This is a genomic window from Curvibacter cyanobacteriorum (assembly GCF_028649475.1).
Lineage (GTDB): Bacteria > Pseudomonadota > Gammaproteobacteria > Burkholderiales > Burkholderiaceae_C > Curvibacter > Curvibacter cyanobacteriorum.
This window is the reverse complement of the sequence record NZ_JAQSIP010000010.1, coordinates 109597-166739: the sequence shown is the minus strand read 5'-3', so window position 1 is coordinate 166739 and position 57143 is coordinate 109597. Positions and strand designations below refer to the sequence as shown.

Below are 57143 nucleotides of genomic sequence, written 5' to 3'. Positions count from 1 at the left end.
GGACAGTGAAACGACTCAGCGCCGATGATAGTGCGGGTTCCCGTGTGAAAGTAGGTCATCGTCAGGCTATTACAGCCCTCAAAACCCCCTCCCTTCATTGGGCGGGGGTTTTGTCTTTGGGGGGCTGAAAACCACTCCCGCGCCCTGGGCCGTGGAGCGCTTGCAGCGATGGGCCATCGAGCCATGGCCTGCGCCATCACCACCTCTGCTCAGGCCAGCTCTGGCCAACCCGCTGGCCTCCTCCTCGCCACTTCCACACACGCCCTCAACCACCTCCACCCACCAACAAAAACAGCACCCGAAGGCGCTGTTTGGCTAGCCAGGCGCAACGCCGATGGCGTACCCACGGCCTGCTTCAGGAGGGCGCCTTCTTCACACCTCGGCCCCCTCCACCAAAAAGCGCACCCGGCGCACCCCTTGCCACTCGTCGGCATCGAGGCGGAACGCGAGCTTGACGCGCTGCGGCAGCGGATCGGTGTGACCGAACCAGATGCCATCCACGGGCTGTCCCTGGTGCTTGAGCTTCAAGGCCAGGTGCTTCTCACCGACCAAACGCTGGGACACCACTTCCACTTCTTCACTGAAGGTCGGTGGGGCAAAGCCTTGCCCCCAGACCTCTCGGTGCAGGGTGTCCACCAGGTCGACGCGCCGGTACTCCGGGGCCAGGGCGCCGTCGGTGTCGAGCCGCCGCGTCAGGGTGGCAGCATCAAGCCATTCCTGGGCCACCTGGGCCAGGGCCTGCTCGAAAACCTCAAAGTGTTCTTCGGCCACGGTGCAGCCTGCAGCCATGGCGTGGCCACCAAACTTGATCAGCACACCGGGGTGGCGTTTGGCCACCAGGTCCAGGGCGTCACGCAAGTGGAAGCCGGGAATGGACCGGCCCGAGCCTTTGAGCTCATGGGACTTGCCGGGCGCGGCGCTGGCCGCGAACACAAAGGTCGGGCGGTGCAGTTTGTCTTTGAGGCGCGAGGCCACGATACCGACCACGCCTTCATGGAAGTCGGGGTCGTACACGCTGATGGCCGGGGGGGCTTCTTCGTCGGGGTCGAACAGCGACTCCGCGATCTGCATCGCCTGGTCACGCATGCCGCCTTCGATCTCTCGCCGTTCCCGGTTGATGCTGTCGAGCAGCTTGGCCAGTTCCTCTGCCCGCCCCGGGTCATCGGTGAGCAGGCATTCGATCCCCAGCGTCATGTCAGACAAGCGACCCGCTGCGTTGATGCGGGGCCCCAGGGCAAAGCCGAAGTCAAAGGTGGTGGCCACCCGGGCTTCGCGGGCCGCGGCCTTGAACAAGGCCGCCACCCCGGCGGGCAGCGCGCCTTGGCGGATGCGCTTCAAGCCCTGGGCCACCAGGCGCCGGTTGTTGGCGTCCAGGCGCACCACGTCGGCGACGGTGCCCAAGGCCACCAATGGCAACAAGGTATCGAGCTTTGGCTGATTTTGCGCGTCGAAGAGACCGCGTTGCCGCAACTCAGCACGCAGGGCCAGCAGCACGTAAAACATCACCCCCACCCCGGCCATGGCTTTGCTCTCAAAGTCGCAGCCCGGTTGGTTGGGGTTGACGATGACATCGGCTGCGGGCAACTCGGCCGCCGGCAAATGGTGGTCAGTGACCAGGACCTGCAGGCCCAGGGCTCGGGCCCGTGCCACGCCGTCCAGGCTGGCGATGCCGTTGTCCACGGTGATCAGCAGATCCGCCCCGCGCGCGTGTACCCGTTCGGCGATGGTGGCGGTCAGGCCGTAGCCGTCCACCACGCGGTCGGGCACCAGGTAGTCGACCTGGCGCGCCCCCAGCAGGCGCAAGCCCCGGACGGCTACCGCACAGGCTGTGGCGCCATCGCAGTCGTAGTCGGCGACGATGCAAAGGCGCTTGTTCTGGGCCATGGCCTCGGCGAGCAAGACCGCGGCCTGTGCCGCGCCCTTGAGGCTGCTGGGGGGCAGCAAGCGCGCCAGACCGTCGTCGAGTTGTTCCGCCTGGCTCACGCCGCGGGCGGCATACAGGCGGGCCAGCAGGGGATGCACCCCGGCTTGTTGAAGCGCCCAGACGGCACGGGGCGGCACATCGCGTTCCGTGATTTTCACAAGGCCTCCAACGCGGTGTTGCAGCGCGGGCGCTGAAACCAGCCCTTGAGCTTCTGGCCCAGCGAGCGGGGCGCCGAGTGCCAACGGCGGGCCGAGCGTTCCCCACACAAGGTCAGCTCAATGGGTTGGCCGGCTTCGCTGCGCTGCAGCAGCTCGCGCACCGGCCCGGCATCCAGTTGTTGCCAAGCGGCCGACCAGGCGGCCCAGTCGCCGTCCAGGGCCGGTTGGTGCAGCGTGTCCCACACCGTGGGGGCCTGGCGGGGGGCTTGCCAGGTGGCGGGCAGCACCCCGCTGCCGCTGACCCAGAAGGAGTTGACCACCGGCCGCCGTGCGGCCTGGCGGGCCTCGTTCAAGGGGTGGGTGTAGAGCAGCATCTGGGTTTCGCTTTGCAGGCGGCGCAGCGTGCGTGCCCCCGGGCCCTCGGGCAGCCACAGCTGGATGTCCCGGCGCAGCACACGGTCCAGTGCCGCGCTGTGCAGGTCACGGAACACCTCCCCAGAGGCCAGCCAGCGCTCCGGGGTGTCGATCTGCAGCGTGATGCCGTCCTCGGCAAAAAACGGTGCCAGTACGGCCAGCAAGGCCTGCGCCTCGCGCTCGCTCAGCGCCAGTTCGCTGGGGGCGCTCATCTGGATCTGGTCGGCGCCGACCAGCCAATGGCAGGGGTAGAACCAGGCCCAGGCGGTGCCCGGGGCGGCGCCCTGTTGCTGGGCTCGGTGGGCGGCCCAAGGGGGGGGCGCCGCGGGGGACACCCCGTCGGGCAAACCCAGGGCCCGCGCCAACGCGCGCTCGTGCGGGGGGATGTAGTGGTACTCGTCCCCCTCGTCGGTGGGCGCTGCTTGCAAGGTGGGCAGCAGGCGGTCCAGGTGGGGCAGTTGCAAGGCACTCAGGGCGGCACGGGCGCCTTCGGGGGCTGCCGCGGCATAGGGCACGATGACGGCTTGCGGCGTCGGGTCGGCCCCCAAGGGGGCAAGTTTCGAATCTGACATGGGGCTATTGTCCGGGATGCCACAATCTCGGCTCCATGCAAATCCCTTACGAACTGGCCTTGGGTTGGCGTTACACCCGTGCAGGCCGCGCCACCCGGCGAAATGGCTTCATCTCGTTCATCTCCGGCGTGTCCATGCTGGGCATCGCACTGGGCGTGGCGGCGCTGATCATCGTGCTGTCCGTGATGAACGGGTTTCAGAAGGAAGTGCGCGACCGCATGCTCAGCGTGGTGGCCCACATCGAGATTTTCACCCCCGACGGTCAGGCCCTGCCCGACCCCTCCAAGACCTTGGAGGAAGCGCGTCGCAACCCGGCGGTGGTGGGGGCGGCCCCCTTTGTGGCGGTGCAGGCGCTGTTGGCGCGCGGCGACACCTTGCGCGGCACCATCGTGCGCGGCATTGATCCGCTGCGCGAACCCGAAGTGACCGACCTCGCCGCCGCCCTCAAGGACGAGCTGCTCGAGCGCTTGGTCCCTGGGCAGTTTGGCGTGGTGCTGGGCAGCGAACTGGCGCGCAGTCTGGGGGTGCGAAAAGGCGACCCGGTCACCCTGGTGGCCCCCAGTGGTCAGGTGACGCCGGCGGGCGTGGTGCCCCGGCTCAAGCAGATGACCGTGGTGGGCACGTTTGATTCGGGCCACTACGAATACGACTCGACGCTGGCCATGATGCACCTGGACGATGTGGCGCGCATCTTCCGCCTCGAAGGGCCCACCGGCGTGCGCTTGCGCATCCGCGACCTGCAGGCTGCCCGCGAAGTGGCCCAGCAGTTGGCCGGTAGTTTGAGTGGTGACCTCCTGATCACCGACTGGACGCGGCAGAACAAGACCTGGTTTGCCGCCGTGCAGCTGGAGAAACGCATGATGTTCATCATCCTGACCTTGATCGTGGCCGTGGCCGCCTTCAACCTGGTCAGCACCCTGGTGATGACGGTGACCGACAAGCGCGCCGACATCGCCATCCTGCGCACCCTGGGGGCCAGCCCGTCCAGCATCATGGGCATTTTTGTGGTGCAGGGCGCCATGGTGGGGGTGGTGGGCACCCTGGCCGGGCTGCTGCTCGGCCTGGGCATCGCCTGCAACATCGACGTGCTGGTGCCTGCGCTGGAGCGCGCCTTCCAGGCCAGCTTTCTGCCCAAGGACATCTACCTGATCAGCCGCATGCCCAGCGAGCCCCAAAGCAGCGACATCGTGCCGATTGCCTTGATTTCCCTGGTGCTGGCTTTCCTAGCCACCCTCTACCCCAGCTGGCGGGCCAGCCGCGTGAACCCTGCTGAGGCGCTGCGCTATGAGTAAGACCGACCCTTCTGAACCCATCCTGCAGGCCACGGGCCTGTGCAAACGCTTCACCGAAGGCCTGCTCGACGTGCCGGTGCTGCAAGGGGTGGACCTGCGCATCGCGCGTGGTGACACGGTGGCCATTGTGGGCGCCTCGGGCTCGGGCAAGAGCACCCTGCTGCACTTGTTGGGCGGGCTCGATGCGCCCACCGAAGGCCGTGTCACCGTCATGGGGCAGGACCTGGGCACCCTCGACGCCAGCGCCCAGGGGCGCCTGCGCAACCAGCACCTGGGCTTTGTCTACCAGTTTCACCACCTGCTGCCCGAGTTCAGCGCCCTGGACAACGTGGCCATGCCCTTGCGCATCCGCCGGGCGGACCCGCGCCAGTCCGGCGAGGCCGCGCGACAGATGTTGGAAGCGGTGGGTCTGGGCGACCGGCTGCAGCACCGCCCGGCCGAGCTGTCGGGCGGCGAGCGCCAGCGTGTCGCCATGGCCCGTGCCCTGGTGGCCCAACCGGCTTGCGTGCTGGCCGACGAGCCCACGGGCAACCTGGACCGCAGCACCGCCGAGCAGGTGTTTCAGTTGATGCTGCGCCTGGCGCGGGAGCAGGGCACGGCCTTCGTCATGGTGACCCACGACGAAACCCTGGCCGCGCGCTGTGCGCGCCAACTGCGCCTGGTGCGCGGTCGCTTGACCGAGACCCGCCCGGGCCAGCCAGACCGCAGCGAGGTCATGCCATGAGCCAGGCGCTGGATTACCTGGTGTTTGATGTCAGCGACGACGCCGACGAGGTGCACACCTTCGACGCCATGGCCAGCGTCTGGCCTGCGCAATGGCCGGCACTGGCGTCCGAGTGGCGTGCCGTGCTGCACTGGGCGCGTCGGCATTTCGGACCCGAGGGGCCGTTGGACGAGGGGGCGCTGTGGGATGTGGATGTGCAGGCCTGGGTCGAGGCCTCGCCGGTGCAGCCGCTGGGGCTGGACATGGCGCACGCCGACTTGGCTGCTGGCCAGCACTTGCCCAGCGATCAGCGTTGCACCTTGACGCTGTCGCTGAGCGGTGGGGCCGAGTTCGCTGCCGCGCTGCGGCAGCAGTTTGACCTGCTGGACTGAGGTCCAGGCCGCCGGCCGTGGTCGGGTCCCGCAGGGCCCCACCTGGCTGGATGGCGTGCGGCTTCAGGCCGCCGAGGCGGCCGCTCCGTCGACGCTGCCGCGGGCCTGGCTGCGCGGCAGGCTGTCGTTGGCCTGGGCGCCCGGATTGGGGGGCACATGGGGTGTCACGGAGTTGCGCACGGTCACCACCGACGGGCTGGTCGGGGTCAGCGGCGAATGCAGGTTGATCGGTGCGTCAGGGCGGATGCGCAGTCGAAGGATGTTCATGGTGTGGCTCATCGGGGAGCACACCACCAGTCCCCGCCCATCGAAGGCTGTCATGGCGCATTCCCACGTGCCGCCATGGTCGGCCAGACTGGCATTTTCAAAGCCTTGAAAAGAGGGGTGAATCACCGCCATCTCCGGCTTTTGATCGCCTCGGCGTCAAACCAGCCGGCGACTCGGGCCAACGCCATCACTTGACGGTTTTATCGGCCCAAAAGTGGTCGAACTTGAGCCCCGCCCCCTGGCGGCCTGGCGCGGGGCCGCCCCCAAAAAAACGGCCTCACTGCGCGGCAGGAGGCCTGGGGGCGAGAACGCGGGACAGCGCGAAGGCGTCGGCCTGCCTGGTCGACGCCCGGCCCCCCGACCAGGGGGGCGTCGCGCGGTGCCGCCTGTGGCCTCAGCGGGTCATCACGGTGCGCAGCACCTGAGCCAGTTCGGCCGGGGCGAACTTGGCCACGTAGGCATCAGCGCCCACGCTCTTCACATGGTCCTCGTTGGTGGTGCCCGACAGGGACGAGTGGATGACCACGGGCAGGCCCTTGAAGCGCCCGTCCTGCTTGATGTTGCGGGTCAGCGTGAAGCCATCCATCTCGGGCATTTCGAGGTCGGTCAGCACGATCGCCACGCGGTCCTGGATGCTCTGCCCCTGGGCGCGGGCTTCGGCCTCGATGGCTTGCAAGCGCTCCCAGGCTTCTTTGCCGCTGCGCGTCATGATGAACGGCGCCCCCATGGCTTCGAGGCTCTTTTCCATCAGCGTGCGGGCCATCGGCGAGTCGTCGGCGGCCAGCACCACCGTGCCCGGGCGCAGGGTCAGGCCGGGGCCGATGGTGGTGGGGTTGACTTCCTGGTCGGGGGTGGGCGAGACCCGGCGTTGAATGGCTTCCACGTCCAGCACCTGCACCAGGCGGGTGTTGTCCACGTCGCCGTCGAGGCGGGCGATGCTGGTCACCAGGCCCGAGGCGGCATTGCCTTCAGCCGCCAGCACCTGGGTCCAGTCCAGGCGAACGATTTCTTCCACCCCTTCGACCGCGAAGGCAATGGTGTGGCGCGCGAACTCGGCCACCAGCATGATGTTCAGGCCCGATTGCGGCTGGCAACCCACGATGTAGGGCAGGTCGACCACCTGGATCACCTGGCCACGCAGGTTGACCACCCCGAGCACGCCCTTGGCGGCGCCGATGATGGCGGTGATCTTGGGCATCTCGACGATCTCGCGCACCTTGAACACATTGATGCCGAACAGCTCGGCCTTGTCGCCGTGGGCATCTTTGCCCAGGCGGAACAGCAACAATTCAAACTTGTTGCTGCTGGTGAGGTTGGTGCGCTCGTCGATCTCGCGTTGGGCTTCTGAGGTCATGGCGATTCCCGCTGGGTCAATGAAGAAACACAGTCTAGCCCGAAGCGGGCGCTTCGCATGCTGAGCCAGCACAAATTGAGCCCCAGTTTGGCGTGCCACCCCGGGCGGCTCAGGGGCGTTCTCTTTGCGGCATCATCGCCCCCATGTTGTTTTGTTTGGACACCCACTGCCACCTGGACGCGCCGGAGCTGGCCCCGGACCTCGACGCGGTGCGCCAACAGGCCCGTGCGGCGGGGGTGGGGCACTGTGTGCTGCCCGCGGTGCAGGTCAGCCATTTTGAGGCGGTGCGCGCCCTGGCCCACCGCCATGGCGACAGCTATGCACTGGGCATCCACCCGCTCTACACCGCGCCGGCCACGGGGGCCGACGTTGACCAACTGGCGGTCGCCTTGCAGGCCGCCCGCGATGACCCCCGGCTGGTCGCGGTGGGCGAAATCGGGCTCGACGGCTTTGTGCCCGGTCTGGACATGGCGCACCAGCAGACCCTGTACCGGGCCCAGCTGCAACTGGCCCGCCAGCACGGGCTGCCGGTGATCCTGCATGTGCGGCGTTCCGCCGACCTGGTGCTGGCGGGGTTGCGCGCCGTGGGCGGCGGGCGCGGCGCGCGTTGGCGCGGCATTGCCCATGCCTTCAATGGCAGCGCGCAGCAGGCGCAGGCCTTCATCGACCTGGGTTTCAAGCTGGGGTTTGGCGGCGCCTTGACCTTTGACCGTGCCTTGCAATTGCGGCGCCTGGCCGCCGAGCTGCCCCTGTCGGCCCTGGTGCTGGAGACCGACGCCCCCGACATCCCCCCGCACTGGCTGTACCGCCCTGCGGCCGAACGTGCCGCGGGCCAGCCGCAGGGCCGCAACACGCCTGGCGAACTGCCCCGCATTGCCCAGGTGCTGGCCGACCTGCGTGGTCTGCCCCTGGCGGCGGTGTTGCAGGCCACCACGCGCAACGCCTGCGAGGCCCTGCCCAAGCTGGGCGCGCTGCTGCCGGCCGAGGTCCGGGCCAGCCTGGCGGCCAAGGCGGAGGCCGAGACCCCAGCCGAGGCGATGCTGACGGGCCGGGCCGAGGGGGCCGCATGAGCCTGCAGGGCCTGGCGCCGATCCTGAACGCAGACACCCGGCTGCTGATCCTGGGCAGTTTTCCGGGCGCTCGCTCGCTGGCGCTGCAGCAGTACTACGGGCACCCGCAGAACCAGTTCTGGCGCTTGTTGGGCACACTGTGGCAGTGTGACCTGGTGGCGCAGAGTTACCCGCAACGGGTGCAGACCCTGCTGGAGCGCGGGCTGGGCCTGTGGGACGTCTACGCCGCCTGCGAACGCGAAGGCAGCCTGGACGCTGACATCCGCCACGCCGAACTGAACGACCTGAGTGGGCTGCGCCAGCGCTGCCCTTCGCTGGCGCTGATCGCCCACAACGGGGGCGAGAGTTTCCGCCACGCCCGCCACACCCAGGGCCTGGGCCTGCCGGTGTGCCGCCTGCCCTCCAGCAGCCCGGCCAACGCGTCCCAGCGCTTTGAGCACAAGCTGGCGCTGTGGGGCGAGGCCTTGCGGCAGGCGGGATTGCTCTGAGGGCGCCAGGGCGCGGCGGGGTGGCATCGGGCCAGGGGCCCGCCCCTCGGCGCGCGGGCCCGGCGCGGGCGCCTGCTAAAGTTCGGCACCTTTTTTGAATGCTCCGCCATGGCCCGCCCCAAGTCCGCTCCTGCCGTCGAACTCCCAGAAGTCAATTTTTCCGATTACGGGGGTGTGCGCTGCCTGCACCTGGGCACCGAGTGGATTCAGGGCTCGATGATCCTCGACGCCCCGTACGACATCGAGCTGGAGTACGTGCAGCGCATGATGGCCTGGCTGTTGTTCACCGACCCGGCGCGCCTGACCCGATTCCATGCCATGCAGCTCGGCCTCGGCGCCGGCACGCTGACCAAGTTCTGCCGCAAGAAGCTGCGCGTCACCACCACCGCCATCGAACTCAACCCGCAGGTGCTGCATGCCTGCCGCGGCTGGTTCAAGCTGCCGGCCGACGACAGCAAGCTGCGCGTGGTGATCGCCGATGCGGCCGAAGAGATCCGCAACCCCATGTGGCAGGGCGTGGTCGACGCCTTGCAGGTGGACCTCTACGACCACGAGGCCGCCGCTCCGGTGCTGGACAGCGCCGAGTTCTACGCCGATTGCCGGCGCCTGCTCAGCGACGACGCCTGCATGACGGTCAACCTGTTCGGGCGTTCGTCCAGCTACGAGCGCAGCGTCGAGAAAATGGTGGAGGCCTTCGGCATCGACGCCGTCTGGGCCTTCAAGCCCACGCGCGAAGGCAACACCGTGGTGCTGGCACAGCGCACGCCCTCGCGGCCCAAGCGCGAGGTGCTGATGGAGCGCGCCGAGTTCATCCAAAGCCGCTGGGACCTGCCGGCCACCAAGTGGCTGCGCGCCTTCAAGCCGCTGCAGACCAAGCTGTCGGCCTGAGGGCAGGGCGCGGCGCGCTCGACTGCGGCGGCGGGGCCCTCGGGCTGGCCGACTGCGCGGCCCGCTCGCTCGGTCCGGCCGCCAGGTCCTCTGCGCCTTGGGTGACGGCTTCGCAAAGGGCGCGTGGCGGTCCTGTAAATCGCGGGCTGGCGGCCGTCGTGCCCGTGCCGGCGCGTTATGCTGAAGGGGTTGCCGGCCGCCTGGGGCCGGCCTGATCGGCCCACCGCGGCTTTGTTGCCCCATGCCCCATCGCCAACGACCTGTCACTTCCCCCGTCCCGCCTGCCGCTGCGGCCCTTGCGTCTGCCTTTGTCGGTCTGCTGGATTGGCGCCGGGTGGTCGGTTGGCTGCGCGACGACGGGGTGATTTCGGCCGAAGAAGCCGAACGCACCGTGGCGCGCTGTGCCCAGGCCGAGAGCGCACAGCACCCGCTGGTGCGCCTGGCCAGCGTGGCCATGGCGCGGGCCACCGATGGCAAGTCCTTGGACCTCGAAACCCTGACCCAGTACATCGCAGGCCGCGCGGGCGTGGACTACCTGCGCATCGACCCGCTGCGCGTGGATGTGGGCAAGGTGGCCGACACCATGAGCGCGGCCTACGCCGAGCGCCACCGCGTGTTGCCGGTGCAGGTCACGCCGACCGAGGTGGTGGTGGCGACGGCCGAGCCCTTCATCACCGACTGGGTGGCCGAGGTCGAGCGCCAGTCGCGCCGGCACGTGCGCCGCGTGGTGGCCAACCCGCTCGAGATCCAGCGCTTCACCGCCGAATTTTTTGCCCTGGCCAAGTCCGTGCGTGCCGCGCAAAAGGCGGGCGCCGTCAACAGCGCGGCGAGCTTCGAGCAGTTGGTCGAGCTGGGCCGCAGCAACAAGCAGCTCGACGCCAACGACCAGGGCGTGGTGCGGGTGGTCGACTGGCTGTGGCAGTACGCGTTTGACCAGCGTGCCAGCGACATCCACCTGGAGCCGCGGCGCGAGCAGGGCGTGATCCGCTTTCGCATCGATGGTGTGCTGCACTCGGTCTACCAAATGCCCATGGGCGTGCTCAATGCCATGGTGGCGCGCGTCAAGTTGCTGGGCCGCATGGACGTGGTCGAGCGCCGCCGCCCGCAGGACGGCCGCATCAAGACCCGCAACCCGCGCGGCGATGAGGTCGAGATGCGCCTGTCCACCCTGCCCACCGCCTTTGGCGAGAAGATGGTGATGCGGATCTTCGACCCCGACACCGCCGTCAAAGACCTGGACGCGCTGGGCTTCTCCCACCACGACGCGCAGCGCTGGGAGCAGCTGGTGCGCCGCCCCTACGGCATCGTGCTGGTCACCGGCCCGACGGGCTCGGGCAAGACCACCACGCTGTACTCCACCCTCAAGCGCATCGCCACCGACGAGGTGAACGTCTGCACGGTGGAGGACCCGATCGAAATGATCGAGCCCGCCTTCAACCAGACCCAGGTCCAGCCCCAGCTCGACTTCAGCTTCGCCGAAGGCCTGCGTTCGCTGATGCGGCAGGACCCCGACATCATCATGGTGGGCGAAATCCGCGACCTGGAAACCGCGGACATGGCGGTGCAGGCCGCCCTGACAGGCCACCTGGTGTTCTCCACCCTGCACACCAACGACGCGCCCAGCGCCATCACACGCCTGATGGAGCTGGGGGTGCCACCCTACCTGCTGAACGCCACCGTGCTGGGGGTGCTGGCGCAGCGCCTGGTGCGCACCCTGTGCAAGCAGTGCAAGGTGCGTGACGAGTCGGTGTCCGAGCAGGCCCTGGCTGACTTTGTGAAGCCCTGGAAGATCAACATCAACGGCGGCTACCGCCCCTACAAGCCCGTGGGCTGCGTCGACTGCCGCATGACCGGCTTCATGGGCCGCATGGGCCTGTACGAGCTGTTGACGGTCAGCGAGGTCTTCAAGGACAAGGTCACCAAAGAGCCCAGCATGGACGTGCTGCGCCGCCAGGGCGTGGCCGACGGCATGCGCCCGCTGCGCCTGGCGGGGGCGCTGCGGGTGGCCGAGGGCCTGACCACGCTCGAAGAGGTGCTGGCGGCCACGCCGCCGCTGGATTGAGCCCTTGTTTTTGATCGTGCGCTGACTGAACAGGACGATCTTCTCGAAAGAGGTTCGACGACCTCATGAGGTCAATTTGGGTTTTCCCTTGGTTTGGCGCTTATTTGTGTCCACCTTGTGACAGCGGGGCGCCGCGAGGCGTTTTTGGTAGGTGGTATCCACATCCGTCAGCCAACTGAAAGCCACCACAATCAGCCAGTCGAAAAATTCTTTCGAGGAGATAACTCGTGAAAATCAAAAGTCAAAAAGACTTTTTTTCCGGCCTCATGTTCATGGTGGTCGGCATTGCGTTTGCATGGGGTGCCACGACGTACAGCGTCGGTAGTGGTGCTCGCATGGGTCCCGGGTACTTCCCGCTCATGTTGGGGATCTTGCTCGCCTTGATCGGCGCGGTGATCACCTTCAAGGCGTTGGTGGTCGAGACGGAATCGGGTGACAAGATCGGCAAGTGGGCCTGGAAGCCGCTGTTCTTCATCCTGGCGGCCAACTTCCTGTTCGGTATCTTGCTGGGCGGTCTGCCCAGCCTGGGGATCCCGGCCATGGGCATGATCTTGGGCATCTTCGCGCTGGTGATCATTGCCAGCCTGGCGGGCAACGAGTTCAACCTCAAGGGCGTTCTGGGGCTGTCGGTCATCCTGGCCGTGGGCAGCTACCTGGCCTTCGTGGTGCTGCTGAAACTGCAGTTCCCGGTCTGGCCTAGCTTCATCACCGGTTGAGCATCGAGGACAACACAAAATGGATCTGATCAATAACCTGTCGCTCGGTTTTGGCGTGGCCTTCACCATGCAAAACCTGGTCTACGCTTTCGTCGGCTGCCTGTTGGGCACGCTGATCGGCGTGCTGCCGGGCATCGGCCCCGTGGCCACCATCGCCATGCTGCTGCCCGCCACCTACGCGCTGCCCCCGGTGGCCGCGCTGATCATGCTGGCCGGCATCTACTACGGTGCTCAGTACGGTGGTTCGACCACCGCGATTCTGGTCAACCTGCCGGGCGAGTCCTCGTCGGTGGTGACCGTGATCGACGGCTACCAAATGGCCCGCAAGGGCCGTGCAGGTCCCGCCCTGGCGGCCGCCGGTCTGGGTTCGTTCTTCGCTGGTTGCGTGGGCACGCTGATCCTGGCCGCCTTCGCGCCGCCGCTGACCGAAGTCGCCTTCAAGTTCGGCCCGGCCGAGTACTTCTCGCTGATGATCCTGGGCCTGATTGGCGCCGTGGTGCTGGCTTCGGGCTCGCTGCTCAAGGCGGTGGCCATGATCGTGCTGGGCCTGCTGATGGGTCTGGTCGGTACCGACGTGAACTCCGGTGTGGCGCGCTTCAGCTTCGACATCCCCGAGTTGACCGACGGCATTGGCTTCGTGGCGATCGCCATGGGTGTGTTCGGTTACGGTGAAATCATCTCCAACCTGGCCCAGCCGGATGACGAGCGTGAAGTGTTCACCGCCAAGGTCGACGGCCTGCTGCCGACCGCCACCGACTTCAAGCGCATGATCCCTGCGGTGCTGCGTGGCACGGCCCTGGGTTCGGCCCTGGGCATCTTGCCCGGTGGCGGCGCGCTGCTGGCGGCTTTCGCGGCCTACACGATCGAAAAGAAGACCAAGCTGCAACCTGGCGAAGTCCCGTTCGGTCAAGGCAACATCCGCGGTGTGGCTGCCCCTGAAGCGGCCAACAACGCCGGTGCCCAAACCTCCTTCATCCCGCTGCTGACGCTGGGCATCCCGCCCAACGCGGTGATGGCGCTGATGGTGGGTGCGATGACCATCCACAACATCCAGCCGGGCCCGCAGGTGATGACCAGCAACCCCGAACTGTTCTGGGGCCTGATCGCCTCGATGTGGCTGGGCAATGCCATGCTGATCATCTTGAACCTGCCGCTGATTGGCATCTGGATCAAGCTGCTGACCGTGCCTTACCGTTGGCTGTTCCCGTCCATCGTGCTGTTCTGCGCGATCGGCGTGTACTCCACCAACAACAACACCTTCGACATCTGGATGGTGGGTGGCTTCGGTTTCATCGGTTACCTGTTCCACAAGCTGGGCGTGGAACCCGCTCCGCTGCTGCTGGGTTTCATCCTGGGCCCGATGATGGAAGAAAACCTGCGCCGTGCGCTGCTGCTGTCGCGTGGCGACTGGAGCGTGTTCGTGACCCGTCCGCTGTCGGCCGGTCTGCTGGCCGCCGCTGCCCTGCTGCTGATCGTGGTGCTGATGCCTGCGGTCAAGAACAAGCGCGAACAGGCTTTCGTGGACGACTGAAGCCCGTCCGGGACCCCGGCCCTGAGCCGGTCCGTCCCGGGTCGATGCGCCAAAACGGCACCTTCGGGTGCCGTTTTTTTTCGCCTGTGGTCGCCCCCTGGGGATGGCGGCACCTCGGCTTCGATGGGCGCGCGGGCGCTTGGGTGAAAATGACAGTTTCCCGGAGCCCATCCGGATTCACCAAGGGACGCATGAGCCAGCCGTTTCAACTCCAACAGCACCCGCAGCGGGTGGCGCTGCACAACGAGGTCCACGCCCGTCCACCGGAGGCCTTGACGGCACCGCTGGTGATTTCTCATTTGGTCATGGCCTGCGACGCCCAGCAGCGTGAGCTCAGTCGCCAGCACCTGGCCACCTTGTTGCGTGACCACCACCAGGCGCCGCCCGATGCGGGCTCGACGCATTTGCGCACCGAGCTCGGACCGTTTCGACTGCGCTGGGAGCTGCACACCGAGTTCGTCAGCTGGACCTTCAGCCGCCCCATCGATGGGGCGGCCCTTGGTGGCGCGCAGCTGCCCACGGCGGCGGCGGTGGTGCCGCAGGACTGGCTCAGCGCCCTGCCAGGGCGCTGTTTCACGGCCATGCACCTGTCGGTGCTGCCGACCACCGCGCCCGAGCCCGAGGCCTGGGTCAAGCGCCTGTTTCACGAAGAGTCGTTGGTGGCCTCGCAGGTGGCCGACGGCTATGGTGAGGTCTACACCGACTTCGCCATCCATGCCGACGGTTTCTCGCACATGCTGCTGCTGGCCGGCAGCCTGTCGCCGCGCCGCCTGGGCCGCCTGGTGCAGCGCCTGCTCGAGATCGAGACCTACCGCATGGCGGCCCTGCTGGGCCTGCCCGTGGCGCGTGAAGCGGGCGCCTTGTTGTCCACTGTGGACCAGGAGCTGGCGGCCTTGGCCGAGGCCATCCGCGCCGCCGCCCGCGACGACGAACCTCAGTTGCTGGACCGCCTGACCCGCCTGGCCGGCCAGGTCGAGAGCCAGTACGCGCTCACGCACAGCCGGTTTTCAGCCAGCGCCGCCTACTTTGAGTTGGTCGACAAACGCATTGCCGACATCGGCGAGACCCGGCTGGCCGGGCTGCAGACGATTGGCGAGTTCATGGAGCGCCGCCTGACCCCCGCGCGCAGCACCTGCGAGTGGGCCGCCCGGCGCCAGGACGCGCTGTCGCAGCGCGTCTCGCGCATCAGCAACCTGCTGCGTACCCGGGTCGAGATCGAACAGCAACAAAGCAGCCAGGACCTGCTGACCACCATGAACCAACGCCAGGACCTGCAGCTCAAGCTGCAGTCCACGGTGGAGGGGCTGTCGGTGGCCGCCATCAGCTACTACATCGTCGGCTTGCTGGGCTACGTGGCCAAGGGGGCGACTAAGGTGGGTTGGCCCCTCAGCGCCGAGACCACCACGGCGGTGGCCATCCCGGTGGTGGTGCTGTCGGTGTGGTGGTCGCTGCGCCGCATGCACCACCGCATCGTGGGCGGGGCTCGCCACTGAGTCCGCTGGGGACGGGCACGCCACTTGCCGCCTCGTTCGAACTGTTGAACCTGTGAGGAGTTGGATTTGAAACGACGTCATCTTCTGAGTGCCGCCACCGCCCTGGGCACGGCCCCGCTGGTCTGGGCCCAGGCGGGCTACCCGAGCAAGCCGCTGCGTTTGTTGGTTCCGTTCCCGGCCGGGGGCGCCACCGACATCCTGGCGCGCACCGTGTCGCAGAAGCTGGGCGAGCGCCTGGGCACCACCGTGGTGGTGGAGAACCGGCCTGGCGCCGGTGGCACCATCGGCTCGGACCTGGTGGCCAAGGCGGCCCCCGACGGCTACACCCTGCTGCTGGCCACCAGCAGCACGCACGCGATTGGCCCGGCACTCAACGCCAAACTGCCCTACGACCCGGTGCACGACTTCAGCCCCATCGCCCAGGTGGGGCTGGCGCCCAGCATCATGCTGGTGCCCAACAGCTCGCCCGCCCGCACGGTGCAGGAATGGATCCAGCACGCGCGGCGCAACCCGGGGCGGCTCAACTACGCCTCCAGTGGCAACGGCACCATCGTTCAGCTGACGGCCGAGTTGTTCAAGTCGCAGGCGGGTCTGTTTGTGGTGCACATCCCTTACAAGGGCACCGCGCTGGCGATTCCGGACCTGGTCAGCGGCAAGCTCGATGTGTTGTTCGACTCGCTGCCCACGGGCCTGCCGCATGTGCGCGACGGCCGCCTGCGGGCGCTGGGTGTGACCACGCTCAAGCGCAGCCCGCTGGTGCCCGACCTGCCGCCGATCGCCGATGTGCTGCCCGGCTTCGAGTCCACCACCTGGTTCGGCCTGTACGGCCCCAAGGGGCTGCCAACCGACTTGCAAGGCCGGCTCAACACCGCCGTGCAGCAGGCGCTGGCCGACCCCGAGGTCAAGGACAAGCTGGCGCGCCTGGGCATCGAGGGCGTCACCGGCAGCCCGGCCCAGTTCGCCGCGCTGGTGGCGGCCGATGCGGCCAAGTGGAAGAAGATCGTGGTGGAGCGCAAGATCACCGGCGACTGAGCCGGTCGGTCGGCCCCCCCCGGTGCCCGGTTGCCCCAGGGCGCCCGGGGCCCATGCCCGCCCTGAGCCGGGGCACCCGCTGCGCCGGCCCAGGCCTGATCTCGGTGCATGCACAGGCCTGGGGAGTGGCGCGCCGGTGACCCCGCAGCGTCCCACCCACGGGCGCCAAGTACAAACCCTTGCCGCGCCAGGCGGGGCGCGCTCGGGCAAAAAACAGCGCGCTCACGGCGCCGGGTTGGCATGTTGCATGCTCAGCAGAGGCTTTCCGAACTTTGAGGAGCCTCTTCCATGCAATCAGCCTCCCTGCGGTTTCGCCGCCTGGCCTGGTCCGCGGCCCTGGCCGTGGGCGCCTTGAGCGTCAGCAGCGCCAGCTGGGCCGAATCGGTGGTCCGCTACGGCATCTCGATGGCCGACATCCCCTTGACCTCGGGTCAGCCCGACCGCGGCGCCGGGGCCTACCAGTTCACCGGCCACACGATTTACGACCCCCTGATCGCCTGGGAGGCCAACATCGGCTCGCGGCCCGGCAAGCTGGTGCCTGGCCTGGCCACCGAATGGAAGCCCGACCCCAAAGACCCCAAGAAGTGGCTCTTCACGCTGCGCAAGGGCGTCAAGTTCCATGACGGCTCGGTCTTCAACGCCGACGCCGTGGTCTGGAACCTCGACAAGGTGCTGAGCGACAAGTCGCCCCAGTACGACGCCAAGCAAGCCGCCCAGGTGCGGCCACGCATCCCGTCGATTGCCAGCTGGCGCAAGGTCAGTGACGAGGTGGTGGAAATCACCACCAAGGACGTCGACGCGCTGTTCCCGTACCAACTGCCGTGGTTCCTGATCGGCAGCCCGGCGCAGTGGGACAAACTGGGGCGCGACTGGAACAAGGTCGCCAGCCAGCCCTCGGGCACCGGCCCCTTCAAGCTCGACAAGCTGGTGCCGCGCGAGCGCGCCGAGCTGGTGCGCCATGCGGGCTACTGGGACAAGGCCCGCCTGGCCAAGGCCGACCGCATCGTGCTGCTGCCGATCCCCGACGCGCTGACCCGCGCCAACGCCTTGCTCAACGGCCAGGTCGACGTCATCGAAACGCCGCCGCCGGACGCGCTGGGCCAGTTGCAAAAGGGGGGCTTCAAGATCGTCAGCAACGTCACGCCGCATGTCTGGCCCTACCACTTCAGCACCCAGCCCGGCTCGCCCTGGGCCGATGTGCGGGTGCGCAAGGCCGTCAACCTGGCGATCGACCGCGAGGCGATTGTCAGCCTGCTCAATGGCCAGGCCTCGGTGGCCCGCGGCCAGCTCGACGCCACCAGCCCCTGGTTCGGCAAGCCGACCTTCGACGTCAAGTACGACCTCGCCCAAGCGCGCGCCCTGATGGCCCAGGCGGGTTACGGCAAGAGCCGTCCGCTCAAGGCGAAGGTGATCATTGCGCAGGGCGGCAGTGGCCAGATGCTGTCGCTGCCGATGAACGAGTTCATCCAGCAAAGCCTGGCCGAGATCGGGGTGCAGATCGAGTTCGAGGTGGTCGAGCTGGAGAACCTGTACCTGCACTGGCGCAGCGGGGCCAAGGCCGACATGAACGCCGGCAAGGGCATCAGCGCCATCAACCTGGGCTATGTCACGGCCGACCCGTTCTACGCCCTGACGCGCTTCATGGACAGCCGCTACATCGCCCCCAATGGCGTCAATTGGGGGGGGCTGAGCGACCCGCAGGTGGACGCCACGATCGACAAGATCCGCACCACCTTTGACCCCAAGGCGCAGGACAAGCTGCTGGCCTCGCTGCATGAGACCCTGGTCAACCAGGCGCTGATGCTGTGGGTGGTGCACGACACCAACCCGCATGCCCATTCGCCCAAGATCAAGCACTTTGTGCAGGCCCAGCACTGGTTCCAGGACCTGACCACGGTGGGCTACTGATGCCCAAAGGCGGCGACGCTCCCCGCACGGCCACCCCCGTGCCACGGGGGCAGCTGGTGGACCATGTGCTGCGCCGCATGGCCGACGACATCGTGCTGGGCCGGCTGGCGCCGGGCCTGCACCTCGACGAGCAGGCCATGGCCGCGCGTTACCAGGTCTCGCGCACCCCCGTGCGCGAGGCGCTCAAGCTGCTGGTGGCCAGCGGCCTGGCCGACTACCGCCCCAACCGGGGCTCGGTGGTGCGCCAGCTCGACTCGGCGGAGCTGGACCTGATGTTCGAGGCCATTGCCGAACTCGAGTCGGCCTGCGCCCGCCACGCGGCGCTGCGCCTGACCCAGGCCGAGCGCCAGCAGCTGCTGCAGGCCCACGCCGAGGGGCGCCAGGCCATGCAGGCGCACGACATGGAGGCCTACGACCGCGCCAACCAGCGCTTGCACCAGATCATCCTGGAAGGCGCCCACAACCCCTACCTGATCGACACCACCCGCACTCTGCGCAGCCGGGTGATGGCGTTCCGGCGCGGTCAGTTCACCCGGCTGGACCGGCTGGTCCAGTCCTACGAGGAGCACAGCCGCCTGGTCGAGGCCCTGCTCGCGCACGACGCGCTGGCGGCCCACCGGGAGATGCGCTCCCATCTGCTGTCCGCACGCCACGCCACCAGCCTGCTGGCGCCGCAGTGGCGCGACGAACCGGCGCTGCCGTGAGCGCGGCGCGGGCCCCGCTGCGGCGCTGGGCGCCCAGCCCTCGCCGGGCTGCAAGCCTGCCTTCGCCAGGGTGCAGCGCGGCACCCGGTCGGGCTGGGCCCGGCGTCCCCCGCAGCGGGCCCCTCGGTGCGATAATTTTTGACTCTGTGCGGTCTCGGCCCCAGGGCCCGTGGCGGCCCCGGGGCGCTCTGCGCAACCCCCAACTTCCTGGTGTGACTTCATGAACTTCGACTACGCCAACCCCTACCTCAGCACCCGACTGCCGGTCTTTGCCCGCAATGTGGTGTCCACCTCGCACCCGCTGGCCGCCCAGGCCGGCCTGCGCATGCTGTGGAAGGGCGGCAACGCGGTGGATGCCGCCGTGGCGGCCGCCGCCGCCATGACCATCGTCGAGCCGGTCAGCAACGGCCTGGGCAGCGACGCGTTCTGCATCCTGTGGGACGGCAAGGAGCTGCATGGCCTCAACGCCTCGGGTCGCGCACCGCAGACCTGGACGCCCGATTACTTCAAGCGCAAGTACGGCGCCGACGCCAAGAACCCGCCCAAGCGCGGCTTTGACGCCGTCACCGTGCCGGGCGCCGTCAGCAGCTGGGTCGCCCTGAGCGAGCGTTTTGGCAAGCTGCCCTTCGCCGACCTCATGGAGCCCGCGATCGAGATCGCCGAGCGCGGCTACCTGCTGCCCACGGTGGTGCAGCAGAAATGGGCCGCCGCCACCGACGAGTTGCGCGGTCTGCCGGGCTTTGCCGACGCCTTCCTGCCCTGGGGCCGGGCGCCCAAGGTCGGTGAGCTGTTCCAGTTCCAGTCGGCGGCCCGCGGTCTGCGCGCCATCGCCAACACCCGCGGCGCGGCCTTCTATGGCGGCGAGATCGCCCAGGCCATCGAGCGCTTCTCGGCCCAGCACGGCGGCACGGTCACCGCGCGTGACTTTGAAGACTACCGCCCCGAATGGGTCAAACCGCTGGGCAAGAACTACCGCGGCTACACCCTGCACGAGATCCCGCCCAACGGCCAGGGCATTGCCGCGCTGATCGCGCTGGGCATCCTGCAAAACTTCGACATCGGTTCGCTGCCGGTCGATGGCATCGATTCGCAGCACTTGCAGATCGAGGCCATGAAGCTGGCCTTCGCCGACGTCTACCGCTACGTGGCCGAGCCCTCGTCGATGGAAGTCACGCCTGAGCAGATGCTCGACGACGCCTACCTGGCCTCGCGTGCCAAGCTCATCGACATGAAGAAAGCGCAGGACTTTGGCGCCGGCAACCCGGTCAAGGGCGGCACCATCTACCTGACGGCGGCCGATGAGAACGGCATGATGGTCAGCTTCATCCAGAGCAACTACATGGGCTTCGGCTCGGGCTGCGTCGAGCCGCAATTCGGCATCAGCCTGCAAAACCGCGGCCATGGCTTCAGCCTGGATGCTGGCGCCCTGAACCCGGCCAACCTGGTGGCCCCGGGCAAGCGGCCTTTCCACACCATCATCCCGGCCTTCCTGACCAAGGACGGCCAGCCGGTCATGAGCTACGGCGTGATGGGCGCCAACATGCAGCCGCAAGGCCACATGCAGACCCTGGTGCGCATGCTCGACTACGGCCAGAACCCGCAGGCGGCTTGCGATGCCCCGCGCTGGCGCTACAACGCTGGGCTGGAGATCAACGTCGAGTCCGCCCTGCGCAGCGACACCGTGCAAGGCCTGGCCGAGCGCGGCCATGTGATGGAGGTCATCAACGACTCCTACCAGGACTTTGGCGCAGGCCAGTTCATCTGGCGCGCGGGCGACCCGAAGGTCGAAGGCTATGTGGTCGCCAGCGACCCGCGCCGCGACGGCCTGGCCGCCGGCTTCTGAGCCTTTTCAACCTGGTCCCTGGGCCTGCCTGAGGGCGGGCCCCAGAAAGCGGTTTTCTTTTGTCTTCCTCCTCAGCGCCCGCTTCGGGCGACGCCTCCCGCCAGTTTGCCTTCGGGCTGGTGCTGGCCACCGTGGGCGCCATCGCCTTCAGCGGCAAGGCCATCATCGTCAAGCTGGCTTATCGCTACGGGGTCGATGCGGTCACGCTCATCATGTACCGCATGTTGTTCGCCCTGCCCATCTTCCTGGGCATGGCCTGGTGGGGCACCTACCGCCAGGGCACGCAGCGCCCCAGCCCCCTGACCCGGCGCGACTGGCTGGGCATTGGCGGTCTGGGCGTCAGCGGCTACTACCTGGCCAGCTTTCTGGACTTTGCCGGGCTGGCTTACATCAGTGCCAGCCTGGAGCGCCTGATCCTGTACCTCAACCCGACCCTGGTGCTGTTGCTGGGGCGCGTGCTCTATGGCAAGGCCATCAGCTGGCGCCAATTGGCGGGCATGGCGGTCAGCTACAGCGGGGTCTTGCTGGTGTTTGGCCATGAGATCCAGTTGCAGGGCGGCCAGGCCGCCTGGGGTACCTTGCTGGTGTTCCTGAGCGCGGTCAGCTACGCGCTGTACCTGGTCTACAGCGGTGAGATGGTGCAGCGCCTCGGTTCCTTGCGCCTGGTCGGTCTGGCCACCTCGGTGGCTTGCCTGTGCTGTTTGCTGCAGTTTGTGCTGCTGCGCCCGATGTCGGCCGCCGCGGTGGCCCCCGAGGTGCTGTGGCTGTCGGTGCTCAACGCCACGCTGTGCACGGCCGTGCCGGTGCTGATCGTGATGATGGCGATCGAGCGCATCGGTGCCAGCCTGACCGCGCAAACCGGCATGGTGGGCCCCATGTCCACCATCCTGATGGGGGTGCTGATCCTGGGCGAGCCGTTCACCGCCTGGGTGGCGGTGGGCTCGGTGCTGGTGCTGGCGGGCATTTTCATCTTCACTCGCGGAGGCCGGCGCTGAGCCCGTGCGGGCCTTAACCCGCAGGCCCCAACGTGCTCTGGCGGGGCCACAGCGCGCGGCGCGGCGCGACCGTATCATCAGCGCCCATCGAATCAACCGTTAGAACCAACAGGAGCATCAGCATGGATTTGGGCATTGCAGGCAAGTGGGCCTTGGTGTGTGGCGCCAGCAAGGGTTTGGGCTTTGGCTGCGCCCAGGCGCTGGTACGCGAGGGCGTCAACGTGGTCATCGGCGCGCGCGGTCCCGAGGCCTTGCAGGCCGCGGCCGAGCGCCTGTTGGCCGACCCGCTGCGCCCGGCCGGTGCGCAGGTGCTGGCGGTGGCCGGTGACGTGACCACCGAAGCCGGGCGGGCTGCGCTGTTCGCGGTGCCTGGTGGTCCCGGCGTCAACTTCGACATCGTGGTCACCAACGCCGGGGGCCCGCCGCCCGGTGACTTCCGTGACTGGGACCGCGAGGCCTGGATCAAGGCGCTGGACGCCAACATGCTGACGCCGATCGAGCTGATCAAGGCCACCATCGACGGCATGGCCGAGCGGGGCTTTGGCCGCATCGTCAACATCACCTCGAGCTCGGTCAAGTCGCCCATCGACATCCTGGGCCTGAGCAACGGCGCACGCAGCGGCCTGACGGGATTTGTGGCCGGTGTGGCGCGCAGCTCGATCGCCGCCAAGGGCGTGACCCTCAACAACCTGCTGCCCGGCAAGTTCGACACCGACCGCATTGCCACCACCCTGGCCGCGGCTTCCAAGAAAACCGGTCAAAGCGTGGAGGCCATCCGCGCCAGCCAGCAGGCGCAAATCCCCGCCGGTCGTTATGGCCGCCCGGATGAGTTTGGCGCCATCTGTGCCTTCCTGTGCAGCACCCACGCGGCCTACCTGACGGGGCAGAACATCCTGCCCGACGGCGGTGCCTACCCAGGCACCTATTAAGGCGCCCGGCCCGACCCCGGCCGCCCCGGCGCAGCGCCCTCAGCGCTGCGCCGACACCATGATGCCCGCCACGATCAGCGCGAACGCGAGCGCGTGGAACAGCTGCGGGTGCTCGCCCAGGAACAGGGTGGACATCAGGGCCGCAAACAGCGGGGTCAGGTTGATGAAAAAGCCCGCCATCGCGGGGCCGGCGCGCTGCACCCCGGCACCCCAGCAGCGGTAGGCCAGCAGCGCCGGGCCCAGCGCAATGAAGGCCAGCGCGGCCAGCAGGGTGGGGCCCCACACGATGTGGGCCGAGGTCAGGGCCCATTCGCCCCCCGCCGACAGGCCCGACCACCCGAGGCCGAACACCATCTGTGCCATCAGGAACTGCGCCCAGTCACCGCGCACGCCCTCGGGTTCGCGCGTGCGCACCAGCAGCCAGCTGTAGAAGGCCCAGGCCATCGAGGCCAGCAAAATGAAGATGTCGCCAGGCACCAGCTTGAAGGCCATCAACTGGGCCCACTCGCCCCGGCTCAACACCAGCAGCACCCCCAGGATGGACAGCAGGGCGCCCAGCAGTTGGCGCCGCGCCACCGGGGCGCCAAAAAACAGCGCGCCCACGGTCAGCATCCAGACCGGCATGCTCGAGCCCACCAGCGTCACGTTGATGGGTGTCGAGGTCTGCAGGGCCAGGTACTGCAGCGCGTTGTAGCAGCCCACGCCCAGCAGGCCCAACACCGCATAGCGGCGCCAGTGGGCCCACAGCGGGCTGCTTTTCTTGAGCACCGGGGCGGCCAGCGGCAGCAGCAGCACGAAGGCGATCACCCAGCGCAGGAAGTTCAAAGTCATCGGGGGCACGAGCTCGTGCACCACGCGGCCCACCACGGCGTTGCCAGCCCACAGCAAGGGGGGCAGGGTGAGCAGCGTGATGGTGGAAGGAGTCAGTCGGTTGGCCATGGCTGCGCACTGTACAGGCTGGGCGGCGCGCGCGCGGTCGGCTGACTGCAAGCGCCTGCAATTCGTGGCACCATCGGGGCCGTCTTGCGCCGTGGCGCTGTGTGCGGCGCCGCCTCGCTTCAGGTGTTCTGGAGCGGGCCCTGACGCCTTTCACAGAACCCGAACCCGGAGACCCGAGATGACCCGAGCCGTACGCATTGACCAGCATGGTGGCCCCGAAGAACTGAAGATCGTGGACGTTCAAGTGGGCGACCCCGGCCCGGGCGAGGTGCGCATCCGCCACCATGCCATCGGCCTGAACTTCATCGACGTCTACCAGCGCAGCGGCCTGTACCCGTTTGCCATGCCCCTGCACCTGGGCATGGAAGGCGCGGGCGTGATCGAAGCGGTGGGCGAGGGGGTCACTCACCTGCGCGTCGGTGACCGCGCGGCCTACGCCAGTCAGCCCCCGGGCAGCTACTGCGAGGTGCGGGTCATGCCGGCCAAGTGCGTCTGCGTGCTGCCCGACGGCATCTCGTTCGAGACCGGCGCCGCCATGATGCTCAAGGGCCTGACCGCGCAGTACCTGCTCAAGAAAACCTTGCCGGTCGAAGGCCTGCAAGCCGGTGACCATGTCCTGTTCCACGCGGCCGCGGGCGGTGTCGGCCTGATTGCCTGCCAATGGGCCAAGGCCCTGGGCCTGCAGTTGATCGGCACCGCAGGCTCGGACGCCAAGTGCGCCCTGGCACTGGCCAATGGCGCGGCCCATGCCATCAATTACAGCCGCGAAGACTTTGCCGCCCGCGTCAAGGACATCACCGGTGGCCGCGGCGTCAAGGTGGTCTACGACTCGGTGGGCAAGGACACCTGGGACAAGTCGCTCGACTGCCTGCGCCCGTTTGGCCTGATGGCCAGCTTTGGCAACGCCTCGGGCCCGGTGCCGCCGTTTGCGCCGGGCAGCCTGGGCAACAAGGGCTCGCTGTACGTCACCCGCCAGACCCTGTTCACCCACATCGCCACCCGCGAAAGCACCCAGGCCATGGCCGACGACCTGTTCAAGGTGGTGCTCAGCGGTGAGGTGAAGATCCACATCGAGCAGCGCTTCAAGCTCGAGGACGTGCAGGCCGCCCACCGCGCGCTCGAAGCCCGTCAGACCACTGGCTGCACCATCCTCACGCTGTGAGAACCCCGGCCTGGCTGACCCGGGCCCGCGCGGCGGCCCAACAGGCGCCGCGCCAACCCCGCCTGCCGGTGCAGGTGGCGGGCCTGACCATTGGCTCGGTCGAAGACGAGGTGCTGACCTTTGTCGCCGACCTCGCGCCCCACTTGCCGCTGCAACGTGAAGACACGCCGCGCGGCCCGGTCTGGCAGCTGGACTGTGCCCCCGAGGACATCACCAGCAGCCTCAACGAATTGGCCCTGGCCTTGCGGGACGCCCAGCTGTGCGGCCCCTGGCGCGACGAGCAGCTCGGGGTGCTGGGACCGGCGGCGCGGCGCCTGGGCACCATCGAGCGGGGGGCCGTGCGCGTGCTGGGCCTGGCCACCCAGGCCGTGCACCTGGTGGGTTGGGCGCCCGATGGCCGCATGTGGGTGCAACAGCGCGCGCTGAACAAGCCCAATGACCCCGGCCTGTGGGACACCCTGATGGGCGGCATGGTGTCGGCCGAGGACGATGTCTCGCAGGCGCTGGCGCGTGAAACCTGGGAGGAGGCCGGTCTGCGCCTCGACCAGCTCAGCGACCTGGTGCATGGCGGGCATGTCAACTTTCGCCGCCCCAGCACCGAGGCAGGGGGGGCAGGTTACATGATCGAGCGCATCGACTGGTACCAGGCCACCCTGCCCGAGGGCGTGCAGCCCAGCAACCAGGACGGCGAGGTGGCGCAGTTTGAGCTGGTGAGCCGCGAAGACCTGCTGGCCCGCCTGAAGGCCGGGCAATTCACGCTCGAAGCCAGCCTGATCGCCGCCGAGGCCCTGGGCCTCTGAGCCGCTGCGGCCACCGCTGCCGCTGCCGCGTCGGCGGCCCGACTGGTGGCGTCGGCCTCAGCCTTGCAGCACCGGTTGACGCTGGTGTGCCACCTCGCGGATCAGCGCCCAGGCCGCCTCGGCCAGCGGGCTCAGCGCGCGGTTCTTGCGGTGCACCAGCATGATGTTGCGGTCCACCCGCGGCCACAGCGAGCGCACCACCAGCCCCGGCAGGCCGCTCGGGGGCAGGGCCAGCGTGGGCACCACCGACAGGCCCAGCCCTGCCTCGACCATGCGGAAGATGGTGGTCGGGTGGCCGACATCGTGGGCGTTGTCGCAGTGCACGCCCTGGCTGTCCAGCGCGCGGTCGATCAGGCGGCGGCTGCCCGAGGCGTAGTCCAGCAGCACCAGTGACTGACCCGCGAGGTCGGTCCACGCCACCTGCCGGGCCTGGGCCAAGGGGTGCCCCGGCAGGCAGACCAGGCAGAAGGGCTCGGACAGGATGGCCTCGCTGTGCAGGTCGTCGCGCTCGCCGGGGTCGATCACCACGCCAAAGTCCACCTCGCCCGAACACACGCTGTCCAGCACGTCGTGCTGGATGCGGTCCAGCATCACCAGTTGCAGGCCCGGCAGGCGGTGGCGGCACTGGGCAATGCACTCGGGCATCAGGTTGGCGGACAGGGTGGGGCTGCTGGCCACACGCACCCGGCCGCGGCGCTCGGTGGCCATGCCCTGCACGTCCTGCAGCGCGCTGTCCAGGTCCTCCAGCACCTGGCCCAGGCGCGCGGCCAGGCGCCGGCCGGCCTCGGTCAGCTCGACCTCGCGCGTGGTGCGGTTCAGCAGCTTCAGGCCCAGCTGCCCCTCCAGCTCGGTGATGCAGCGGCTCACTGCGGGCTGGGTCAGCCCGATCAGGGCCCCACTGCGGCTGAAGTTGCGGGTGGCGGCCACCGACTGGAAGACCTGGAGCTGGCGCAGGGTGACATTCATGAGTCGGCATGATAAATCCATCAGTGAAATGCATTTCACTTTTGAATCGCGCTCAGGCTTAATCGCAGCCCTGGGTTCGGCATGGCGCGGAACCCACCTGTTTGGAGGCCGCATGGCGCGTTCCCGTTTTCTCCCTGACAACTACACCTTCGCGATCCTGGGCACCGTGGTGCTGGCCAGCGTGCTGCCGGCCTCGGGCGCGGTGGCGCAGGGTTTCGAGTGGCTCACCGTGGGCGCGGTCAGCCTGTTGTTCTTTCTGCATGGCGCCAAGCTGTCACGCGAGGCGGTGCTGAGCGGCCTGGGCCACTGGCGCCTGCACCTGCTGGTGGTGGCCAGCACCTTTGTGCTGTTCCCGCTGCTGGGCTGGGCCTTGCGCCCGGTGCTTGAACCCCTGGTCACGCCCGACCTGTACCTGGGCGTGCTGTTCCTGTGCGCGCTGCCCGCCACGGTGCAGTCGGCGATTGCCTTCACGGCCATGGCGCGCGGCAACATGCCTGCTGCGGTGTGCAGTGCCTCGGCCTCGACGCTGATGGGCATCTTCATCACCCCGGTGCTGGTGGGCCTGCTGCTGCAGCGCCACGCGGCCGGGGGCGACCCGCTGCTGGCCATCGGCAAGATCATGTTGCAACTGCTGCTGCCCTTTGTCATGGGCCACCTGATGCGCCCCTGGATCGGTGATGTCGTCAAGCGCCGTGCCTCGGTGCTCAAGCTGGTGGACCAGGGCTCGATCTTGCTGGTGGTCTACACCGCCTTCAGTGCGGCCGTGATCCAGGGCCTGTGGAAGGACATGCCGCTGCCGTCGCTGTTGGGCCTGCTGCTGGTGTGCGCGGTGATCCTCGCGCTGGCCCTGGTCAGCACCACCTGGCTGGCGCGGCGCCTGGGCTTCTCGAAGGAGGACGAGATCACCATCGTTTTCTGTGGCTCCAAGAAGAGCCTGGCCAGCGGCGTGCCGATGGCCAAGGTCCTGTTTGCCTCCAGCGCGGTGGGCGCCATCGTCCTGCCCCTGATGCTGTTCCACCAGATGCAGTTGATGGTCTGCGCCGTGCTGGCCCAGCGCTACGCCGCGCGGGCCCAGGCCCAGTTGCCCGCAGGCGACTGAACAACACGCCGGCGCGCCGCCCCGGGCTTCAGACCGGGGGCGTGTCTGAACTCACCGGGCGCAGCCGGTTGGGCGCCAAGGCGCCAGCCGAGTCCAGGATCGGGTAGGCGATCGAGCAGATGTGCGAGTTGATGCGCTTGAGGTCGCTGATCAGGTCGATGTGCAGCGAGCTGGTTTCGATGCTGGGCATGCTCTGCTCGCTGAGGCGGCCCAGGTGGGTGTGCGCATAGGCGCGTTCCAGGTCACGGAAGCGGGCCTTTTCTTCGAGCAGCTTCTGTGCGTCGCGCAGCTTGCCATTGAGGAACACGCTCATGCCCAGGCGCAGGTTGTCGAGCAGGCGCTCGTGCAGTTCGGTGATCTCGGCCAACCCGGCGTCTGAGAAGGCCACGCCCTTGCGGATCTTCTTGTCTTCGATGTCCAGCAGCACGCGCTCGACGATGTCACCGATCTGTTCCATGTTGATGGTGAAGCTGATGATGTCGGTCCAGCGCCGGCTTTCCTCCTCGCCCAGGGCCTCGCGGGAGATCTTGGTCAGGTAGTACTTGATGGCCGAGTAGAGCTGGTCCACCTCGTCGTCGCGCTGGCGCAACTCGCGTGAGAGCTCGAGGTCGTTGTGGCGCAGCACGTCGATCACGCCCCGCAGCATGGTCTCCACCACATCGGCCTGGTGCAGGGCCTCCCGGGCCGCACACGAAATCGCCAGTGCCGGGGTCGACAGGGCCGAGGGGTCCAGGTGCTGCGGGCGCTGGGTCTTGGGGTTGGCCTCCTGGGTGTGCAGCAGGCGCGTCACGGCCTGGGCCACCCACTGGGTGAAGCCGATGAAGCCCACGCTGATGATCAGGTTGAAGCCCAGGTGAAACAGCACCACCCCCTCGCTGGCGCCAGGCATGTGGGGCTGCAGGTGGCGGATCCACAGCCCAACGAACGGCGCCATCAGCAGCACGCCCAGCGCCTTGAACACCAGGTTGCCCAGCGTCACCTGGCGCACGGCGATGGCCGAGCGCGCGGTGGTCAGCACCGCCAGCAGGCCGCTGCCCAGGTTGGCCCCGAGCACCAGGCCCAGCGCCACGTCCATGGCCACCACATGCGAGGCCGCCATGGCGGCGATCAGCAGCACGATGGCGAGGCTGGAGTACGCCAGCACCGCGAGCACCGCGCCAAGGGTGATTTCGAGCAGGATGTCGCTGGTCACCGAGTCCAGCATGGCCTTGATGACCGGCGAGGCCAGCATGGGGCCGCTGGCCTGCACCACCATCTCCAGGGCCATCAGCATCAGCCCCAGCCCGATCAGCACGCGCCCCACGCGCCCCGCTGTGTTGGCCTGGCGCGAGAGGAACAGCACCACGCCGACAAAGATGAACAGCGGCGACAGCCAAGACAGGTCGATCGAGAACAGCACCGACATCAAGGCGGTGCCGATGTCGGCGCCGCGCATCACGGCCAGTGCCGCGGGCAGCGTGATCAGGCCCTGGCCCACGAAGGACGAGGTCATCAGCGAGGTGGCCGTGCTCGACTGCACCAGGGCGGTGACCCCGATGCCGGCCAGCGCGGCGCTGAAGCGGTTGCTCAGGTTGTGTGCCAGCAGGCGACGCAGGTTGGCGCCGAACACCCGCAGCACCCCGGTGCGCACCAGGTGGGTGCCCCAGACCAGCAAGGCCACGGCGGCCAACAAATTCAACAAGTGCTTCATGAACCCAGGCTTCTTCTTTGGTGGCCAGGCACACCACGCGCCTGGCGGGGCGACCCGCCGCCCCAGGGCGCCGGGTTTCGCTCAGCAAGCGAATGAGCATACGCCGGTTCTGGCGGGCTGGCACAGAAGCGGGTGCCCGTCAGGTGGGGCCGCGCGCGCTTTGCCGGGCCGGTAGGTCACCCCAGCGCCAGGGCCGGGGCCAGGCCGACTGGGCGCGCACGCCGGGGCGCGCTGGGCCCTCGCGTCAGAACCAGTGTGCGAACAGGGTGTAAAGCCCGCCCGACAGGGCCACCGCCGCAGGCAGCGTCAGCAACCAGGCCATCAGCAGGTGGCGCAAGGTGGCCCATTGCAGGCCGCTGTGGTTGGCCAGCATGGCCCCGGCCACCCCGGACGACAGCACATGGGTGGTGGACACCGGCAGACCATACAGGTCGGCTGCCCCGATGGTCAGCATGGCGGTGAGTTCGGCGCTGGCCCCTTGGGCGTAGCTCATGTGGGTGCGGCCGATCTTCTCGCCCACCGTCACCACGATGCGGCGCCAGCCGACCATCGTGCCCAGACCCAAAGCGATGGCCACTGCCACCTTGACCCACACCGGGATGAACTGGGTGGCGAGGTCGATTTCGCGTTTGAACTGGTCAAGCTGACGCCGGATGTCGGGCGCCAGTTGGACCTGCGGGTCTTTCTTCAGCAGCCGGATGGTTTCAGACAGCAGGTACATGTCGTTGCGCACATTGGGCACCTGGGCATGGGGCACGTCAGCCAGGCTGGCGTGCGCCTTGATCTGCCGCCCGATGTCGCCGCTCAGCGAGCCCAGCGCGCGGTTCAACTCGGGCGTGGCCTGGTGGGTGCGCACGTAGGTGCTGAGCACCTGGCGCGCCTCGGGGGCCGGCAAGGCGGGCCCCGGCTGCGGCTCTTGGGCCAGCAAGGCCTGCTGGCTGACCTGGGCCACCGACGCGAAGCGCAGCACGGTGTCGGCGGGCATGCTGCGGTTGAGCGCATAGGTGATGGGCACGGTGCCCACCAGGATCAGCATGATCAGGCCCATGCCTTTCTGGCCGTCGTTGGAGCCATGCGCGAACGACACCCCGGTGCAGGTCAGCACCAGCAGGCCGCGAATCCAGAACGGCGGCGGTCGTTGGCCTTGGGGTTCGTCATAGAGCGCGCGGTTCTTGACCCACCGGCGCAGTGCCAGGAACAGCAGCGCGGTGCAGCCAAACCCCACCAGCGGCGACAGCAGCAGCGCGTAACCGACCTTCAGCAGCTGGTGCAGGTCCACGCCACTGGCCCCGTCGCGGCCGTGCAGCCAGGCATTGGCCAGCCCCACCCCCAGGATGGACCCGATCAGGGTGTGCGAAGACGACGCGGGCAGCCCCAGCCACCAGGTGCCGAGGTTCCACAGGATGGCCGCGATCAGCAGCGCAAAGACCATCGCAAAGCCTGCGCTCGAGCCCACCTGCAGGATCAGCTCCACGGGCAGCAGCGAGATGATGCCGAAGGCCACCGCCCCACTGGCACTGAGCACCCCCAAAAAGTTGAACAGGCCCGACCACATGACCGCCACATTGGGCGGCAGGGCGTGGGTGTAGATGACCGTGGCCACTGCGTTGGCGGTGTCGTGAAAGCCATTCACGAACTCAAAGCCGAGGGCGATCAGCAGGGCCAAACCCAGCAGCAGGTAGGGCTGCCAGGGCATGCTCCCCGCCGCACCGCTGCGCTGCATGTCCTGCATCACGCTGTAGCCGCTGAACAGCAGGCCGCCCAGCAGCAGGGTCCAGAACAGCAGGTGCGTGCCACGCCCGGCTGGCGCGTGCGGCCGGGGCTTGTGGACCCCCAGTGGGGCGATGCTGGGGGCGATGGGGACTTGGGGGGTGTCAAGCATGGGGAGCCTCCTGGGGGGCGGCGCTGGGCGGGGGGGCGAGGGGCGGTGAAGCCGCGGCGGGGCGGGGCTGGCCGGGCGTGGCGTCCGGCATCAACAGGCGGCGTGCGTGGACGGCCATCATGCCGTCCTCGTCGGTGGGGATGACCCGCACCGCGATGCGGCTGGACGGGGCGCTGATGCAGGGGGCGTTGTGCTGGTTGGCCGCGTCGTCGAGCTCGATGCCCAGCCAACCCAGCCGTTGGCAGACCTCGGCCCGGACCAGGGCCGAGTGCTCGCCGATGCCGGCGCTGAAAACCAGCGCGTCCAGCCCGCCCAGCACCGCGGCGTAGGCGCCCACGTACTTGCACACGGCGTAGACGAAAGCGTCGATGGCTTGCCGCGACGCCGCGTGGCTGGCGCAGTGCGCCTCGAGCACCCGCAGGTCGCTGCTGAGCCCCGACACCCCGAGCAGGCCCGACTGCTTGAACAGCAGGTCCGACAGCGCGTCGAGTGTGAAGCGTTGGTGGTGCAGCAGGTACAGCACGCCCTCCACCGGCACATCGCCGCAGCGGGTCGCCATGGGCAGGCCGCTCAAGGCGCCAAAGCCCATGCTGGTGTCCACGCTCTGCCCGTCCAGCAGGGCGCAGGCCGAGGCGCCGCCGCCCAGGTGCAGGGCGACGACGCGGCGCTCCTGCGGCCAGTGCTGTTGCAGTTGCTGGCTCAGGTACTCGTAGGAGATGCCATGAAAGCCCCAGTGCCGGAGACCGGCCGCCTGCAAGGCGGGCGCCACCGCGTACTGCTGGGCCACTGCGGGCATGTGGCGGTGAAAGGCGGTGTCAAAGCAGGCGATCTGGCGCCACTGGGGGTGGGCCTGCATCAGCGCCCGGGCCGCGCCCACGTTCATGGGCTGGTGTGACGGCTCGAGGGGGCACAGGCCCTCAAGGTAGTCCAGCACCGCCTCGTCGAGCACGACCGGGGCGTCAAAGCGCGCGCCGCCATGCACCATGCGGTGCGCTGCGGCGGTGATCTCGAGCGTCGGAAACTGACGCTGCAGCCAGCCCAGCACCTGCTGCAGGGCCTGCGCGTGGTCCAGGGGGGCCGGATCGGTCCAGCCCGCCGGGTGCAGCGCCTGGCCGTCGGCGCCCCGGGCCTCGAAGGTGGGGTGGGCCAGCAGGTCCTGCACCTGACCGCTGCAGCACAGCGTCAATTCAGACCCCAGGTGGTAGACCGCGAACTTCAGGCTGGTCGAACCGGCGTTGATGCACATCACAGCGGCCATGGTCAGACCCCCTGGGGCGTTGAGGAGGCCACGGGGCCCCCGGCCTGATGCTGCGCCAACAGGGCCGCCAGGGCCGTGGACAGCAGACGCGACGGTGCGTGGTCGGCCCGGCTGGTGAGGATCAGCGGCACGCGGGCCCCGAGCACCAGGCCCGCGGTCACCCCGGCGCCCATGAAGCTCCAGACCTTGTAGACCAGGTTGCCGGCCTCGATGTCGGGCACCAGCAGGATGTCGGCCTGGCCCGCCACGGGCGAATCGATTTGCTTGCTGCGGGCCGCCTCGGGGCTGATGGCCGCGTCCAGGTCGAGCGGGCCGTCCACCAGGGCGCCCACGATCTGGCGGCGGTCCGCCATCTTGGCCAGCAAGGCCCCATCCAGGGTGGCTGGCATGTGGGGGTTGACCAGCTCCACCGCCGCCAGCACAGCCACCTTGGGCTGGCGCACCCCGAGCGCGATCGCCAAGTCGATCGCGTTCTGGCAGATTTCGCGCTTTTGGTCGGTGCTGGGCGCGATGTTGAGCGCCGCGTCGCTGAGGAACAGCGGGCGTGTGAAGCCCGGCAGGAGGCCCACCGCGCAGTGGCTTAGCAGGCGGCCGGTGAGCAGCTGGTGCTCGTGCTGCAGGATGGCATGCAGGAACACATCGCTGTGCAGGCTGCCCTTCATGAGGGCCTGCACCTGGCCCAGGCCGGCGTCCTGGGCCGCCCTTTGGGCTGCGCTTTCGGCGCTGTTGGCCGCCACCAAGCGGCAGCCACTGAGGTCGAGCTGTTCGGCCTGGGCGATTTGCTGCAGCTGCGGGAGCGGGCCATAGAGCACGGGCTGGATCAGCCGCCGCTCGGCGGCCTCCAGGGCGCCGCGCAGAGCGTCGCCGCTGCAGGGGTAGACCACGCCGGTGATCAAGGGGGGCAGGGCGCTGCAGCGGTCGAGCAGTTGCTGCACTTGGGCGCAGACCCCTTCATCGGCGCTGAAGACGGCGTGGGGTTCGGGGTGTTGGGGCATCTGAAAACCTCTCGGCCGGGGCCGGTGGGGTGAAAAAGGGCTCAACGACGAGGTGAGCTAAAAGGTGAGCGAAAAGGAGAGCGATGGGGGCCTGCCGGCGCGCCCCGAACGGGCTGCCGCAGGCTGGCACGGGCTGACCTGGGCTGACCTGGGCTGACCTGGGCTGGGGCCGGTGGCCTCCGAACCGGGTGGCGCGTCGGCGCGCCCGGCGCGGGCCATGCTGCGGTCCCGCCCCCGGGCAGGGGCGGGGCCAGGGCTCAGCGCCGGGGCTTTCGCGCAGGGCGCTGGCTGGGCACGCTGTGGCGCGCGGTTTGAGGGTGGCGCGCCGCGGCTTGGGCGGGCTGGGCGGTGGCCGTGGTGGGGGCCACGGTCGGTGTGGCGGGGGCGGCAGGTGATTTGGCCGGCGTGGCCTGGGGGTGCAGGCGCGGGTCGGGTGACGTGTCGGGGTGGACCCCCAGCCAGGTTTGCAGCCAAGGGGCGCCGAAGACCTGGAAGAAGGTTTTCTCGACCCCCTCGTCGCGCACCTTCTGGAACTGCTGCAGGCTCTGGATGATGTGCGCCGAGGCCTGGGTCTGTGCCACCCAGAACGGGTTGTCCGGGGCCACCGGCTGCCGCCGCTGGCGCACCTCGTCGGCCCACGGCGCCAGGGCTTTGATCCAGGGGTTGGTGGCTTCGGCAAACAGCGAATAGCTGAGGCGCAGCGGGTTCAGCTCGCGCAGGGCGCGGGCGCTCTGGGGCGTGATCCAGGGGCCCTGCCAGGCCCGCAGGGCGGGCTGCACCCAGGTCTGGTAGGCCTTCAGATTGCGCTGGGACAGGGCGTCGACGGCGGCAAAAGCGGCTTGCTCCTGCGGCGTGTTGCGGCCGAACTGCTCGAGGTCGGCCAGCGTGCGCGGCTCGAAGCGGCTTTGCCAGGCGTGCACACCGAACGGGTCGGCTTCGGGGGGGGCGGCTTCATCCGCTGCGGTCCTGGGCTCGATCACCAACTCGTACAAGCCGGGGGCGAGTTGTGCGATCTGGTCCAGGTTCGACAGGATTTCCTCGTCCTCTTTGCGCGCCACCTGGCTCGACACAAAAAGCCCCAGGTGCCCGACGTGGGGGTTGACGCAGTAAACCACGGTTTGCCCGGCGGCCTGCAGGTCCTCGGTGCGGGGGTACAGGTCCAGCACCCAGCCCAGGGTTTGGGCCGGCGGGCTGATGTTGTCGCCCCGCGAGGTGAAGACCACGATCGGGGTTTTGATTTGGCGCAGGTCAAATACCTGCCCGTCCGCGCTGGTCAATTGGTTTTGCGTGAGTTTGTCGCCAACGAACAGCTCATTCACCAGGTAATTCATGGTTGGGCCGTTCAGGACAATGAAATCGCCCCACCAGCGTTCAAATTGAAGGTAACGCTCGGCCTCGGTATCGACCTGGGCATACACATTGAACTGTTTGCTCCACAGCCAATTGGCGGGGTTCAGGTTGTCGAAATTGAGCACCAGCCAGGCGCCGTCGAATTCATTGGCATGGAGGTCGCTGGTCAGGGCCGCCAGCCAGCTGCCCCCAAGCAAGCCACCGCTGTAGCGCATCGGGTTCACCGGGTCGGCGCCGCGTTGGCCTTGCCAGTAGGACATGGGCGAGCCCGCCAGCAGGCACAGGCCATACAACTCGGGTCGCAGTACGGCCCCCATCAGGCTTTGGTAGCCGGCCTGGCAATTGCCGATCACCAGGGGGCGAGGCGCATCGGGGTGGCGCGCCACCACGGCGTCGACCAAGCGCACCTGGCCTGCCACCACATCGGGAAAGGTTTCGTTGGCCACCGGGGTGGTGCTGAAGGCGATGAAGTAAACCGGGTGCCCGGCGTTGAGGGCCTCGCCGACTTCGCTTTGCTGTTTGAAGCCCCCGATGCCCGGGCTTTGTCCGGCCCTGGGGTCGACCACGATCACCGGGCGACCCTGGGCTTGGATCACGGTGCCGGCAGGTGGCAGGATGCGCAGCAGGGCGTAACTGATGGGGCGCTCGAAGGTCTGGCCGTCGAGGATCAGTTCGCTCGCGTAATCCAGCACCTGGCTGTGTGGGTTTTCGCTGCTGATTCTTTGTTGATTGCCGCGGCGGCGCAAAACATCCAGAAACAAAATGCTGCGCTGCAGGGCGTCGAGCAGAAAGGCCTGGTATTCGCCGAGGGTGGGGTTTTGGATGGTTTGTGGCATGAAACGACCTCCTGGTAAAGTCGTTTCATTCTTTGGTTGGGGCTTGACTTTAACGTGACAAGGCTTGATTTATCTTGTAATAGATTAATTCATTTGAATCCTGATTGGGTATTTTGAAATATCCATCGAGATTCAGTGAATTAAATCAATTAAATGATTTTGAATGTGAATCTCGGGGGGCCCCAGCCCCCAGGCCAGCGGCTCAGTCGATCAAGCCGCCTTCGTCGTGGAAGGGGTAGGGCCCGGGCCACTGGCCACACAGGGCCAGGTGGCTGACCAGGGGGCCCTGATCGGGCAGTGCGTGCAGAGCGTAGGCGGGGGGCTCCAGGGTCCAGGCCGAGGCCGCGTCGGGCGCCAGGTCCAGGCAGACCTGGTGCGCCGGCGAGGGCACCGTCATGGCCAGCGTGCCGCCAAAGCGCACCTGGATGCTGCGGTGCAGGTGGCCGCACAGCACCCGTTCCACCTGGGGGTGTTGGCGCAGCAGGGCCTCAAGCTCCGGGCCGCCGCGGCGCAGGCCGATGGCGTCCATGTGGCCGATCAGGGTGGCGAACGGCGGGTGGTGCATGGCGATCAGCACCGGGCGCTGGCGCTGGCGCTCCAATTCGGCGGCCAGCCAGGCCAGGCGCTCATCGCACAGGCTGCCGTGGGGTTCGCCTGGCACCACGGTGTCCAGCACGATGAGCTGCAGGTCGCCCACGGGCACGCTGTACTGCACAAAGCCCTCGCGGCCCAGCCAGGGCATGTCCGGGAAGCTGGCTCGCAGTTGCTGGCGCTCGTCGTGGTTGCCGGGCAGCAGGTAGACCGGCTGGCGCAAGGGGGCCAGCAGGTCGCGCAGCTGGGCGTACTCGGCGGCCCGACCAAAGTCGGTCAGGTCGCCGGTGATCAGCACCGCATCGGGGGTTTGGCGCGCGTGCTGCAGGTGCTGCACCGCTTGGCGCAGGTAGTAGGACGTGTCGAGGCGGCCATAGGCCAGGCGGCCGGGCTCGCGGATGTGCAGGTCAGACAGGTGGGCCAGCAAGGTGTTCATGGTTGCTCCGGGTGGAGGGGGCGGGGCATCAGGCGGCCAGCGCATCGCCGGGCATCAGGCACTGCGGTGCCACGCGCAGGCCGACGCGGTCGCCGGGGCGGGCGGGGTGGTCGCGCGGCACCTCCACCGCCAGCGGTGATTGTTGCGCCACCTGCAGGGTCAGCTGCACGCGCTCGCCCAGAAAGCGTCTTTGCAGCACCTCGCCCTGGGCCAGTTCGGGCTGCAGGGCGGTCAGTTCGATGTCCTCGGGGCGCAGCAGCAGGGTGTGCTGGTCGCGCCACAGCGGCGGGCAGGGCAGCTCGATGCCGCCCAGGCGCAGCACATGGCGCTGGCGCGCGTCTTCGTCGCGTTGCAGCTGGTTGACCCGGCCCAGGAAGGTGGCCACAAAAGGGTGTTCGGGGCGGCGGTACAGCGCCTCGCCCGGGCCCACCTGCACGATGCGTCCGGCGTGCATGACGGCCAGCCGGTCGGCGATGGCCAGCGCTTCCTGCTGGTCGTGGGTGACGTGCACGGCGGTGATGCGCAGGCGGCGCAGCCAGTCGGCCAGCTCGTCGCGCAGGGCTTCCTTGAGCTTGGCGTCCAGTGCGGCCAGTGGTTCGTCGAGCAGCAGCACGCGCGGGCGCACCGCCACTGCGCGCGCCAGGGCCACGCGCTGGCGCTGGCCGCCCGACAGCTCGGCCGGGCGCCGGTGCTCGAGGCCGTGCAGGCGCATCAGCTCGACCAGCTCACCGACCACGCGCTCGGTCTCGGCGCGCGGCGTGCCACGGATGCGCAGGCCATAGCCAATGTTGGCGGCCACCGACAGGTGCGGAAACAGGGCGTAGTGCTGGAACACCATGCCGACGCCCCGTTGCTCGATCGGCAGCTGGGTCACGTCGGTGTCGCCGAAGCGCAGCAGGCTGCCGGCGTCGGGGGTTTCCAGGCCCGCGATCAGGCGCAGCAGCGTGGTCTTGCCGCAGCCCGAGGGGCCCAGCAAGGCCAGCACCTCGCCGGGCTCGATGTGCAGGGTGGTGGGCTGCAGGGCCTGGGTGCCGTCAGGGTAGGTCTTGGCGCACTGGACGATGTCCACGCGGGTGCTTTCAGTTTCCATGGTGTTTTTCAATCAGGTGTCCCAGGCCTTGCAGGGCCCAGAGCACGGGCAGGATGACGAGCAAGAAAATCAGGGTGTAGGCCGACCCCACTTCGAGGCGCATCGAGGCGTAGCTGTCGGCCAGGCCCACCGGCAGGGTGCGGGTCAGCGGGGTGTGCAGCATCCAGGTGAGGTTGAATTCACCCACCGACAGCGTGAACACCATCAGGCAACCGGCCACGATGGCGGGCAGCACCGCAGGCAACAGCACGCCGACAAAGCGCTGCACGAAGTTGGCCCCCAGCGAGCGCGCGGCCTCCTCAAGCGACACCAGCGAGGCGTGTTGCAGGGCTGCGCTCACGGTGCGCACCATGAAGGGCAGGGTGAAGACCAGGTGCCCCACCAGCACCAGCGCAAAGCTCTGGCGAAAGCCCTGCAGGCTGCCGTAGGTGAGGATCAGCGCCAGCGCGGAGGCCAGGCCCGGCACGGCCACGGGCAGGGTCAGCAGCTCTTCAAACAGGCGCGCCCAGCGCGAGCGGCTGCGGGCCAGCGCATAGGCGCAGGGCAAGCCCAGCAGCAGGTTGCCCAGCACGCAGGCCAGGGCCAGCAGCAGCGAGGCGCTGACGGTGCTGCCGTAGTGGGACCAGACTTCGAGCAGCCAGCGGGTGGTGAGGCCGCTTTTCAGGCCGGCGCTGTAGTTGACCACCAGGCCGGCCAGCACCGACAGGGCCAGCGGGGTCAGCATGAACAAGGCCACCAGCGCGGTCAGCGCCAGCAGCAAGGGGGGCGGGGTGTGGGCAGATCGCATGGCAAAGCGGTTCTCAAACCCCGGCGGCCGATTTGGCGAGCGGTGTGGGCGCACTGGCGCCCAGCCAGCGCGCTGCCATCAGCGCGAGCCAGGTGATCAGGCCCAGCGCCATCGACAGGCTGGCGGCCAGGGCGAAGTTGGCGTAGTTGGTGAACTCGTTGTAGATCGTGATGGGCAGCACCTCATAGCGGCTGGCCAGCGTGAACGCGGTGCCAAAGGCCCCCATGGCGGTGGCAAAGACCATCGCGGCACAGCTGCCGGTGGTGGGCAGCAGGCCTGGCCACCAGACGTCGCGGGCCACTTGCCAGCGGTTGGCGCCCAGCGAGCGAGCGGCCTCTTCGAGGGCGCTGTCCAGGGCCTCGGCGGCCGCGGTGTAGCTGGCGATGGCGCGCGGCAGCGAGAAATACAGGTAGCCCAGGAACAGGCCACCCAGGCCGTAGGCGAAGGTCAGCCGACCCGCGCCCAGCGCGCTGCTGAGGTCGGCCACCAGGCCTTGGCGCCCGCCCAGCAGGATCACAAAGAAGCCGATGATCACGCCCGGGAAGGACAGCGGCAGCGTCATCAGCGACAGCAGCAGGGCGCGGCCCCGGAAGCGCCGCCGGGCCAGCGTCAGCCCGACGACCGCGCCCAGCACCAGGGTGGCCGCGGTCACCCCGGCCGACAGGGCCAGGGTCTGCAGCAGGCTCTTGAGGTAGCGCGCTTCGGTCAGCACCGCGAAGTAGGTGCAGCCCCCCTGGCTGGCTGGCAGCATCAGCAACTGCCCCACGGGCAGCAACCAGAAGGCCGCGAAGAAGACCAGCGCCGGCAGGGCGCAGGCCAGGCGCAGGGCGCGCGGTGACAGGGGGGGCAGCCAGGCCATGGCAGGGCTCCGTGCGGGACTCACTGGGCTTCTTTGAGGTAGCGCTCAGAGAACGCCTTCTGCACCGAGGCCATCTTCGCGTAGTCGATGGTCTTGGCGCGTGCGTACTCGCTGGCCGGCAGGAAGCGCGACTGCACTTCCTTGCTCATGGCGCCCGCGCGCACCGGGCGCAGGTAGGCGTTGGCCCAGATCGCCTGGCCTTCATCGGACAAGACAAAGTCCAGCACCTTGCGGCCGTTGTCGGCGTGCGGGGCCTTGGCCACCAGGCTCATCACATAGGGCACCACCAGCGTGCCTTCGGCCGGGATCACGAACTGCACATTGGCCTGGTCCTTGTACTTGGCGCGGTAGGCGTTGAAGTCGTAGTCCAGCAGGATGGCAATTTCACCCGACAGCACGCGTGCGTACGAGGTCTGCTTGGGCACGATGGGTTCGTTCTTTTGCAGGGCCTTGAAGTAGTCGATCGCCGGGCCGAAGTTGTCCAGCGTGCCACCGCGCGCCTGGTTGATGGCCACCGCCCCCACATAGCCCACAAAGGCGGAGGCCGGGTCCAGGTAACCGATCAGGCCCTTGTAGTCGGGCTTGAGCAGGTCGGCCCAGGACTGCGGCACGGGCTTGCCCTTCAGGGCGTCCACATTGACCATGAAACCCAGCGTGCCGGAGTGGATGGTGAACCACTGGCCTTGCGGGTCCTTGAGGCCGTCGGGGATGTCGTTCCAGTGGGCGGGCTTGTAGGCGCTGACCACGCCTTCTTTTTGCGCCTGGATTGCGAAGGTCACACCCAGGTAGGTCACGTCGGCCACCGGGCTGGCTTTCTCGGCCACCAACTGGGCCAGCGACTGGCCCGAGTTCTTGTTGTCGGGCGGCACGGTGATGCCGGTCTTGGCCTTGATGGCCTTGAGCTGGCTGCCCCAGTCCGCCCATTCAGTGGGGCAGTTGTAGCAGATGGCGTTCTGCGCCAGGGCCAGGCTGCTGGCGGTCAGGCTGAGGGCCAGCAGGGCGGCTCGGCTCAGGTGTTGAAGACGCATGCGCATGGTGAAAACTCCTTGGGATGGGTGAGAGGACAAGCGAGACACAAACAAAAAATGGGCAGGGTGAATGCGGGGCAGGGCTGGGGGCATCGGTCGGCCGCCGACTCAGGCCGTGGCCGTGCGAGGCGGCGCACACGACTCGCCTTGGCGAAAGCCATGCGCCAGCGTGCGGCTGGCGCTCGGGCCCAGCGCCTGACCGTCGGCCAGGGCCTGCAGCAGCAGGGCGATGCTTTGCTGCCCCAGGTCGGCATTGGGTTGGGTGATGGTGCTGAGCATCGGCGTCAGGTCGGCCCCGAGCGCGATGCCGTCAAAGCCCACCACGCTGAGCTGGGTGGGCACGGCGCGGCCGGCCAGGTGCGCCGCGCGCAGGCAGCGCAGTGCCAGCAGGTCGTTGGAGGCGAGCAGGGCGGTGGGCACGGGCGCGCGGCGCAGGCGCGCCACGATGTCCTGCAGCGCCTGCGCCATGAAGGGCACCTCCAGCACGGGTTCGGCGGGCAGGCCGGCGGCCGCCATGCCGCGCTGGTAGCCGCGGCAGCGTTGCTCGGCGCGGTCCGAGGCGCTGCGCTGCCCGCTGACCATGGTGATGTGGCGGTGGCCCTGGGCCACCAGGCGAGCCACCAGGTCGGCCACGGCCTGCTCGCCATCCACCCCGACGCAGGGGTGCTCGGGGTGCTGGTGGTAGGCCAGCACATAGGGCAGGGCGCGGGCTTGCAGGCGGCGCAGGGCGCCCGACTGGCTGGGGTTGGCGACGACCAGCACCAGGCCCGCCACGTTGGCGGCCAGCAGGTGGTTCACGGCCTGTTCTTCGCGCGCGACTTCGTAGTCGGTGGTCAGGGGCATCAGGGCATGGCCGGCCTGGGCGGCGGCCTCGGCCATGCCTTGCAGGCATTCGGCGAACACCGGGTTGACCAGGGTCGGCAGCACCACGCCCAGCACGCGGCTGCGCTGGGTGCGCAGCGTGCGCGCGCTGGCGTTGGGCAGGTAGCCCAGGGCCTGGGCGGCCTGCTCGATCTGGCGCCGGGTGGCGGGCGCCACCTGATCGGGCTGGTTGAAGGCCCGCGACACGGTGGCCACGGAGACCCCGGCCTGACGGGCCACGGCTTGGATGCTCATGCGATGCGACGTGATGTAAACGTTTACATTGCACGCGCTGCGTGTGACATCGTCATGACGATGAGGGGGCCCCAACAAAACGGCCCGCGAAAGCGGGCCGTCTGAGATGTCTGAGCCGTCAGGGGGCGGCAGCGGCGTCGGCCGCGCGCGGGGTCAGCGTGCGCGTTTGACGCGCAGCAGCTCGTCGAGCACCAGGCAGGTGGCGCCCAGGGTGATGGCGCTGTCGGCGATGTTGAACGCCGGGAAGTAGCCGCCCGGGAACATCGGGGCCAGGAAGTCCCAGTGGAACTGCAGGAAGTCCACCACATAACCGTGCATCAGGCGGTCCAGCACGTTGCCGATGGCGCCGCCCAGGATGCTGGACAGCGCAAACGAGAACAAGCGCTGGCCGCTGTGCTGGCGCAGCTGCCACAGGATGAACACCGCCGCCACCACGCCGATGCCGGTGAAGAACCAGCGTTGCCAGCCCGAGGCACCGGCCAAAAACGAGAAGGCCGCCCCGGTGTTGTGGGCGCGCACGATGTTGAAGAAGCTCAGCACCGTGGTGCTGTCATGCAGCTGGTAGTAGCCCAGGATCAGCACCTTGGTGAACTGGTCGGCGATCAGCACGATCAGCGCCCAGGCCAGCCAGGGCAGCAGGCTGGCGCCGGCAGCCCGGTGGACCGGGCTGACCGACTTGCCTTTGAAGGGGGCGCCGCCGCCTTTGCCCTTGCTCGCCATCAGGCAAACACCCGGCTTTCACCGGCGCCGTGCAGGTTGCTGTCGCAGCGGCCACACAGGGTCGGGTGGGCCGGGTTGGCGCCCACGTCGTCGCTGTAGTGCCAGCAGCGCTCGCACTTGGCCGCGGTCGCCGGGCTCACTTGGGCCGCCAGTTCGGCACCTTCTTGCAGCTGCACCGCCGAGGTGATGAAGACGAACTTCAGGTCCGCGCCCAGGCTTTGCAGGGCGGCCAGCAGCTCGCTGCCGCTGGGCACGCTGAGCGTCACATTGGCCTGCAGCGAGGCGCCCACCTGACCGGCCGACCGCACGGCTTCGATCTCCTTGTTGACCAGTTCGCGCGCGCCACGGATCTGCTCCCACTTGGCCAGCAAGGCGGTGTCGGTGCCGCCGAGGTCCCAGTAGGTTTCCAGGAAGATGCTTTCGGACTGGCCGAACAGCTTCCAGGCCTCTTCGGCCGTGAAGCTCAGGAACGGGGCCATCCAGCGCAGCATGGCGTGGGTGATCTGCCACAGCGCGGTTTGCGCGCTGCGGCGGGCCAGGCTCTTAGGCGCGGTGGTGTAGAGGCGGTCCTTGAGCACGTCGAGGTAGAAGGCGCCCAGGTCTTCCGAGCAGTAGACCTGCAGCTTGGCCACCACCGGGTGGAATTCGTACTTCTCGTAGTGCGCGAGGATGGTGTCTTGCAGCTGTGCGGCGCGGCTCAGGGCGTAGCGGTCGATCTCCAGCAGTTGCTCGGCCGGCACGGCGTCGGTGGCGGGGTTGAAGTCGCTGGTGTTGGCCAGCAGGAAGCGCAGCGTGTTGCGGATGCGGCGGTAGCCGTCCACCACGCGGGCCAGGATCTTGTCGTCAATGCCCAGGTCACCCGAGTAGTCGGTGCTGGCGCACCACAGGCGGATGATTTCGGCGCCCATCTTCTCGCTGATGGTCTGCGGCGCCACCACATTGCCCACGCTCTTGCTCATCTTGCGGCCTTGGCCGTCGACGGTGAAGCCGTGCGTCAGCAGGCCCTTGTAGGGCGCGCGGTCGTCCATCGCGCAGGCGGTCAGCAGCGAGCTGTGGAACCAGCCGCGGTGCTGGTCGTGGCCTTCCAGGTACAGGTCGGCCGGGAAGGTGGACTGGTCCAGGTGGCTGTTGCGCAGCACATGGAAGTGGGTGGTGCCGGAGTCGAACCAGACGTCCAGGATGTCGGTGCTCTTGGTGTAGTGCGGCGCGTCTTCGCCGATCAGCGATTCGGCCGCGGCCTTGCTCCAGGCTTCGACGCCACCCTGCTCGACCAGGGCCGCCGCGGTGTCCATGAGCTCCATGGTGCGCGGGTGCAGCTCGCCGCTGTCCTTGTGGATGAAGAAGGGCAGGGGCACGCCCCAGTTGCGCTGGCGGCTGATGCACCAGTCGGGGCGGCCGGCGATCATGTCGCGCAGGCGGGCCTTGCCGTTCTCGGGGTAGAAGCTGGTTTCTTCGATGGCGGCCAGGGCCAGCTGGCGCAGCGTCTGGCTGGCCTTGTCCTTGGTGAACACGCCCTCGCCTTCGTCCATGCGCACAAACCACTGTGCGGCGGCGCGGTAGATCACCGGCGTCTTGTGGCGCCAGCAGTGCGGGTAGCTGTGGGTGATGTCGTGGGTGGCCAGCAGGCGGCCCGCGTCGCGCAGCGCCTCGATCACCACCGGCACCGCCTTCCAGATGTGCAGGCCACCGAACAGCGGGAAGTCGGGCGCATAGGTGCCGTTGCCCTGCACCGGGTTCAGGATGTCGTCGTACGCCAGGCCATGGGCGATGCAGCTGTTGAAGTCGTCCACGCCGTAGGCGGGCGAGGAGTGGACCAGGCCCGTGCCGTCGTCGGCGGTGGCGTAGTCGGCCAGGTAGACCGGGCTGAGGCGGGCATAGCCCGGGTCCACGTCGTACAGCGGGTGCTTGAAGTTGATCAGGCCCAGGTTCTTGCCCTGGGTGGTGGCCAGCACCTCGCCGCTCAGGGCATAGCGCTCCAGGCACTTCTCGACCAGCGAGGCGGCCAGCAGCAGGGTGCCGCGCTCGGTCTTGACCAGGGCGTAGTCCAGTTCGGGGTTCAGGTTCAGGGCCTGGTTGGCCGGGATGGTCCAGGCGGTGGTGGTCCAGATCACGGCGAAAGCCGGTTGGTCCAGCGCGGCCAGGCCGAAAGCGGCGGCCAGCTTGGCGGGCTCGGCGCATTCAAAGGCCACGTCCAGCGTGGTGCTCTTCTTGTCGGCGTATTCGATCTCGAACTCGGCCAGCGAGCTGCCGCAGTCAAAGCACCAGTACACCGGCTTCAGGCCGCGGTAAACGAAGCCGCGTTCCATGATGCGCTTGAGGGCGCGGATCTCGTTGGCTTCGTTGCCGAAGTCCATCGTCTTGTAGGGGTGGTCCCATTCGCCGAGCACGCCCAGGCGCTTGAAGTCGGCCATCTGGCCGGCGATCTGCTCCGCCGCAAAGGCGCGGCTCTTGGCCTGCACCTCGTCGCGCGGCAGGTTGCGGCCATGCAGTTTCTCGATCGCGTTTTCGATGGGCAGGCCGTGGCAGTCCCAGCCCGGCACGTAGACCGCGTCCAGGCCCTTGAGCTGGCGCGCCTTGACGATCATGTCCTTGAGCACCTTGTTGACCGCGTGGCCGATGTGGATCTGACCGTTGGCGTAGGGCGGGCCGTCGTGCAGCACGAATTTGGGGGCACCACAGCGCGCGTCGCGCAGCTTCTTGTAGAGGCCTTTGTCTTCCCATTCCTGGACCCAGCCGGGCTCGCGCTTGGGCAGGTCGCCGCGCATGGGGAAGGGCGTGTCAGGCAGGTTCAGGGTGCTGCGGTAGTCAGGGGTTTGGTCGGCCATGGGGTTCAATTGGGTGGCATTGACAGGCTCGGTCCCGGGCGCAGCCCGGTACGGGATGAGAGAAATCAGCCGTTTGCCCTGAGCCTGTTCCGAAGGGCGCGCAGCACGGTGTGCCGGCGTTAAATTCGGTCGCGGGTGGTCTGGCGGTGGGTTTCCGCGTGCATCGAGGCGAGGAACTGGCGTGCGTCGTCGCAGTCCTTGGCGATGCCCTTCATCAGGGCGTCCAGACCGTCGTACTTGAGCTCGTCGTGCAGTTTGTGCAGCAGTTCCACGCGGATGATTTTACCGTAGGCCCCGTCGGCCCCCAGCGAGGCCGGCCAGTCCAGGCAATGGGTCTCCAGCAGCACGCGGCCGCCATTGACGTCGTTGGGGTCAAGCGAGGGGCGCACGCCCAGGTTGGCCACGCCGGCCAGCGCTTGCTCGCCCAGCCCGTGCACGCGCACCACAAAAATGCCGCTGGCGGCGGGCTTCCAGTGGGCAAAGCGCAGGTTCAGGGTGCGAAAACCCAGTTCACGGCCCAGCTTGCGGCCGTGCACCACATGGCCGCTGATCGCGTAGGGGCGGCCCAGCAGGCGCGCGGTGGCCGCCAGGTCGCCACGGCCCAGCGCCTCGCGCACGGCCGAGCTGGACACGCGCAGGCCGTGCACCTCGTAGCTGTTCATGCGCGCCACGTCAAAGCCGCGCTCGGCGCCGCTGCGGTCCAGCATGGCGTAGTCGCCCGCGCGCTTGGCACCGAAGCGGAAATCGTCGCCCACCAGCACGTAGCGCGCGCCCAGGCCCTGGATCAGCACGTCCTCGATGAAGGTCTCGGGCGCCTGGCTGGCCAGCCGGGCGTCGAACGGCAGCACCACGGTCTGGTCGATGCCGCAGCGCGCCAGTTCGCTGAGCTTGTCGCGCAGCGTGCCGATGCGGGCCGGGGCCAGTTCGGCGCGACCGGTCACCGCGGCAAAGTAGTCGCGCGGGTGGGGTTCGAAGGTCAGCACGCACGAGGGCACGCCCCGGTGCTCGGCCTCGCTCTTGAGCAGGGCCAGCATGGCCTGGTGACCGCGGTGCACACCATCGAAGTTGCCGATGGTGAGCGCGCTCGCCGGCGCGATGCCGGGGTGCTGGAAGCCGCGAAAGATCTTCATTGTGCTGTTATCTTTTTGATAGCATCCGGCGCCCACCTGTCAAGCGCCCGAAGCCAAATTGTCATGAAATCAGGTTATATTGTGCTGTAGCCAGCGGGGTTCTTGCACAAGAGCCCGCGATGGCCCCCGAGATCTGCGTTCCGAGTCAGTGGTTTTCAACCCGTTTAGGAGGCGTCCCTTGAAGGTCTTGAAGCTGTCCGCCCAGGGCTTGCCCCAGTCCTGGATCACCCTGGAGCAAGCCGTGATTCACTACGCGGCTGGCGAGGTGCGCTGGGAATCTGGTGCGCAGGTGGCGGTGTTCCGGGGCGGTCACAACGCGGTCACCGGCGAGCAGTCGCAGATCGTGGTCAACAGCATCATCGGCACCAAGGGCGTGCCCAACATCAACCCCTTTGCGTTGCGGCCCGGCCTGACCAACAGCAAGCTGTTCGCCCGCGACCGCAATGTCTGCGCCTACTGCGGCCAGCACTTCCATGAGAGCGACCTCACGCGCGAGCACATCGTGCCCTTCGCGCAAAACGGGGTCGACACCTGGATGAACGTGGTCACCGCCTGCCGCGCCTGCAACCACCGCAAGAGCCACCGCACGCCCGAACAGGCGCGCATGCCCCTGCTTTACGCGCCCTATGTGCCCAGCCTCTGGGAAGACTTCATCCTGCGCAACCGCCGCATCCTGGCCGATCAGATGGAGTTTCTGATGGCCCATGTGCCCAAATCATCGCGCCTGGCCTTGTGAGCCTGACCTTATGAGCCTGGCCGGGTGAGTGCGGCCTGGTGTGCGTGGCTTGCTGCGGTGTCGGGCCAGGCCCCTGTCCCCCGCTGAGGCCGCCCGAGCACCGGGGGCGGGGCGGTGGCCCTGGCGTCCCCGCTGCCGGGGCGTCGGTTTGGGCCGGCCGCGTCAGGCGGCGGCTGGGTGCGGCTCGGTTCCCAGCGTCGTCCTGGACTGGTTCGCCAGCGCCACGAAGGCCTGCAGGTAGTCGATCGGCACGTCGGCTTCGCGCACCCCCAGGTAGATCTGTTTGGCGATGCCCTGGGGGCCCAGGCGCACCGGCCGCACCGGCATCCGCTGCGCGTACTCGTCCACCAGCCAACGCGGCAGCGCGGCCACGCCCCGGCCACTGGCCACCATCTGCAACATGATGTCGGTGTTCTCGATGGCCTTGTGCTGCTTGGGCAGCACGCCCGCGGGCAGCAGAAACTGCTGGTAGATGTCCAGGCGCTCGGCGGGGACCGGGTAGCTCAGCAGCACCTCGGCGCTCAACTGGGCCGGGCGCACGTGGGCCTGGCTGGCCAGGGCATGGTCCCGGCCCACCACCAGCACCTGCTCGTAGTCGAACACGGGCTCGAAACGCAGGCCAGGTTTGAACACCGGGTCGGGGGTCACCAGCACATCGATCTCGTGGCCAAACAGGGCCCCGATGCCGCCGAACTGGAACTTCTGCTTCACGTCGACTTCAACATCGGGCCAGGCCGCGAGGTAAGGCGCCACGATCTTCAGCAGCCACTGGTAGCAGGGGTGGCATTCCATGCCGATGCGCAGCGTGCCGCGCTCCCCCTGGGCGAACTGCTGCATGCGCGATTCGGCCAGCTCGAGTTGGGGCAGCACGCGGTTGGCCACCGCCAGCAGGTAATGGCCGGCCTGGGTCAGGCGCAGGCTGCGGCCTTCGCGCCGCCAGATGTCGGTTCCCATGGCCTGCTCGAGCTTCTTGATCGCATGGCTGAGGGCCGACTGGGTGAGGCAGAGCGTGGACGCGGCGGCGGTCATGGAGCCCTGTCGATCCACCTCTTGAATGATGGCCAGGTGGATTCGTTCAAGCATCGGTATCCATGAGTGAAGTTAATTGATCGCTGAAATAAGATCATTTTACGTAATGGATCAGCTTCTCTAACCTTCGACGCTTTCCAACATTGATGGCATCGAAGAAGACACCATGGTCACGACACACAACCTCGGCTTTCCGCGCATCGGCGCTCAACGTGAACTCAAGTTCGCCTTGGAGTCCTACTGGAAGGGCCAGTCCTCGCGGGCGGCGCTGCAGCAGGTGGGCCAGCAACTGCGGCAGCAGCACTGGGCCGATCAGGCCGCGCTGGACTGGGCCCCGGTGGGGGATTTTTCGTTCTACGACCAGGTGCTGGACATGAGCTTCACGCTGGGCCATTTGCCCGAGCGGGTGCGCGGCCATGAAGGCGATGTGCTGGACAACTACTTCCGGGTGGCCCGCGGGCGCTCGGCGCCCGCCGATCCAGGCGCCGGCCATGCTGCCTGCTGCGCTGGCGTGGCGGCCGGTGAGATGACCAAATGGTTTGACACCAACTACCACTACATCGTGCCCGAGTTCACCGCCACGACCACGTTCCAACTCGATGCCAGCCGGCTGCTGGCGCAGTGGGCCGAGGCCCGCGCCCAGGGGGTGAAGGCCAAGCCGGTCCTGATCGGCCCGGTCACCTACCTGGCGCTGGGCAAGGCCAAGGACGGGTCGGACCGTCTGGCCCTGCTCGAGCGCTTGCTGCCGGTCTACGCCCAGTTGCTTGACACCCTGGCGGCCCAGGGCGCGGAGTGGGTGCAGATCGACGAGCCGATCCTGGTCACCGAGCTGGACGCCGACTGGCAGCACGCCTTCAACACCGCCTACCACCACCTGAAGTCGGCCAAGGTCAAGCTGCTGCTGGCCAGCTACTTTGGCTCCTTGCAGGAAAACGCCTACCTGGCCGCCAACCTGCCGGTGGCGGGGCTGCATGTGGACGCCATCAACGACCGCGATGGCGTGCGCCCCCTGATCAACCTGCTGCCTGCGCACAAGGTCTTGTCGCTGGGCGTCGTGAACGGGCGCAACATCTGGAAAACCGACCTGAACGCCACCCTGGACTGGCTCGAGCCTTTGGCCGAACAACTGGGCCCGCGCCTGTGGATCGCGCCCTCGTGCTCGCTGCTGCACGTGCCGGTGGACCTGGCCAGTGAACAGAAGCTGGACGCGGACATCCTGTCGTGGCTGGCCTTCGCGCGCCAGAAGCTGGCCGAGTTGCAGCTGCTGGCGCAGGCCCTGAACCACGGGCGGGCGTCGGTGCGCGAGGCCCTGGACGCCAACCGGGCGGCGCTGGCGGCGCGGCGTGCCTCGACCCGCGTGCACCGCCCGGAGGTGCAGCTGGCGGTCTCCAAGATCACGCGTGACCTGGGGCAGCGCGAGACGCCGTACCCGCAGCGGGCGCCCAAGCAGGCCGCGCTGCTGCGGCTGCCGAAGTTCCCGACCACCACCATCGGCTCGTTCCCGCAGACCGCCGAGATCCGCCGCGCGCGCAGTGACTTCAAGGCCGGCCGCCTGGACGCCGCGGGCTACCAGGCCGCCATGCGCGCCGAGATCGAGCGTGCCGTGCGCGAGCAGGAAGCCCTGGGCCTGGACGTGCTGGTGCATGGCGAGGCCGAGCGCAACGACATGGTCGAGTACTTTGGCGAGCAGCTCGACGGCTACGCCTTCAGCCAGTTCGGCTGGGTGCAGTCCTATGGCTCGCGCTGCGTCAAGCCGCCCATCCTGTTCGGTGACATCCGCCGCCCGCAGCCGATGACCGTGGCCTGGACCACGTACGCTCAGTCGCTGACCGACAAGCCCATGAAGGGCATGCTGACGGGGCCGGTGACGATCCTCAACTGGTCGTTCGTGCGCGACGACCAGCCGCGCTCGGTGTCCTGCCTGCAACTGGCCCTGGCCATCCGCCAGGAGGTGCTGGACCTGGAGCGCGCCGGGGTGCGCGTGATCCAGATCGACGAGGCCGCGCTGCGCGAGGGCCTGCCGCTGCGCCGTGCCCAGTGGCCGGTGTACCTCGACTGGGCGGTGGAGAGCTTCCGCGTGGCGGCCAACGGCGTGCGCGATGAGACCCAGATCCACACCCACATGTGCTACTCGGAGTTCAACGACATCATGGCCGCGATCGCCGACATGGACGCCGATGTGATCACCATCGAGACCTCGCGCTCGGACATGGAGCTGCTCGACGCCTTCGACGACTTCCGCTACCCCAATGAGATCGGCCCGGGCGTGTACGACATCCATTCGCCCAACATCCCCACCGAGCAACACATGGTGGCGCTGATGAAGAAAGCGGCCGAGCGGGTGCCCGCCGAGCGCCTGTGGGTCAACCCGGACTGCGGCCTCAAGACCCGCCAGTGGCCCGAGGTGATCCCGGCCCTGACCCACCTGGTGGCCGCGGCCAAGACCTTGCGCGCCGAGTGCGTGTGACGCCGGGCGGCGCGGCCGGGGAGGCGCTGCCGCTGCCGCAGGCGAGGGCCCCCGCCGGGGGGCTGCTCAGCTGAAGCGCTTCTCCAGTGCGTCCCAGCCGGGCTTGCCGACCAGGCGCTGGCGCTCGGCAAACGGGGTGACCAGGCCGCTGGATTCCTGCACCTCCTGCTCGTCGCGCAGCACGGTCAAGGCCTTCTGCATACCGGCCACCGCGCCTTGCAGCGCCGCGTTGGCGTAGAGCACGATGCCATAGCCCAGCTCGCCCAGCTGTTGGGCGTTGAAGATTGGGGTGCGCCCGCCGATCACCATGTTCATGAGCTGGGGCTTGGCCAGGCGCTGCGGCAGGGCGCGCACCTCGTCGGCCTGGGTCACGGCCTCGACGAACAGGAGGTCGGCCCCGGCCTCGGCGAAGCGCTGTGCCCGTTCGACGGCGGCTTCAAAGCCGTGGGTGGCCGCGGCGTCGGTGCGCGCCATGATGAGCAGGTCGGGGTCGCGTCGCGCGTCCACCGCGGCCTTGATCTTGTTGACCGCTTCTTCGGTCGAGATGACCTCCTTGCCCGCGAAATGGCCACAGCGCTTGGGGGCCACCTGGTCTTCGAGCTGGATGCAGTCGGCGCCCGCCCGTTCGAGCGTGCGCACCGTGTGGTAGACGTTGAGCGCATTGCCAAAGCCGGTGTCGGCATCGACCAGCAGGGGCAGGCTCACGGCGTCGCGGATGCGGGCCGTGTGGTCGGCGATGTCGGCCAGGCCCATGAAACCCTGGTCGGGCAGGCCGAACCACATGTTGGTGACACCGGCCCCGGTCACGTACAGGGCCTGGAAGCCCAGGTCTTCAATGACCTTGGCCGACAGGGCGTTGAAGGCGCCCGGCACGATCAGGCCACGGCGGGCTTCGACGAGTTGTTTGAGTTGTTGGCGGGTGGACATGGGGCAGTGAGCCAAGGTGAATGAAAAAAGGGCGGGCGTCCAGCGCCCGGGCGGTGTGCGGTGTGACGGGGCGGGGCGGTGTGTGTGCGCCGTGTGATGGGGGGGGGATTGGGAGCGTGACGGTGGGCGCGGCCTTCAGAAGCTGTCGCCGGGCACGCGCACCCAGCCCTCCATCAAGACCCGGGCGCTGCGGCTCATTTGGGCCTGGGTGATCACCCACTGCCCACCGCGTTGCTCGGCCTGGGCGCCGACGCGCAGGGTGCCCGAGGGGTGGCCGAAGCGCACCGCCTCACGCGTCCCCCCGCCGGCCGCCAGGTTGACCAGCGTGCCCGGGATGGCCGCCGCCGCACCGATGGCCACCGCCGCGGTGCCCATCATGGCGTGGTGCAACTGGCCCATGGACAGCGCGCGCACCAGCAGGTCGATGTCGCGGGCGTGCACCCTCTGGCCGCTGGAGGCGGTGTAGTCGGCGGGCGGGGCCACAAAGGCGATCTTGGGCGTGTGCTGGCGTTGGGCGGCCTCGCTCAAATCCTGGATCAGGCCCATGCGCTGGGCCGCATGGGCGCGGATCGTTTCAAACCGGGCCAGCGCGATCGCATCGCCATTGAGGTCCGCCTGCAACTCGGTGCCGCGCCAGCCCAGTTCGGCCGCGTTCAAGAACACCGTGGGGATGCCCGCGTTGATGAGGGTGGCCTGGAAGCGCCCCACACCGGGCACGTCCAGGGTGTCCACCACCTGGCCGGTCGGGAACAGGGCGCCGCCGTCGTCACCGTCTTCGGCGGGGTCCATGAACGCCAACGCCACCTCGGCGGCCGGGAAGGTCACGCCGTCGAGCTCGAAGTCGCCGGTCTCCTGCACCTGCCCCTGGCGCATCGGGACCTGGGCCACGATGGTCTTGCGGATGTTGGCCTGCCAGATGCGCACCGTGCACACCCCGTCGTGCGGCACCCGGTGCGCAGGCACCAGGCCCTGGGCGATGGCAAACGGGCCCACGGCGGCGGACAGGTTGCCGCAGTTGCCGGTCCAGTCGACCACATCGCGGTCGATGGCGATCTGCGCGAAGAGGTAGTCCACGTCGTGGTCGGGCACGCTGGCGGGGGCGACGATCACGGCTTTGGACGTTGACGACGTGGCGCCGCCCAGGCCGTCGGTTTGCTTGCCGTAGGGGTCGGGGCTGCCGATCACGCGCTGCAGCAGGCGGTCGCGCGCCCGACCGGGCTGCTGCGCGGGTGCGGGCAGGTCCTGCAGCCTGAAAAACACCCCTTTGCTGGTGCCGCCTCGCAGGTAGGTGGCGGGGATTCGGATCTGGGGCACATGGCTCATGCGGGGGCTCCTTGTTTCTCGGCCAGGAAATCCTGGGCAAACCGTTGCAACACGCCGCCGGCCTGGTAGACCGAGAGCTCTTCGGCGGTGTCGAGGCGGCATCGGACCGGCACGCGCAGCGCCGCGCCATCGCGGCGCGTGACCACCAGGGTCAACTCGGCGCCCGGGGCCAGCGCCCCGTCCACCGAGTAGGTCTCGCTGCCGTCCAGGCCCAGCGTCAGGCGCGTGGTGCCCGGGTGGAACGCCAGCGGCAAGACGCCCATGCCGATCAGGTTGGTGCGGTGGATGCGTTCAAAGCCTTCGGCCACCACGCATTCAACCCCTGCCAGGCGCACGCCCTTGGCGGCCCAGTCGCGGCTGGAGCCTTGCCCATAGTCGGCGCCGGCCACGATGATCAGCGGCTGGCGGCGGTTCAGGTAGGTCTCGATGGCCTCCCACATGCGCAGCACGCGGCCCTCGGGCTCCACGCGGGCCCAAGCCCCTGCGCGCACCGTGCCGTCGGGCTCGCGCACCATCTCATTGCGCAAGGTGGGGTTGGCGAAGGTGGCCCGCAGGGCGGTCAGGTGGTCGCCGCGGTGGGTGGCGTAGGAGTTGAAGTCTTCTTCGGGCAGGCCCATGCGGCGCAGGTACTCGCCTGCCGCCGAATCGGGCAGGATGGCGTTGGACGGCGACAGGTGATCGGTGGTGATGTTGTCGGGCAGCAGGGCCAGCGGGCGCAAGCCTTGCAGGGTGCGCGGCGTGGCGGCCAGCGCGCCCACGCCCTCGGTGTCCCAGTAGGGCGGCCGGCGAATATAGGTGGATTGCGGGCGCCAGTCGAACTGGGGGGACACCGGGGGCCCCGCGTCGACTGCGCGGGCAAACATGGGCTGGTACACCGCCCGGTAGTGTGCGGGCTTCACCGCCGACTCAACGACCGCGTCGATCTCCGCGTCGCTGGGCCACAGGTCCTGCAAGCGGATGTCGCGCCCCTGGGCCACGCCGAGCACGTCGCGCTCGATGTCAAAGCGGATGGTGCCCGCGATCGCGTAGGCCACCACCAGCGGTGGCGAGGCCAGGAAGGCCTGCTGGGCGCTGGGGTGGATGCGACCGTCGAAATTGCGGTTCCCCGACAGCACGGCGGTGGTGAACAGCTGGCGCTCGGTGATCTCGCGCTGGATCTCGGGCGCCAGGGCGCCGCTCATGCCGTTGCAGGTGGTGCAGGCAAAGCCGACGATGCCAAAGCCCAGCGCCTCCAGGTCGGCCAGCAAGCCGGCCTCCTCCAGGTACAGCGCCACGGCCTTGGAGCCGGGGGCCAGCGACGTCTTGACCCAGGGCTTGCTCACCAGGCCAAGGCGGCGCGCCCGACGCGCCAGCAAGCCGGCGGCAATGACGTTGCGCGGGTTGCTGGTGTTGGTGCAGCTGGTGATGGCCGCGATGATCACCGCGCCCTCGGGCAGCAGGCCCTGGGCCTCCTGGGCCCGTGCCTGGGCCAGCGCTTCGGTCCCCGCGATGCCGCGCGCCACCAGGTCGCTGGTGGGCAGGCGCCGGTGCGGGTGGGAGGGACCAGCCAGGTTGCGCACCAGGCGGGACAGGTCAAAGTGCAAGACCCGGTCGTACTGGGCTTGCGCCAGGTCGGTGTGCCACAGGCCGGCGGCCTTGGCGTAGGCCTCCACGGTCTGGATCTGCTGCGGGCTGCGGTCGGTGAGGCGCAGGTAGTCGAGGGTCTGTGCGTCGATGGCGAACAGCGCGGCCGTGGCGCCGTATTCGGGGCACATGTTGGAGATGGTGGCACGGTCGCCGATGGACAGGCTCTCGGCCCCGGGCCCGGCAAATTCCACATAGGCCCCGACCACTTTCTGGGCGCGCAGGAACTCGGTCAGCGCCAGTGCCAGGTCGGTGGCGGTGGTGCCAGGCGGGCGCTGGCCACAGAGTTGCACACCCACCATCTCGGGCAGGCGCATCCAGCAGGCCCGGCCCAGCATCACGTTCTCGGCTTCCAGGCCTCCGACGCCCACCGCGATCACCCCCAGCGCATCCACATGGGGGGTGTGGCTGTCGGTGCCGACGCAGGTGTCGGGGAAGGCCAGGCCGTCTTGCACCATCACCACGGGCGACATTTTCTCCAGGTTGATCTGGTGCATGATGCCGTTGCCCGCCGGGATCACGTCCACATTGGAGAACGCCTTGCGCGTCCATTCGATGAAGTGGAAGCGGTCCTCGTTGCGGCGGTCCTCGATGGCGCGGTTCTTGGCAAAGGCCTGCGGGTCGGCGCCACCGCACTCCACCGCCAGCGAGTGGTCCACGATCAGTTGCACCGGCACCACCGGGTTCACGGCGGCCGGGTCACCGCCTTGCTGGGCGATGGCGTCGCGCAGCCCCGCCAGGTCGACCAGGGCGGTCTGGCCCAGGATGTCGTGGCACACCACGCGGGCGGGGTACCACGGAAAGTCACGCTCGCGCCGCCGTTCGATGATCTGGCGCAGGCCCGCCTCGGCGCTGTCGGCGTCGGCCCGGCGGACCAGGTTCTCGGCGTGGATGCGGGCCGTGTAGGGCAGGGTGGACCAGGCGCCGGGCGCCAGGGATTCGACCGCAGCGCGGGCGTCGATGTAGTCCAGGGCGGTGTGGGGCAGGGGTTTTCGGTAGCGGGACATGGGGTGCGTGGGCTGAGGCATCGGTGGGCCGGGGAGTTTGGACAGGGGCTTCAGGGGCGTTGCGACAGGGGCACGAACACCTGATTCTCAGGCCCGATGTACTGCGCGCTGGGGCGGATGATCTTGCCGTCCTCGCGCTGCTCGATCACATGGGCCGACCAGCCCGAGGTGCGCGCGATCACGAACAAGGGCGTGAACATGTCGGTGGGCACGCCCATCAGGTGGTAGCTGACGGCGCTGAACCAGTCGAGGTTGGGGAACATTTTTTTGACCTCCCACATCACGGACTCCAGGCGTTCGGCAATGTCGAACATCTTGGTGTGGCCCTGTGCCAGCGACAGTTCGCGCGCCACCTGTTTGATGACGCCGTTGCGCGGGTCGCTGACGGTGTAGACCGGGTGACCAAAGCCAATCACCACCTCTTTGCGGGCCACCCGGGCGCGGATGTCGGCCTCGGCTTCATCGGGGTGCTGGTAGCGTTTTTGGATCTCGAAAGCCACCTCGTTGGCGCCCCCGTGCTTGGGACCGCGCAGGGCACCGATGCCGCCGCAGATGGCCGAATACAGGTCCGAACCGGTGCCTGCCACCACGCGGGAGGCGAAGGTCGAGGCGTTGAACTCGTGTTCGGCATACAGGATCAGCGACGTGTGCATGGCGCGCACCCAGGACGCGCAGGGGGCCTGACCGTGCAGCAGGTGCAGGAAGTGGCCGCCGATCGAGTCGTCATCGGTCTCCACCTCGATGCGCTTGCCGTTGTAGGCAAAGTGGTACCAGTACAGCAGCATCGAAGCCATGCAGGCCATCAGCTTGTCGGCGATGTCCCGCGCCCCGGGCGGGTTGTGGTCGTCCTTCTCGGGCTTCACGCAGCCCAGCACCGAGACGCCGGTGCGCATCACATCCATCGGGTGGGTCGAGGGGGGCAGCGGCTCCAGCGCGGCTTTGACCGCCGAGGGCAGGCCGCGCAGCGCTTTCAGCTTGGCCTTGTAGGCGTTCAACTCGGCGCCATTGGGCAGCTTGCCGTGCACCAGCAGGTGGGCCACCTCCTCGAACTCGCAGCGGGTCGCGATGTCGAGGATGTTGTAGCCCCGGTAATGCAGGTCATTGCCACTGCGCCCCACGGTGCAGAGGGCGGTGTTGCCCGCCGCGGTGCCCGACAGGGCGACGGATTTCTTGGGGGTGAAGGCGGGGGCCAAAGCGGGCGTGGCGAGGGCGAGGGCAGCGTTCATGCGGAGGTCTCCTGTGGGATGTCAAAACGATCGAGGGCCAGGGGGCGGCCGCAGCCGTCCACCGCCACCATTTCAAAAAAGCCTTGGAGGGCAGGCGCGGGGGCCTGTCCCGGGGCGTCGGCCTGCGCGCTCACGCAGACCGTCATCGAGCTGCGGCCCACCCGGCTGACCCAGGCGCGCAGCCGCAGCTGGTGACCCACCGGCACGGGGGCCAGGAAGTCCAGGCCGCTGACGCGGGCCATCACCACCTCGCCCTGGGCCTGCTGGCGGGCCGCCAGAAAGGCGGCCTTGGCCAGCAGTTGCAGCCCGTGCCCGGCGAACAGGGTGCCGTGGTGGTTGGCGAGGGCGGGCAGCACCAGTTCGCGCAGTTCAACGGTTCGGGAGGGGCTTGTCATGTTTCGCAATTTACGCAAAATGAGGTCCCTCTGAAACCACTGAATTGGCGAAGATTTGCGAACGAAAAAAGGGATTTTGCAAATTTTGCGAATCATTCACACCATGCGAACCGAGC

The 57143-nt window shown here is 68.3% G+C and carries 47 protein-coding genes; 21 read left to right on the top strand and 26 right to left on the bottom strand.

All coding sequences use genetic code 11. The features are described 5' to 3' along the window. Positions 1 to 372: 372 nt before the first annotated feature. Complete coding sequence (gene recJ / locus PSQ40_RS18555) at positions 373 to 2082, bottom strand: single-stranded-DNA-specific exonuclease RecJ (protein ID WP_273953375.1); 1710 nt, start codon at positions 2080 to 2082, stop codon at positions 373 to 375. Beyond that, the gene (locus tag PSQ40_RS18550) at positions 2079 to 3068 is read right to left on the bottom strand and encodes a phosphoglycerate mutase (protein ID WP_273953374.1); all 990 of its coding nucleotides are present in this window, start codon (positions 3066 to 3068) and stop codon (positions 2079 to 2081) included. Before PSQ40_RS18550 ends, recJ begins: the two co-directional genes overlap by 4 nt. A gap of 35 nt (positions 3069 to 3103) precedes the next feature. On the opposite strand from PSQ40_RS18550, the gene PSQ40_RS18545 reads away from it, so the two are divergent. From PSQ40_RS18545 to PSQ40_RS18535, 3 genes are read left to right on the top strand one after another with little or no spacing between them, the layout of a single operon-like run. Continuing rightward, entirely contained in the window at positions 3104 to 4360 is a 1257-nt protein-coding gene (locus PSQ40_RS18545; RefSeq protein WP_273953373.1) for a lipoprotein-releasing ABC transporter permease subunit, read from the top strand. Further along, positions 4353 to 5084 carry a lipoprotein-releasing ABC transporter ATP-binding protein LolD gene (gene lolD, locus PSQ40_RS18540; RefSeq protein ID WP_273953372.1) on the top strand — a complete coding sequence of 244 codons (732 nt, stop codon included), beginning with the start codon at positions 4353 to 4355 and terminating at the stop codon, positions 5082 to 5084. Before PSQ40_RS18545 ends, lolD begins: the two co-directional genes overlap by 8 nt. Then, positions 5081 to 5455, top strand: coding sequence for a hypothetical protein (locus tag PSQ40_RS18535; protein WP_273953371.1), 375 nt, complete (start codon positions 5081 to 5083; stop codon positions 5453 to 5455). Before lolD ends, PSQ40_RS18535 begins: the two co-directional genes overlap by 4 nt. Before the next feature lie 63 nt (positions 5456 to 5518). On the opposite strand, the gene PSQ40_RS18530 is transcribed toward PSQ40_RS18535, so the two are convergent. After that, complete coding sequence (locus PSQ40_RS18530; protein WP_273953370.1) at positions 5519 to 5722, bottom strand: hypothetical protein; 204 nt, start codon at positions 5720 to 5722, stop codon at positions 5519 to 5521. 394 nt (positions 5723 to 6116) lie between these two features. After that, positions 6117 to 7076: a chemotaxis protein gene (locus tag PSQ40_RS18525; protein ID WP_273953369.1), complete on the bottom strand. Its 960-nt coding sequence runs from the start codon at positions 7074 to 7076 to the stop codon at positions 6117 to 6119. Between the two features lie 143 nt (positions 7077 to 7219). Here PSQ40_RS18525 and PSQ40_RS18520 point away from each other — a divergent pair, with 143 nt between their 5' ends. The 13 genes from PSQ40_RS18520 to PSQ40_RS18460 all read left to right on the top strand — a co-directional run bounded on the left by PSQ40_RS18520 (position 7220) and on the right by PSQ40_RS18460 (position 22735). Continuing rightward, on the top strand, positions 7220 to 8146 hold the full coding sequence (locus PSQ40_RS18520; protein ID WP_273953368.1) for a TatD family hydrolase: 927 nt from the start codon (positions 7220 to 7222) through the stop codon (positions 8144 to 8146). Next, entirely contained in the window at positions 8143 to 8634 is a 492-nt protein-coding gene (locus PSQ40_RS18515; RefSeq protein WP_273953367.1) for a DNA-deoxyinosine glycosylase, read from the top strand. The genes PSQ40_RS18520 and PSQ40_RS18515 overlap by 4 nt, the downstream gene beginning before the upstream one ends. 108 nt (positions 8635 to 8742) lie before the next feature. Then, a complete protein-coding gene (locus PSQ40_RS18510) occupies positions 8743 to 9522 on the top strand; it encodes a class I SAM-dependent methyltransferase (RefSeq protein ID WP_273953366.1) in 780 nt (259 codons plus the stop codon). 241 nt (positions 9523 to 9763) lie between these two features. Beyond that, positions 9764 to 11584, top strand: a complete 1821-nt coding sequence (locus PSQ40_RS18505; protein ID WP_273953365.1) for a GspE/PulE family protein — start codon at positions 9764 to 9766, stop codon at positions 11582 to 11584. A gap of 227 nt (positions 11585 to 11811) precedes the next feature. After that, positions 11812 to 12300 carry a tripartite tricarboxylate transporter TctB family protein gene (locus PSQ40_RS18500; RefSeq protein ID WP_273953364.1) on the top strand — a complete coding sequence of 163 codons (489 nt, stop codon included), beginning with the start codon at positions 11812 to 11814 and terminating at the stop codon, positions 12298 to 12300. Positions 12301 to 12319: 19 nt separating this feature from the next. Continuing rightward, complete coding sequence (locus PSQ40_RS18495; RefSeq protein WP_273953363.1) at positions 12320 to 13831, top strand: tripartite tricarboxylate transporter permease; 1512 nt, start codon at positions 12320 to 12322, stop codon at positions 13829 to 13831. A gap of 191 nt (positions 13832 to 14022) precedes the next feature. Further along, positions 14023 to 15324 carry a DUF3422 family protein gene (locus tag PSQ40_RS18490; protein WP_273953362.1) on the top strand — a complete coding sequence of 434 codons (1302 nt, stop codon included), beginning with the start codon at positions 14023 to 14025 and terminating at the stop codon, positions 15322 to 15324. Positions 15325 to 15390: 66 nt separating this feature from the next. Next, a complete protein-coding gene (locus PSQ40_RS18485; protein ID WP_409338619.1) occupies positions 15391 to 16356 on the top strand; it encodes a Bug family tripartite tricarboxylate transporter substrate binding protein in 966 nt (321 codons plus the stop codon). 288 nt (positions 16357 to 16644) lie between these two features. Further along, positions 16645 to 18264, top strand: coding sequence for an ABC transporter substrate-binding protein (locus PSQ40_RS18480; RefSeq protein ID WP_273953361.1), 1620 nt, complete (start codon positions 16645 to 16647; stop codon positions 18262 to 18264). Further along, complete coding sequence (locus PSQ40_RS18475; RefSeq protein WP_273953360.1) at positions 18264 to 18968, top strand: GntR family transcriptional regulator; 705 nt, start codon at positions 18264 to 18266, stop codon at positions 18966 to 18968. The genes PSQ40_RS18480 and PSQ40_RS18475 overlap by 1 nt, the downstream gene beginning before the upstream one ends. Before the next feature lie 220 nt (positions 18969 to 19188). Then, entirely contained in the window at positions 19189 to 20811 is a 1623-nt protein-coding gene (locus PSQ40_RS18470) for a gamma-glutamyltransferase family protein (protein ID WP_273953359.1), read from the top strand. 59 nt (positions 20812 to 20870) lie between these two features. Then, the gene (locus tag PSQ40_RS18465; RefSeq protein WP_273953358.1) at positions 20871 to 21806 is read left to right on the top strand and encodes a DMT family transporter; all 936 of its coding nucleotides are present in this window, start codon (positions 20871 to 20873) and stop codon (positions 21804 to 21806) included. A gap of 122 nt (positions 21807 to 21928) precedes the next feature. Next, positions 21929 to 22735 (top strand): SDR family oxidoreductase, encoded by an 807-nt coding sequence (locus tag PSQ40_RS18460; protein ID WP_273953357.1) that lies wholly within the window; start codon positions 21929 to 21931, stop codon positions 22733 to 22735. Between the two features lie 39 nt (positions 22736 to 22774). Here PSQ40_RS18460 and PSQ40_RS18455 read toward each other — a convergent pair whose 3' ends face one another. Beyond that, the gene (locus PSQ40_RS18455) at positions 22775 to 23674 is read right to left on the bottom strand and encodes a DMT family transporter (RefSeq protein ID WP_273953356.1); all 900 of its coding nucleotides are present in this window, start codon (positions 23672 to 23674) and stop codon (positions 22775 to 22777) included. A gap of 178 nt (positions 23675 to 23852) precedes the next feature. Between PSQ40_RS18455 and PSQ40_RS18450 the strand changes: the two genes are divergently transcribed. Further along, positions 23853 to 24836 carry a quinone oxidoreductase family protein gene (locus tag PSQ40_RS18450; protein ID WP_273953355.1) on the top strand — a complete coding sequence of 328 codons (984 nt, stop codon included), beginning with the start codon at positions 23853 to 23855 and terminating at the stop codon, positions 24834 to 24836. Next, on the top strand, positions 24833 to 25636 hold the full coding sequence (locus PSQ40_RS18445; protein ID WP_273953354.1) for an NUDIX hydrolase: 804 nt from the start codon (positions 24833 to 24835) through the stop codon (positions 25634 to 25636). Before PSQ40_RS18450 ends, PSQ40_RS18445 begins: the two co-directional genes overlap by 4 nt. 57 nt (positions 25637 to 25693) lie before the next feature. Here PSQ40_RS18445 and PSQ40_RS18440 read toward each other — a convergent pair whose 3' ends face one another. Further along, positions 25694 to 26602, bottom strand: a complete 909-nt coding sequence (locus PSQ40_RS18440; protein WP_273953353.1) for a LysR family transcriptional regulator — start codon at positions 26600 to 26602, stop codon at positions 25694 to 25696. Positions 26603 to 26714: 112 nt separating this feature from the next. Between PSQ40_RS18440 and PSQ40_RS18435 the strand changes: the two genes are divergently transcribed. Beyond that, positions 26715 to 27701 (top strand): bile acid:sodium symporter family protein, encoded by a 987-nt coding sequence (locus PSQ40_RS18435; protein WP_273953352.1) that lies wholly within the window; start codon positions 26715 to 26717, stop codon positions 27699 to 27701. A gap of 28 nt (positions 27702 to 27729) precedes the next feature. Here PSQ40_RS18435 and PSQ40_RS18430 read toward each other — a convergent pair whose 3' ends face one another. From PSQ40_RS18430 to PSQ40_RS18365, 14 genes are all read right to left on the bottom strand, one after another. Then, positions 27730 to 29391 carry a Na/Pi cotransporter family protein gene (locus PSQ40_RS18430; protein WP_273953351.1) on the bottom strand — a complete coding sequence of 554 codons (1662 nt, stop codon included), beginning with the start codon at positions 29389 to 29391 and terminating at the stop codon, positions 27730 to 27732. 244 nt (positions 29392 to 29635) lie between these two features. Further along, complete coding sequence (locus tag PSQ40_RS18425) at positions 29636 to 31273, bottom strand: inorganic phosphate transporter (protein WP_273953350.1); 1638 nt, start codon at positions 31271 to 31273, stop codon at positions 29636 to 29638. Then, the gene (locus tag PSQ40_RS18420; RefSeq protein ID WP_273953349.1) at positions 31266 to 32531 is read right to left on the bottom strand and encodes an acetate/propionate family kinase; all 1266 of its coding nucleotides are present in this window, start codon (positions 32529 to 32531) and stop codon (positions 31266 to 31268) included. The genes PSQ40_RS18425 and PSQ40_RS18420 overlap by 8 nt, the downstream gene beginning before the upstream one ends. 2 nt (positions 32532 to 32533) lie before the next feature. After that, positions 32534 to 33526: a bifunctional enoyl-CoA hydratase/phosphate acetyltransferase gene (locus tag PSQ40_RS18415; RefSeq protein ID WP_273953348.1), complete on the bottom strand. Its 993-nt coding sequence runs from the start codon at positions 33524 to 33526 to the stop codon at positions 32534 to 32536. Between the two features lie 257 nt (positions 33527 to 33783). Beyond that, positions 33784 to 35712, bottom strand: a complete 1929-nt coding sequence (locus PSQ40_RS18410; RefSeq protein ID WP_273953347.1) for a DUF3141 domain-containing protein — start codon at positions 35710 to 35712, stop codon at positions 33784 to 33786. 202 nt (positions 35713 to 35914) lie between these two features. Continuing rightward, positions 35915 to 36739 carry a phosphodiesterase gene (locus PSQ40_RS18405; RefSeq protein WP_273953346.1) on the bottom strand — a complete coding sequence of 275 codons (825 nt, stop codon included), beginning with the start codon at positions 36737 to 36739 and terminating at the stop codon, positions 35915 to 35917. A gap of 28 nt (positions 36740 to 36767) precedes the next feature. Further along, positions 36768 to 37829, bottom strand: coding sequence for an ABC transporter ATP-binding protein (locus PSQ40_RS18400; RefSeq protein ID WP_273953345.1), 1062 nt, complete (start codon positions 37827 to 37829; stop codon positions 36768 to 36770). Next, positions 37819 to 38616 carry an ABC transporter permease gene (locus tag PSQ40_RS18395; RefSeq protein WP_273953344.1) on the bottom strand — a complete coding sequence of 266 codons (798 nt, stop codon included), beginning with the start codon at positions 38614 to 38616 and terminating at the stop codon, positions 37819 to 37821. The genes PSQ40_RS18400 and PSQ40_RS18395 overlap by 11 nt, the downstream gene beginning before the upstream one ends. Before the next feature lie 13 nt (positions 38617 to 38629). Next, positions 38630 to 39475 (bottom strand): ABC transporter permease, encoded by an 846-nt coding sequence (locus tag PSQ40_RS18390; protein WP_273953343.1) that lies wholly within the window; start codon positions 39473 to 39475, stop codon positions 38630 to 38632. A 20-nt stretch (positions 39476 to 39495) separates the two neighbouring features. Continuing rightward, complete coding sequence (locus PSQ40_RS18385) at positions 39496 to 40509, bottom strand: ABC transporter substrate-binding protein (protein WP_273953342.1); 1014 nt, start codon at positions 40507 to 40509, stop codon at positions 39496 to 39498. Positions 40510 to 40611: 102 nt separating this feature from the next. Then, positions 40612 to 41619 (bottom strand): LacI family DNA-binding transcriptional regulator, encoded by a 1008-nt coding sequence (locus tag PSQ40_RS18380; protein ID WP_273953341.1) that lies wholly within the window; start codon positions 41617 to 41619, stop codon positions 40612 to 40614. Positions 41620 to 41772: 153 nt separating this feature from the next. Beyond that, a complete protein-coding gene (lspA, locus tag PSQ40_RS18375) occupies positions 41773 to 42339 on the bottom strand; it encodes a signal peptidase II (RefSeq protein ID WP_273953340.1) in 567 nt (188 codons plus the stop codon). Beyond that, positions 42339 to 45164, bottom strand: coding sequence for an isoleucine--tRNA ligase (ileS, locus tag PSQ40_RS18370; protein ID WP_273953339.1), 2826 nt, complete (start codon positions 45162 to 45164; stop codon positions 42339 to 42341). The genes lspA and ileS overlap by 1 nt, the downstream gene beginning before the upstream one ends. Before the next feature lie 119 nt (positions 45165 to 45283). Continuing rightward, positions 45284 to 46294 (bottom strand): bifunctional riboflavin kinase/FAD synthetase, encoded by a 1011-nt coding sequence (locus tag PSQ40_RS18365; protein WP_273953338.1) that lies wholly within the window; start codon positions 46292 to 46294, stop codon positions 45284 to 45286. 178 nt (positions 46295 to 46472) lie between these two features. On the opposite strand from PSQ40_RS18365, the gene PSQ40_RS18360 reads away from it, so the two are divergent. Then, positions 46473 to 47030, top strand: a complete 558-nt coding sequence (locus tag PSQ40_RS18360; protein WP_273953337.1) for an HNH endonuclease — start codon at positions 46473 to 46475, stop codon at positions 47028 to 47030. Between the two features lie 162 nt (positions 47031 to 47192). Here PSQ40_RS18360 and PSQ40_RS18355 read toward each other — a convergent pair whose 3' ends face one another. Next, complete coding sequence (locus PSQ40_RS18355; protein WP_273953336.1) at positions 47193 to 48113, bottom strand: LysR family transcriptional regulator; 921 nt, start codon at positions 48111 to 48113, stop codon at positions 47193 to 47195. Between the two features lie 112 nt (positions 48114 to 48225). On the opposite strand from PSQ40_RS18355, the gene metE reads away from it, so the two are divergent. Beyond that, complete coding sequence (gene metE / locus PSQ40_RS18350; protein ID WP_273953335.1) at positions 48226 to 50526, top strand: 5-methyltetrahydropteroyltriglutamate--homocysteine S-methyltransferase; 2301 nt, start codon at positions 48226 to 48228, stop codon at positions 50524 to 50526. A 66-nt stretch (positions 50527 to 50592) separates the two neighbouring features. Here the strand turns inward: metE and PSQ40_RS18345 are convergent, their stop codons facing one another. The 5 genes from PSQ40_RS18345 to PSQ40_RS18325 all read right to left on the bottom strand — a co-directional run bounded on the left by PSQ40_RS18345 (position 50593) and on the right by PSQ40_RS18325 (position 57027). Next, positions 50593 to 51453, bottom strand: a complete 861-nt coding sequence (locus tag PSQ40_RS18345) for an isocitrate lyase/PEP mutase family protein (RefSeq protein ID WP_273953334.1) — start codon at positions 51451 to 51453, stop codon at positions 50593 to 50595. Between the two features lie 135 nt (positions 51454 to 51588). Further along, positions 51589 to 52776, bottom strand: coding sequence for a 2-methylaconitate cis-trans isomerase PrpF (gene prpF, locus PSQ40_RS18340; protein ID WP_273953333.1), 1188 nt, complete (start codon positions 52774 to 52776; stop codon positions 51589 to 51591). Continuing rightward, positions 52773 to 55406 carry a Fe/S-dependent 2-methylisocitrate dehydratase AcnD gene (gene acnD, locus PSQ40_RS18335; protein ID WP_273953332.1) on the bottom strand — a complete coding sequence of 878 codons (2634 nt, stop codon included), beginning with the start codon at positions 55404 to 55406 and terminating at the stop codon, positions 52773 to 52775. Before acnD ends, prpF begins: the two co-directional genes overlap by 4 nt. A 50-nt stretch (positions 55407 to 55456) precedes the next feature. After that, entirely contained in the window at positions 55457 to 56632 is a 1176-nt protein-coding gene (gene prpC, locus PSQ40_RS18330) for a bifunctional 2-methylcitrate synthase/citrate synthase (RefSeq protein WP_273953331.1), read from the bottom strand. Further along, complete coding sequence (locus PSQ40_RS18325; RefSeq protein ID WP_273953330.1) at positions 56629 to 57027, bottom strand: acyl-CoA thioesterase; 399 nt, start codon at positions 57025 to 57027, stop codon at positions 56629 to 56631. The genes prpC and PSQ40_RS18325 overlap by 4 nt, the downstream gene beginning before the upstream one ends. Positions 57028 to 57143: the final 116 nt, after the last annotated feature.

Excerpts from the sequence above, each read along its gene's own strand:
- PSQ40_RS18550 (WP_273953374.1), bottom strand. The coding sequence starts at position 3,068 with ATGTCAGATTCGAAACTTGCCCCCTTGGGGGCCGACCCGACGCCGCAA.
- PSQ40_RS18545 (WP_273953373.1), top strand. The coding sequence starts at position 3,104 with ATGCAAATCCCTTACGAACTGGCCTTGGGTTGGCGTTACACCCGTGCA.
- lolD (WP_273953372.1), top strand. The coding sequence starts at position 4,353 with ATGAGTAAGACCGACCCTTCTGAACCCATCCTGCAGGCCACGGGCCTG.
- PSQ40_RS18535 (WP_273953371.1), top strand. The coding sequence starts at position 5,081 with ATGAGCCAGGCGCTGGATTACCTGGTGTTTGATGTCAGCGACGACGCC.
- PSQ40_RS18530 (WP_273953370.1), bottom strand. The coding sequence starts at position 5,722 with ATGAACATCCTTCGACTGCGCATCCGCCCTGACGCACCGATCAACCTG.
- PSQ40_RS18525 (WP_273953369.1), bottom strand. The coding sequence starts at position 7,076 with ATGACCTCAGAAGCCCAACGCGAGATCGACGAGCGCACCAACCTCACC.
- PSQ40_RS18520 (WP_273953368.1), top strand. The coding sequence starts at position 7,220 with ATGTTGTTTTGTTTGGACACCCACTGCCACCTGGACGCGCCGGAGCTG.
- PSQ40_RS18515 (WP_273953367.1), top strand. The coding sequence starts at position 8,143 with ATGAGCCTGCAGGGCCTGGCGCCGATCCTGAACGCAGACACCCGGCTG.
- PSQ40_RS18510 (WP_273953366.1), top strand. The coding sequence starts at position 8,743 with ATGGCCCGCCCCAAGTCCGCTCCTGCCGTCGAACTCCCAGAAGTCAAT.
- PSQ40_RS18505 (WP_273953365.1), top strand. The coding sequence starts at position 9,764 with ATGCCCCATCGCCAACGACCTGTCACTTCCCCCGTCCCGCCTGCCGCT.
- PSQ40_RS18495 (WP_273953363.1), top strand. The coding sequence starts at position 12,320 with ATGGATCTGATCAATAACCTGTCGCTCGGTTTTGGCGTGGCCTTCACC.
- PSQ40_RS18490 (WP_273953362.1), top strand. The coding sequence starts at position 14,023 with ATGAGCCAGCCGTTTCAACTCCAACAGCACCCGCAGCGGGTGGCGCTG.
- PSQ40_RS18480 (WP_273953361.1), top strand. The coding sequence starts at position 16,645 with ATGCAATCAGCCTCCCTGCGGTTTCGCCGCCTGGCCTGGTCCGCGGCC.
- PSQ40_RS18475 (WP_273953360.1), top strand. The coding sequence starts at position 18,264 with ATGCCCAAAGGCGGCGACGCTCCCCGCACGGCCACCCCCGTGCCACGG.
- PSQ40_RS18470 (WP_273953359.1), top strand. The coding sequence starts at position 19,189 with ATGAACTTCGACTACGCCAACCCCTACCTCAGCACCCGACTGCCGGTC.
- PSQ40_RS18460 (WP_273953357.1), top strand. The coding sequence starts at position 21,929 with ATGGATTTGGGCATTGCAGGCAAGTGGGCCTTGGTGTGTGGCGCCAGC.
- PSQ40_RS18455 (WP_273953356.1), bottom strand. The coding sequence starts at position 23,674 with ATGGCCAACCGACTGACTCCTTCCACCATCACGCTGCTCACCCTGCCC.
- PSQ40_RS18450 (WP_273953355.1), top strand. The coding sequence starts at position 23,853 with ATGACCCGAGCCGTACGCATTGACCAGCATGGTGGCCCCGAAGAACTG.
- PSQ40_RS18440 (WP_273953353.1), bottom strand. The coding sequence starts at position 26,602 with ATGAATGTCACCCTGCGCCAGCTCCAGGTCTTCCAGTCGGTGGCCGCC.
- PSQ40_RS18435 (WP_273953352.1), top strand. The coding sequence starts at position 26,715 with ATGGCGCGTTCCCGTTTTCTCCCTGACAACTACACCTTCGCGATCCTG.
- PSQ40_RS18430 (WP_273953351.1), bottom strand. The coding sequence starts at position 29,391 with ATGAAGCACTTGTTGAATTTGTTGGCCGCCGTGGCCTTGCTGGTCTGG.
- PSQ40_RS18425 (WP_273953350.1), bottom strand. The coding sequence starts at position 31,273 with ATGCTTGACACCCCCCAAGTCCCCATCGCCCCCAGCATCGCCCCACTG.
- PSQ40_RS18420 (WP_273953349.1), bottom strand. The coding sequence starts at position 32,531 with ATGGCCGCTGTGATGTGCATCAACGCCGGTTCGACCAGCCTGAAGTTC.
- PSQ40_RS18415 (WP_273953348.1), bottom strand. The coding sequence starts at position 33,526 with ATGCCCCAACACCCCGAACCCCACGCCGTCTTCAGCGCCGATGAAGGG.
- PSQ40_RS18410 (WP_273953347.1), bottom strand. The coding sequence starts at position 35,712 with ATGCCACAAACCATCCAAAACCCCACCCTCGGCGAATACCAGGCCTTT.
- PSQ40_RS18405 (WP_273953346.1), bottom strand. The coding sequence starts at position 36,739 with ATGAACACCTTGCTGGCCCACCTGTCTGACCTGCACATCCGCGAGCCC.
- PSQ40_RS18400 (WP_273953345.1), bottom strand. The coding sequence starts at position 37,829 with ATGGAAACTGAAAGCACCCGCGTGGACATCGTCCAGTGCGCCAAGACC.
- PSQ40_RS18395 (WP_273953344.1), bottom strand. The coding sequence starts at position 38,616 with ATGCGATCTGCCCACACCCCGCCCCCCTTGCTGCTGGCGCTGACCGCG.
- PSQ40_RS18390 (WP_273953343.1), bottom strand. The coding sequence starts at position 39,475 with ATGGCCTGGCTGCCCCCCCTGTCACCGCGCGCCCTGCGCCTGGCCTGC.
- PSQ40_RS18385 (WP_273953342.1), bottom strand. The coding sequence starts at position 40,509 with ATGCGCATGCGTCTTCAACACCTGAGCCGAGCCGCCCTGCTGGCCCTC.
- PSQ40_RS18380 (WP_273953341.1), bottom strand. The coding sequence starts at position 41,619 with ATGAGCATCCAAGCCGTGGCCCGTCAGGCCGGGGTCTCCGTGGCCACC.
- lspA (WP_273953340.1), bottom strand. The coding sequence starts at position 42,339 with ATGGCGAGCAAGGGCAAAGGCGGCGGCGCCCCCTTCAAAGGCAAGTCG.
- ileS (WP_273953339.1), bottom strand. The coding sequence starts at position 45,164 with ATGGCCGACCAAACCCCTGACTACCGCAGCACCCTGAACCTGCCTGAC.
- PSQ40_RS18365 (WP_273953338.1), bottom strand. The coding sequence starts at position 46,294 with ATGAAGATCTTTCGCGGCTTCCAGCACCCCGGCATCGCGCCGGCGAGC.
- PSQ40_RS18355 (WP_273953336.1), bottom strand. The coding sequence starts at position 48,113 with ATGCTTGAACGAATCCACCTGGCCATCATTCAAGAGGTGGATCGACAG.
- metE (WP_273953335.1), top strand. The coding sequence starts at position 48,226 with ATGGTCACGACACACAACCTCGGCTTTCCGCGCATCGGCGCTCAACGT.
- PSQ40_RS18345 (WP_273953334.1), bottom strand. The coding sequence starts at position 51,453 with ATGTCCACCCGCCAACAACTCAAACAACTCGTCGAAGCCCGCCGTGGC.
- prpF (WP_273953333.1), bottom strand. The coding sequence starts at position 52,776 with ATGAGCCATGTGCCCCAGATCCGAATCCCCGCCACCTACCTGCGAGGC.
- acnD (WP_273953332.1), bottom strand. The coding sequence starts at position 55,406 with ATGTCCCGCTACCGAAAACCCCTGCCCCACACCGCCCTGGACTACATC.
- prpC (WP_273953331.1), bottom strand. The coding sequence starts at position 56,632 with ATGAACGCTGCCCTCGCCCTCGCCACGCCCGCTTTGGCCCCCGCCTTC.
- PSQ40_RS18325 (WP_273953330.1), bottom strand. The coding sequence starts at position 57,027 with ATGACAAGCCCCTCCCGAACCGTTGAACTGCGCGAACTGGTGCTGCCC.